56 protein-coding genes, 1 tRNA gene and 1 pseudogene (1 of these 58 running past the window's edge) are annotated in these 54,645 nt (G+C 63.6%); 23 read left to right on the top strand and 35 right to left on the bottom strand.

Features of this window, described 5'->3' with window-relative positions; genetic code table 11:
- On the top strand, positions 1-543 hold the 3' end of the coding sequence (locus ACSSVC_RS25215; protein WP_346635195.1) for a PAS domain-containing protein. Its footprint begins 1,905 nt before the window's first position; only the last 543 of its 2,448 coding nucleotides appear in the window; its start codon lies beyond the left edge, outside the window; it ends in the stop codon at positions 541-543.
- 13 nt (positions 544-556) lie between these two features.
- Here the strand turns inward: ACSSVC_RS25215 and pcsA are convergent, their stop codons facing one another.
- Together pcsA and ampC are read right to left on the bottom strand one after the other, a co-directional pair.
- Entirely contained in the window at positions 557-1,279 is a 723-nt protein-coding gene (gene pcsA, locus ACSSVC_RS25210) for a phosphatidylcholine synthase (RefSeq protein WP_404937347.1), read from the bottom strand.
- Positions 1,280-1,599: 320 nt separating this feature from the next.
- The gene (gene ampC, locus ACSSVC_RS25205; RefSeq protein WP_346635193.1) at positions 1,600-2,772 is read right to left on the bottom strand and encodes a class C beta-lactamase; all 1,173 of its coding nucleotides are present in this window, start codon (positions 2,770-2,772) and stop codon (positions 1,600-1,602) included.
- A gap of 224 nt (positions 2,773-2,996) precedes the next feature.
- On the opposite strand from ampC, the gene ACSSVC_RS25200 reads away from it, so the two are divergent.
- The 3 genes from ACSSVC_RS25200 (at position 2,997) to ACSSVC_RS25190 (ending at position 5,352) form a co-directional block, all read left to right on the top strand.
- A complete protein-coding gene (locus ACSSVC_RS25200; RefSeq protein WP_346635192.1) occupies positions 2,997-3,872 on the top strand; it encodes a LysR family transcriptional regulator in 876 nt (291 codons plus the stop codon).
- Positions 3,873-3,885: 13 nt separating this feature from the next.
- Positions 3,886-4,701, top strand: a complete 816-nt coding sequence (locus ACSSVC_RS25195; RefSeq protein WP_492611605.1) for an AraC family transcriptional regulator — start codon at positions 3,886-3,888, stop codon at positions 4,699-4,701.
- A 234-nt stretch (positions 4,702-4,935) separates the two neighbouring features.
- Complete coding sequence (locus ACSSVC_RS25190) at positions 4,936-5,352, top strand: hypothetical protein (RefSeq protein WP_123727826.1); 417 nt, start codon at positions 4,936-4,938, stop codon at positions 5,350-5,352.
- A gap of 10 nt (positions 5,353-5,362) precedes the next feature.
- Here ACSSVC_RS25190 and ACSSVC_RS25185 read toward each other — a convergent pair whose 3' ends face one another.
- The 4 genes from ACSSVC_RS25185 to ACSSVC_RS25170 form a co-directional block, all read right to left on the bottom strand.
- Positions 5,363-5,809, bottom strand: coding sequence for a GNAT family acetyltransferase (locus ACSSVC_RS25185; RefSeq protein WP_404937345.1), 447 nt, complete (start codon positions 5,807-5,809; stop codon positions 5,363-5,365).
- 49 nt (positions 5,810-5,858) lie between these two features.
- Positions 5,859-6,299: a hypothetical protein gene (locus ACSSVC_RS25180; RefSeq protein WP_346635189.1), complete on the bottom strand. Its 441-nt coding sequence runs from the start codon at positions 6,297-6,299 to the stop codon at positions 5,859-5,861.
- 177 nt (positions 6,300-6,476) lie between these two features.
- Positions 6,477-7,853: a hypothetical protein gene (locus ACSSVC_RS25175; RefSeq protein ID WP_404937344.1), complete on the bottom strand. Its 1,377-nt coding sequence runs from the start codon at positions 7,851-7,853 to the stop codon at positions 6,477-6,479.
- 354 nt (positions 7,854-8,207) lie between these two features.
- A complete protein-coding gene (locus tag ACSSVC_RS25170) occupies positions 8,208-9,359 on the bottom strand; it encodes an MFS transporter (RefSeq protein WP_346635187.1) in 1,152 nt (383 codons plus the stop codon).
- Between the two features lie 242 nt (positions 9,360-9,601).
- On the opposite strand from ACSSVC_RS25170, the gene ACSSVC_RS25165 reads away from it, so the two are divergent.
- Positions 9,602-10,072: an Lrp/AsnC family transcriptional regulator gene (locus ACSSVC_RS25165; protein ID WP_346635186.1), complete on the top strand. Its 471-nt coding sequence runs from the start codon at positions 9,602-9,604 to the stop codon at positions 10,070-10,072.
- Between the two features lie 3 nt (positions 10,073-10,075).
- On the opposite strand, the gene ACSSVC_RS25160 is transcribed toward ACSSVC_RS25165, so the two are convergent.
- Positions 10,076-10,966, bottom strand: a complete 891-nt coding sequence (locus ACSSVC_RS25160; RefSeq protein ID WP_404937343.1) for a LysR family transcriptional regulator — start codon at positions 10,964-10,966, stop codon at positions 10,076-10,078.
- Between the two features lie 98 nt (positions 10,967-11,064).
- Between ACSSVC_RS25160 and ACSSVC_RS25155 the strand changes: the two genes are divergently transcribed.
- From ACSSVC_RS25155 to ACSSVC_RS25145, 3 genes are all read left to right on the top strand, one after another.
- Positions 11,065-12,063, top strand: coding sequence for a cyclase family protein (locus tag ACSSVC_RS25155; protein WP_346635184.1), 999 nt, complete (start codon positions 11,065-11,067; stop codon positions 12,061-12,063).
- Between the two features lie 121 nt (positions 12,064-12,184).
- Entirely contained in the window at positions 12,185-13,180 is a 996-nt protein-coding gene (locus ACSSVC_RS25150; RefSeq protein WP_492611604.1) for a diaminopimelate epimerase, read from the top strand.
- Between the two features lie 109 nt (positions 13,181-13,289).
- A complete protein-coding gene (locus tag ACSSVC_RS25145) occupies positions 13,290-13,949 on the top strand; it encodes a hypothetical protein (RefSeq protein ID WP_404937341.1) in 660 nt (219 codons plus the stop codon).
- Positions 13,950-13,962: 13 nt separating this feature from the next.
- Here the strand turns inward: ACSSVC_RS25145 and codA are convergent, their stop codons facing one another.
- From codA to ACSSVC_RS25070, 15 genes are all read right to left on the bottom strand, one after another.
- Positions 13,963-15,219, bottom strand: a complete 1,257-nt coding sequence (gene codA, locus ACSSVC_RS25140) for a cytosine deaminase (protein ID WP_404937340.1) — start codon at positions 15,217-15,219, stop codon at positions 13,963-13,965.
- 171 nt (positions 15,220-15,390) lie between these two features.
- Positions 15,391-16,662, bottom strand: coding sequence for a cytosine permease (codB, locus tag ACSSVC_RS25135; RefSeq protein ID WP_346635180.1), 1,272 nt, complete (start codon positions 16,660-16,662; stop codon positions 15,391-15,393).
- Between the two features lie 159 nt (positions 16,663-16,821).
- Positions 16,822-17,019, bottom strand: a complete 198-nt coding sequence (locus ACSSVC_RS25130; RefSeq protein WP_346635179.1) for a helix-turn-helix transcriptional regulator — start codon at positions 17,017-17,019, stop codon at positions 16,822-16,824.
- Positions 17,016-17,390, bottom strand: coding sequence for a hypothetical protein (locus ACSSVC_RS25125; protein ID WP_123727841.1), 375 nt, complete (start codon positions 17,388-17,390; stop codon positions 17,016-17,018). The genes ACSSVC_RS25130 and ACSSVC_RS25125 overlap by 4 nt, the downstream gene beginning before the upstream one ends.
- 84 nt (positions 17,391-17,474) lie before the next feature.
- On the bottom strand, positions 17,475-18,098 hold the full coding sequence (locus tag ACSSVC_RS25120; protein ID WP_346635178.1) for an NUDIX hydrolase: 624 nt from the start codon (positions 18,096-18,098) through the stop codon (positions 17,475-17,477).
- Positions 18,099-18,199: 101 nt separating this feature from the next.
- Complete coding sequence (locus ACSSVC_RS25115) at positions 18,200-19,171, bottom strand: oligopeptide/dipeptide ABC transporter ATP-binding protein (RefSeq protein ID WP_346635177.1); 972 nt, start codon at positions 19,169-19,171, stop codon at positions 18,200-18,202.
- Entirely contained in the window at positions 19,168-20,163 is a 996-nt protein-coding gene (locus ACSSVC_RS25110) for an ABC transporter ATP-binding protein (protein WP_346635176.1), read from the bottom strand. The genes ACSSVC_RS25115 and ACSSVC_RS25110 overlap by 4 nt, the downstream gene beginning before the upstream one ends.
- A complete protein-coding gene (gene ddpC, locus ACSSVC_RS25105) occupies positions 20,160-21,059 on the bottom strand; it encodes a D,D-dipeptide ABC transporter permease (RefSeq protein WP_346635175.1) in 900 nt (299 codons plus the stop codon). The genes ACSSVC_RS25110 and ddpC overlap by 4 nt, the downstream gene beginning before the upstream one ends.
- 1 nt (position 21,060) lies before the next feature.
- Positions 21,061-22,077, bottom strand: coding sequence for an ABC transporter permease (locus ACSSVC_RS25100; RefSeq protein ID WP_346635174.1), 1,017 nt, complete (start codon positions 22,075-22,077; stop codon positions 21,061-21,063).
- A 118-nt stretch (positions 22,078-22,195) separates the two neighbouring features.
- Entirely contained in the window at positions 22,196-23,773 is a 1,578-nt protein-coding gene (locus ACSSVC_RS25095) for an ABC transporter substrate-binding protein (protein ID WP_346635173.1), read from the bottom strand.
- Between the two features lie 151 nt (positions 23,774-23,924).
- On the bottom strand, positions 23,925-24,482 hold the full coding sequence (gene ddpX, locus ACSSVC_RS25090; RefSeq protein ID WP_123727847.1) for a D-alanyl-D-alanine dipeptidase: 558 nt from the start codon (positions 24,480-24,482) through the stop codon (positions 23,925-23,927).
- Between the two features lie 32 nt (positions 24,483-24,514).
- Positions 24,515-25,369, bottom strand: coding sequence for a MurR/RpiR family transcriptional regulator (locus ACSSVC_RS25085; RefSeq protein ID WP_346635171.1), 855 nt, complete (start codon positions 25,367-25,369; stop codon positions 24,515-24,517).
- 146 nt (positions 25,370-25,515) lie between these two features.
- The gene (locus ACSSVC_RS25080; RefSeq protein WP_346635170.1) at positions 25,516-26,022 is read right to left on the bottom strand and encodes a nucleoside 2-deoxyribosyltransferase; all 507 of its coding nucleotides are present in this window, start codon (positions 26,020-26,022) and stop codon (positions 25,516-25,518) included.
- 34 nt (positions 26,023-26,056) lie between these two features.
- Positions 26,057-26,413 carry a 6-carboxytetrahydropterin synthase QueD gene (queD, locus tag ACSSVC_RS25075; RefSeq protein WP_011062303.1) on the bottom strand — a complete coding sequence of 119 codons (357 nt, stop codon included), beginning with the start codon at positions 26,411-26,413 and terminating at the stop codon, positions 26,057-26,059.
- 130 nt (positions 26,414-26,543) lie between these two features.
- Positions 26,544-27,623, bottom strand: coding sequence for a patatin-like phospholipase family protein (locus ACSSVC_RS25070; protein ID WP_346635169.1), 1,080 nt, complete (start codon positions 27,621-27,623; stop codon positions 26,544-26,546).
- A gap of 161 nt (positions 27,624-27,784) precedes the next feature.
- Between ACSSVC_RS25070 and ACSSVC_RS25065 the strand changes: the two genes are divergently transcribed.
- Genes ACSSVC_RS25065 through ACSSVC_RS25050 form a run of 4 tightly spaced genes read left to right on the top strand, consistent with a single transcriptional unit; the run spans position 27,785 to position 30,397 of the window.
- Positions 27,785-28,105, top strand: a complete 321-nt coding sequence (locus tag ACSSVC_RS25065; RefSeq protein ID WP_346635168.1) for a PepSY domain-containing protein — start codon at positions 27,785-27,787, stop codon at positions 28,103-28,105.
- A gap of 11 nt (positions 28,106-28,116) precedes the next feature.
- Positions 28,117-28,419, top strand: a complete 303-nt coding sequence (locus ACSSVC_RS25060; protein ID WP_402887585.1) for a PepSY domain-containing protein — start codon at positions 28,117-28,119, stop codon at positions 28,417-28,419.
- A complete protein-coding gene (locus tag ACSSVC_RS25055) occupies positions 28,419-29,087 on the top strand; it encodes a response regulator transcription factor (RefSeq protein ID WP_123727854.1) in 669 nt (222 codons plus the stop codon). The genes ACSSVC_RS25060 and ACSSVC_RS25055 overlap by 1 nt, the downstream gene beginning before the upstream one ends.
- Complete coding sequence (locus ACSSVC_RS25050; protein ID WP_492611603.1) at positions 29,084-30,397, top strand: sensor histidine kinase; 1,314 nt, start codon at positions 29,084-29,086, stop codon at positions 30,395-30,397. Before ACSSVC_RS25055 ends, ACSSVC_RS25050 begins: the two co-directional genes overlap by 4 nt.
- A 121-nt stretch (positions 30,398-30,518) precedes the next feature.
- Here ACSSVC_RS25050 and ACSSVC_RS25045 read toward each other — a convergent pair whose 3' ends face one another.
- Positions 30,519-31,274 (bottom strand): methyl-accepting chemotaxis protein, encoded by a 756-nt coding sequence (locus ACSSVC_RS25045; RefSeq protein ID WP_404940064.1) that lies wholly within the window; start codon positions 31,272-31,274, stop codon positions 30,519-30,521.
- A gap of 102 nt (positions 31,275-31,376) precedes the next feature.
- Positions 31,377-31,523, bottom strand: a pseudogene (locus ACSSVC_RS25040) (HAMP domain-containing protein); the annotation flags it as partial.
- A 1,403-nt stretch (positions 31,524-32,926) separates the two neighbouring features.
- On the opposite strand from ACSSVC_RS25040, the gene ACSSVC_RS25035 reads away from it, so the two are divergent.
- On the top strand, positions 32,927-34,243 hold the full coding sequence (locus ACSSVC_RS25035; RefSeq protein WP_346635205.1) for a Na+/H+ antiporter family protein: 1,317 nt from the start codon (positions 32,927-32,929) through the stop codon (positions 34,241-34,243).
- A 192-nt stretch (positions 34,244-34,435) separates the two neighbouring features.
- A complete protein-coding gene (gene ctpM, locus ACSSVC_RS25030; protein ID WP_346635164.1) occupies positions 34,436-36,115 on the top strand; it encodes a methyl-accepting chemotaxis protein CtpM in 1,680 nt (559 codons plus the stop codon).
- Positions 36,116-36,163: 48 nt separating this feature from the next.
- Here the strand turns inward: ctpM and trhP are convergent, their stop codons facing one another.
- Positions 36,164-37,489, bottom strand: coding sequence for a prephenate-dependent tRNA uridine(34) hydroxylase TrhP (gene trhP / locus ACSSVC_RS25025; RefSeq protein ID WP_346635163.1), 1,326 nt, complete (start codon positions 37,487-37,489; stop codon positions 36,164-36,166).
- Between the two features lie 159 nt (positions 37,490-37,648).
- Between trhP and ACSSVC_RS25020 the strand changes: the two genes are divergently transcribed.
- Entirely contained in the window at positions 37,649-38,710 is a 1,062-nt protein-coding gene (locus ACSSVC_RS25020) for an AI-2E family transporter (RefSeq protein ID WP_446439809.1), read from the top strand.
- Here ACSSVC_RS25020 and ACSSVC_RS25015 read toward each other — a convergent pair.
- The 3 genes from ACSSVC_RS25015 to ACSSVC_RS25005 all read right to left on the bottom strand — a co-directional run bounded on the left by ACSSVC_RS25015 (position 38,707) and on the right by ACSSVC_RS25005 (position 39,799).
- Complete coding sequence (locus tag ACSSVC_RS25015; protein WP_492611602.1) at positions 38,707-38,889, bottom strand: hypothetical protein; 183 nt, start codon at positions 38,887-38,889, stop codon at positions 38,707-38,709. The two genes, ACSSVC_RS25020 and ACSSVC_RS25015, sit on opposite strands and share 4 nt — an antisense overlap.
- A 108-nt stretch (positions 38,890-38,997) precedes the next feature.
- Positions 38,998-39,192, bottom strand: a complete 195-nt coding sequence (locus ACSSVC_RS25010; RefSeq protein WP_123727999.1) for a hypothetical protein — start codon at positions 39,190-39,192, stop codon at positions 38,998-39,000.
- Between the two features lie 247 nt (positions 39,193-39,439).
- Positions 39,440-39,799, bottom strand: coding sequence for a hypothetical protein (locus tag ACSSVC_RS25005; RefSeq protein ID WP_346635160.1), 360 nt, complete (start codon positions 39,797-39,799; stop codon positions 39,440-39,442).
- 255 nt (positions 39,800-40,054) lie between these two features.
- Here ACSSVC_RS25005 and ACSSVC_RS25000 point away from each other — a divergent pair, with 255 nt between their 5' ends.
- On the top strand, positions 40,055-40,873 hold the full coding sequence (locus tag ACSSVC_RS25000; RefSeq protein ID WP_346635159.1) for a shikimate 5-dehydrogenase: 819 nt from the start codon (positions 40,055-40,057) through the stop codon (positions 40,871-40,873).
- A gap of 39 nt (positions 40,874-40,912) precedes the next feature.
- Here the strand turns inward: ACSSVC_RS25000 and ACSSVC_RS24995 are convergent, their stop codons facing one another.
- Entirely contained in the window at positions 40,913-41,563 is a 651-nt protein-coding gene (locus tag ACSSVC_RS24995; protein WP_346635158.1) for a YceH family protein, read from the bottom strand.
- Between the two features lie 222 nt (positions 41,564-41,785).
- On the bottom strand, positions 41,786-44,305 hold the full coding sequence (locus ACSSVC_RS24990; protein ID WP_492611601.1) for a flavin-containing monooxygenase: 2,520 nt from the start codon (positions 44,303-44,305) through the stop codon (positions 41,786-41,788).
- A gap of 177 nt (positions 44,306-44,482) precedes the next feature.
- Between ACSSVC_RS24990 and ACSSVC_RS24985 the strand changes: the two genes are divergently transcribed.
- Both ACSSVC_RS24985 and ACSSVC_RS24980 read left to right on the top strand, forming a co-directional pair.
- Entirely contained in the window at positions 44,483-45,511 is a 1,029-nt protein-coding gene (locus tag ACSSVC_RS24985) for an AraC family transcriptional regulator (RefSeq protein WP_492611600.1), read from the top strand.
- Positions 45,512-45,582: 71 nt separating this feature from the next.
- Positions 45,583-46,092: a DUF1993 domain-containing protein gene (locus tag ACSSVC_RS24980; RefSeq protein WP_102864642.1), complete on the top strand. Its 510-nt coding sequence runs from the start codon at positions 45,583-45,585 to the stop codon at positions 46,090-46,092.
- A 91-nt stretch (positions 46,093-46,183) separates the two neighbouring features.
- Here ACSSVC_RS24980 and sstT read toward each other — a convergent pair whose 3' ends face one another.
- Positions 46,184-47,416 (bottom strand): serine/threonine transporter SstT, encoded by a 1,233-nt coding sequence (gene sstT, locus ACSSVC_RS24975; RefSeq protein ID WP_346635154.1) that lies wholly within the window; start codon positions 47,414-47,416, stop codon positions 46,184-46,186.
- Positions 47,417-47,766: 350 nt separating this feature from the next.
- On the opposite strand from sstT, the gene ACSSVC_RS24970 reads away from it, so the two are divergent.
- Positions 47,767-48,924 (top strand): MFS transporter, encoded by a 1,158-nt coding sequence (locus ACSSVC_RS24970; protein ID WP_492611599.1) that lies wholly within the window; start codon positions 47,767-47,769, stop codon positions 48,922-48,924.
- Here the strand turns inward: ACSSVC_RS24970 and nhaR are convergent, their stop codons facing one another.
- Positions 48,925-49,830, bottom strand: coding sequence for a transcriptional activator NhaR (nhaR, locus tag ACSSVC_RS24965; protein WP_346635152.1), 906 nt, complete (start codon positions 49,828-49,830; stop codon positions 48,925-48,927).
- A gap of 134 nt (positions 49,831-49,964) precedes the next feature.
- Between nhaR and ACSSVC_RS24960 the strand changes: the two genes are divergently transcribed.
- Both ACSSVC_RS24960 and ACSSVC_RS24955 read left to right on the top strand, forming a co-directional pair.
- Entirely contained in the window at positions 49,965-50,213 is a 249-nt protein-coding gene (locus tag ACSSVC_RS24960; RefSeq protein ID WP_123727868.1) for a hypothetical protein, read from the top strand.
- A 30-nt stretch (positions 50,214-50,243) separates the two neighbouring features.
- Positions 50,244-50,999, top strand: a complete 756-nt coding sequence (locus tag ACSSVC_RS24955; RefSeq protein ID WP_446439805.1) for a TerC family protein — start codon at positions 50,244-50,246, stop codon at positions 50,997-50,999.
- A gap of 79 nt (positions 51,000-51,078) precedes the next feature.
- Here the strand turns inward: ACSSVC_RS24955 and ACSSVC_RS24950 are convergent, their stop codons facing one another.
- Positions 51,079-51,249 carry a hypothetical protein gene (locus tag ACSSVC_RS24950; protein ID WP_346635150.1) on the bottom strand — a complete coding sequence of 57 codons (171 nt, stop codon included), beginning with the start codon at positions 51,247-51,249 and terminating at the stop codon, positions 51,079-51,081.
- A 224-nt stretch (positions 51,250-51,473) separates the two neighbouring features.
- Between ACSSVC_RS24950 and ACSSVC_RS24945 the strand changes: the two genes are divergently transcribed.
- A complete protein-coding gene (locus ACSSVC_RS24945; RefSeq protein WP_346635149.1) occupies positions 51,474-52,148 on the top strand; it encodes a PA2778 family cysteine peptidase in 675 nt (224 codons plus the stop codon).
- Positions 52,149-52,198: 50 nt separating this feature from the next.
- On the opposite strand, the gene pbpG is transcribed toward ACSSVC_RS24945, so the two are convergent.
- Positions 52,199-53,137 carry a D-alanyl-D-alanine endopeptidase gene (gene pbpG, locus ACSSVC_RS24940; RefSeq protein ID WP_346635148.1) on the bottom strand — a complete coding sequence of 313 codons (939 nt, stop codon included), beginning with the start codon at positions 53,135-53,137 and terminating at the stop codon, positions 52,199-52,201.
- A 293-nt stretch (positions 53,138-53,430) separates the two neighbouring features.
- Complete coding sequence (folD, locus tag ACSSVC_RS24935; protein WP_102864649.1) at positions 53,431-54,285, bottom strand: bifunctional methylenetetrahydrofolate dehydrogenase/methenyltetrahydrofolate cyclohydrolase FolD; 855 nt, start codon at positions 54,283-54,285, stop codon at positions 53,431-53,433.
- A gap of 280 nt (positions 54,286-54,565) precedes the next feature.
- On the opposite strand from folD, the gene ACSSVC_RS24930 reads away from it, so the two are divergent.
- Positions 54,566-54,642 (top strand) — tRNA-Arg (locus ACSSVC_RS24930).
- Positions 54,643-54,645 lie beyond the last annotated feature (3 nt).

Here is a 54,645-nt window from a genome sequence, read left to right as displayed (position 1 = left end):
ACCGGGCTGGGCCTGTCCCAGGTGTTCGGTTTTGCCAAGCAGTCCGGCGGCGGCCTGGTGGTTCACAGCCAGCCGGGGCAGGGCACGCGCTTTACCTTGTACCTGCCGCGCTCCGAAGCCGTGGTCAGCCCGTCAGCACCCGCTTGCCCGGGGCCGCTGCTGGTGGATGGCCAGGGCGCCACGCTGCTGGTGGTGGAAGACAATCCCGAGGTGGGCGTGCTGTTGGCCCAGGCCTTGAACGAGCTGGGCTACCAGACCGAATGGGCCACCAGCGCCATCGAGGCGCTGCGTCGCCTGAGCCAGGAACCGGGGGTGTTCCAGGCGGTGTTTTCCGATGTGGTGATGCCCGGCATGAGCGGCATCGAACTGGCCACCCGCATCCGCAGTGATTACCCCGGACTGCCGGTGATCCTCACCAGCGGCTATAGCCCGGCCCTGGCCCAGGGCCAGACCCGGGAGTTCGTGTTCCTGCAGAAACCCTACTCGGTGGCGGCCCTGGCCCAGGCCTTGAGTGCCGCGATCGGCAACGACCTGCCGCTGTGACACAGGCCGCCGCTTAGGGCTGGTGGCTGCCCTTCATCCATTCCTGGGCCGAGCGCCACAGGCAGATCCCCAGAAAATAGGCCGAAGCCGCCAGCCACAGGCCCATGATCGGCGGGCTGTGCAACGGGTGGCTGAGGATCAGCAGCGCGCCGCTGAGCAGCCAGACGAACGTCACGATGATGTTCAGCGGCATCCACTTGCGCACCCGGAATGGATGCAGGAACTGCACCCGGGTGGCGGTCAGCAGGGCCAGGGCGAAGATGCTCAGCAAGCTCAGCCAGGGGCCGGGCTCGATCAGGTAGAAGCACAGGGCGACCACATTCCAGGCGGCGGGAAAACCCTGGAAGTAGTTGTCGTGGCTCTTCATGTTGACGTTGCAGAAGCACAACAGCGACGACAGCAGGATCAGTGAGGTGGCCAGCAGCGCGCTGTACTCCGGCAGAGGAATGTAGCGGTAGATGAACAACGCCGGGATGAACACATAGGTCAGGTAGTCGATCACCAGGTCGAGCACCGAACCGTCGATGTTGGGCAGCACCGAGCTGGTCTTGACCTTGCGCGCCAGGGAGCCGTCGACGCCATCCACCAGCAGCGCCACCCCCAGCCACAACAGGCAGGCCTTGGGCTGGTTGTCGAACAGTGCCAGGGTGGCGAGCAGGGCGCTGACCACTCCGGTGGCGGTGAAGCCATGGGCGCCCCAGGCTTTGATTCTGGCGATTTGCAGGGTCGATATCACGGGGCGTTTCTCCGGCGGCTGTGGTTCCCGGACGACCAGCGTTGTGCACGCGGCGGTGCTGGTCCAGGTTGCAGTTATCGACCGGAAAGCCTGGCAGAAGGTTCAGCGCCACCCCTGAATCAGGCTCGATGCGGGCCTTGCGGTCCTTGTCGCTATCCAGGAAGGCGGGCGTTGCACAGCTGGCCGAGGTCAACGGTCGAGGGGGATTTCCTGAGTCTAGGCGCCATGGCCGAAGCGACAAGAAAAACGCCACCTGGCGCTGAACACCGGTGGCGTTTTTTATTGGCTGCCCCCGAGGGGCGTGATGCTGCGCTGCTCGGTTACTTCGTTGCCTCCAGGGCACTGAGGAGCGCATGGGCGGCCTTGATCCGTTCCTCGTTGGGGTAGTTCTTGTTGGCCAGCAGGACAATGCCAATCTGTTGGCTCGGGACAAACAGCACGTAGGCGCCGAAGCCGCTGGTGGAACCGGTCTTGTTGTACAAGGCGTCGGCCTTGGGCGGTTGGGCCGGAGTCAGCCACTGCACCGGGTGCGGTTCGAGGGCCATTGGCGTCGAGTTGCCTGCCAGCAGCCGTGCCAGGGGCACCGGGTAGGCGTAGCGCTCCCAGCCCAGGCCCTGGGTCATGTCGCCGACCCGGTAATAGCCGCTCTGGGTGCTGGCGATGGCTTTTTGCAGGGTGTCGTCCAACGGCTGCGGTTGCAGGTTATCGGCAACGAACTGCAGCAGGTCCGGGGCACTGGTCTTGACCCCGTAGGCCTCGGCATCCAAGGGGCCGGGGCTGACCCGGATCGGCTTGTTCTGCTTGTCATAGCCCTGGGCGTAGTGGGCCTGCTGGTCCTTGGGCACCTGGAGGTAGCTGTGCTTGAGCCCCAGTTTGGGGAACAGGCTCTTTTCCAGCAGTTGAGCGTACGGTTGGCCCAGGCTGCGGGCAGCGAGGTAGCCGAACAGGCCGATGCTGGGGTTGGAATACAGACGCTGGGTGCCCGGGCTGAAGGTGGGCTTCCAGGTGTTGTAGTAATCCAGGGTCTTGTCCTCGCCCTGGACGTCGTCGGGGAACTGCAGCGGCAGGCCGCCGGCGCTGTAGGTGCCCAACTGCAATAGGCTGATGCCGTCGAAGGCGCTGCCGCGCAGGGCTGGCCAGTACTGGCTGGCGTGGTCCTCAAGGGCCAGCTTGCCGCTGGCCTGGGCGTAGCCGGCCAGGGTCGCGCTGAAGGTCTTGCTCACCGAACCCACTTCGAACAGGGTGTCGTTGTCCACCGGCTGTTGATTGTCCTTGGAGGCAATGCCGTAGTTAAAGTAATGTCGCTTGCCGTTGGCGATGATCGCGACCGCCATGCCGGGAATGCCCTGCTGGTGCATCAGCGGACGGATGGTGGCGTCCACGGTGGTTTTCAGACGGCTGTCCTGGGTGTTCTCGGCCAGGGCGTCGACGCTGCCCAGGAGCAGTACGCAGGCGCTGATGATGCCCAATCCGGTTAAGGTTCTTTGGCGCATGATGGTTTGTTTTCCATGGGTTCTGATTTTTTTGCCGCCTATTCCCAGCGGCTTTTCGGCCTTGGGGTTCTTTGCCGGAACCCCGGAGCGCAGTGCTCGCGAAGTCTTCCCGATAAGGGAGAGCGTGGTCAGCACTGCGCGAGCGAGGCCAATGTAGGCAGTCTGCGCAGGATCGGCAAACGACGATATTTCGCAGGAGCCATTAGAAAAACTAGGGAATGCCCATGCTCCGTCCACATCTGCCCTTGAACGCGCTGCGGGCTTTCGAAGCCTCGGCCCGTCATTTGAGTTTCACCCGCGCCGCCATCGAGCTCTGTGTGACCCAGGCGGCGGTCAGCCATCAGGTCAAGAGCCTGGAGGCCCAGCTCAACGTCACCCTGTTCAAGCGCTTGCCCCGGGGGCTGATGCTGACCAGCGAAGGGGAGACCCTGCTGCCGGTGCTGCGGGACTGCTTCGACCGCATCGCTCAGACCCTGGGACGCTTCGAGGGTGGGCACTACCGCGAAGTGCTGACGGTGGGGGCCGTAGGCACCTTTGCCGTGGGCTGGCTGTTGCCGCGCCTGGGGGATTTCCAGGCGCGCTATCCCTTTGTCGACCTGCGCCTGAGTACCAACAACAACCGTGTCGACGTGGCCGCCGAGGGCCTGGACTACGCGATCCGTTTTGGCACGGGAGCCTGGCACGGCATCGAGGCCCTGGAGCTGTTGCAGGCGCCGCTGTCGGTGTTGTGCATACCGCAGATTGCCCATCAGTTGCACAGCCCGGCGGACCTGTTGGGCCAGACCCTGTTGCGCTCCTACCGCACCGATGAATGGCCGCAATGGTTCCAGGAGGCGGGACTGGGCGGCGGCAGTCCCTTGCCCCAGAGCATTGTTTTCGACTCTTCCCTGGGCATGCTCGAAGCGGCGCTGCAAGGACTGGGGGTGGCCCTGGCGCCGCCGCTGATGTTCGAGCGACAGTTGGCCAGCGGGGCGGTGGTCCAGCCGTTCGAGATCGGCATTGTCACCGGCAGCTACTGGCTGACCCGTTTGCAGTCCCGGGCCGAAACCGCCGCCATGGGTGCGTTCAAGGGCTGGCTGCTGGAAACTGCTGGTGCCTAGGAGGGAGACGAGGATGTCGGTGTTCAAAGGCCAGGAGCAGGAGCATGACCCGGATGCGATCGCGCGGCCGGTCTGTGCTCTGCGCATTTCAAGCCAGGACAAGCGCTGGGAACGGCCGTGGCACAGCCACCGCAAGGCGCAGTTGCTGTTCCCCCTGTCCGGGGTACTCAGTTGCGAGAGCTCCGAGGGCCTGTGGCTGGCGCCGCCGCAGTGCGCGGTGTGGATTCCCAGCGCCATCGAACACCGGGTCCAGGGGCTGGAGAACGCTCAGGGCTACTGCCTGTTCGTCGAACCCGAGCATGCCCGATCTCTGCCGCTGGCCTGCTGCACCCTGGCAGTGTCGCCGCTGTTGCAGGAGCTGCTGCGGCGTTGTGCGCAATTGCCCGTTCTGTATGACCAGCAGGGCGCCGAAGGGCGGTTGATGGCCGTAGCCCTGGACGAGCTGGCTGCTGCGCCGCGGGAGCAGATCCACCTGCCCATGCCCCGGCATGAACAGCTGCGGCGCCTGGCCCAGCAGATTCTCGAACAGCCCGGGCAGCGCCACAGCCTGGAGCATTGGGCGGCGCTGATCGGCCTCAGCGAACGCAGCCTGAGCCGCCTGATCGTGGCCGAGACGGGCCTGAGCTTCGGTCGCTGGCAGCGCCAGTTGCACATCCTCTTGGGGCTCAAGCAATTGGGCCAGGGCGACGCGGTGGAGCGTGTGGCGCTGTCCCTGGGCTATGACAGTGCCAGCGCCTTTATCCGCATGTTCAAGAAAGCCGTCGGCCAGCCGCCCGGGCGTTTCTTTGCCGAACGCCGCCAAGCCCTGGAGAACGACCAACCCCTGTAGCTGCTGCCAAGCCTGCGAGGCAGCGCAAAGGCCCTGGGGAGATGTCGAGCACCCGCGCTCTCAAGATTGTCGCGGCCGTTGCGCGCTCGTGCGCAGCCTGCGGCAGCGGTGACACCTGACGCTGTAATCGCTTGGCTGGATTGGTCAATAACTTGTCAATCTCGACTGATGCGGACAGTTCTTTTCAAGAAGATGATAAGCATTCTTGTTTGTCAGCTCTCTTGAGGTGTTCCCATGTACTTCGATCATCAGCATTTCCCCCTGGTCTGGATGCGTCGCGCCGAGGGCGTCGAGCAGCCTGGAAACACTCCTTTCCAGCAATTGGAGGCACTAATGCAGCGCGGTCAGGCTTTTGTCCTGATGAGCGATGCCATGCCTGACCCCGCGCAGCGCAACAGTGTGCAGAGCAAGGAACGGCTCAAGCAGGGTTCGTTGTGGATGAAGCGCAACAAGGCGGCGATCCGCCGCTGGATCAAGGCAATGATCGTCATCGCCCCGGAGCCTGAGGCCCAGGCCGGGGTCGAGGCGTTTGCCGATACCTATGAAAAGTTCTGGGGTTACCCGCTGCTGCACAGTGCCTCGCAGCAGGCCGCCGCCGCTATGGCCCAGCAATTGCTGGTCACAGCCCGGGTCAACCAGCACAACTGGTAGGGCTTTGGCTTCAATGACGCAGGTGTTCGGGGATGTTCGCGGTGATCACCTTGCCCATGCTGATCCGTGGTTCAACCTGATACCCCAGGGCCTGGTAGAAACCCTGCACCGCGACGTTGCTGCTGAGGATCTGCAGGTTGATCTTCAGGCAACCGCGGGCCTGCAGGGCCTGTTCGCCATGGCGCACCAGCGCCCGGCCGGTGCCGAGCCGGCGCTGGTGCGGGTCTACCGCCAGAGAGTAGAGCCAGCCGCGGTGGCCGTCGTAGCCGGCCATCAGGGTGCCGATGACCTGTTCTTCGTCCAGGGCGACGAAGAACAGCCCGTCATCCACCGCGAGCTTGCGATCGATGGCCAGGTCAGGGGTGTTGTGGGCGGTGTCATAACCGAAGGCGCGGTTCCACAGATCGATCACGGGTTGGCGATGGTGGGCGTTGCTGTATTCGACGAGTTGGATCAAGGCGTGGGCTCGCTAAAAAGGGGGGCATAGGGGGGGCGGTGGCCGGGTTTCAGTCCTGGTGGCCGGGCCAGGTTTCGGTGGGAAAGTAGGCCTCCAGCCCCGGTTCCTTGTGATCCACACCGTCCCGGGTCCAGTAGCAGCTCAAGCGCGAGTAGTTGTCCAGATCGCCGCGCACCAGGCAGGTGGCGTCGTGCCCTGGCCAGCTGAAGCGCAGCACATCGGCCTCGGCCATGGTGGCCCGCTCCACCTTGCCGATGGCGGTGGTGGTCTTGCCGTCGATGGTCCTGACCAGGGTCAGGGCCTGGTTTTCAAAGCGGATCACCGCCGTGCCCGAGTAGGTCGGGCCGCCGTCCGGCTCCTTGCCGATCAGCATGAACTGGCCGGGCACCAGGCTGTAGTAGACATGGGGTTCGGCCGGGTCTGCGGCCTGCAGCCAGGCGCTCGCCAGCAGCGTGCCCAGGGCAAGGCCCAGGCGTAAGACATGGTTCATCGGGGCTCACTCCTGTCGAGACGAGTGGGCATGATTCCAGACTCGGGTGAGCAGATAAATACCCGCGGCAGGCGTTTAGCGGAGACTTGGCAGTCACCTGACCTGCTTAAGCCATCCACGGTCTGAGACGCTGCCCATGGCGCTTGCAGGAGAAAGCGCCATGGGCAGCCAGAGCGATCAATCGCCGCGATGGTAGGCCTGTTCGGCAGGTAGCAGAGGGATGGTCATCGACGCCGGCGCGTCGAGGCTGAAACTCTTGAGCTTGAAGGTCATGCTGTTGGCCTTGAACACCGTCGGGTAGTTCTGCTGGGTCCAGGTGTTCCAGCTGGCCACGCCCAGGGCCATTTGCAGCGAGTAGTCCAGGGAATTGAAGCCGGGAGTGAAGGGCTCGTTGGACTTGAGATTGCGGTAGAACGGCGCCACCGCTGCTTCATTGACCACACAGCCGGGCAAACGCTTGTAGGTTTCGTTGCTGTTGTCGGCGAGCTTGACCACTTCCAGGCAATTGTCCTTGGTTTTGGGATTGAAATCCGGTCCGGCTTTGCCCCGAGTATCCATGGCCCGGCTGTGGCAGCTCATGCAACCGGAAAGCGGACTGTCGACGGGGCCGTTCATGCGTCCCAGGTAGCCCATCTGGTCGTCTGGTGCACGGTTGGCGAACAACGCCTTGGCCTCGGGGTTGATCCAGCTTTCCTCCGGGCGCTTGCCTGTTCGGTAGTCAGCGTAAGTGAACCCCGGTGAGTTACCCCACTCCAGGCCCACGGGAATCAGGTTTTCCCAGTAGTTGGCGGAGCCCCGGGCTCCGTTGAATACGAAGGTGCCGAATACCCAGCCGCTGTGGGTGGCATCGGCCTGTTCCTTGACCGCAATATCCATCTGCAGCAGGCGTAGCTTTTTCAACTGACCGTTGTTGGTGATGTCCGCTTGCCATTCCAGGTTGTGGCCTTTGAGGTAGGGCGCTTCGTTATCGGTGGCATCGGTGAACAGCAGCTTGGCAGTGACCGTACCTACCGGGAATGAGGCGTTGGTAGTGGTCGGGCGCACCGAGCCTTTCCACACCTTGCCGAAGGTACTGCCGCCGAAATCGTTATAGAAACCCACCGCCCAGTTACTGGTGCGCCGGGTCTGGTTTGGTCCCAGTTCATGCAGGCGGCTGCCTCTTTCCATGGTCAGGCCATGTACGGGTTCGCGCTTGGCGTGCATCCAGGGCGCGTGGTACCAGCGACGCACGCTGTTCTTCTGCACTTCCCAGTCGACCCCGGTATTGCCTTCGATCACATAACTCAGGACCTCGGCCATGTACTTCTGTGGATCGGTCTTGTAGTTGGTGCCGCTCCAGGGAAAGTTCGGGACATGGGCCGGCGGGCTGGCGGGGTATTGATTGTTGATAGCGAAGCAGGGCGCGCCGGGGATGCAGGGCGCCCTGGCGGAGGTGTTGAATTGCTTGATGGCGGCCTGGTCATAGCCGTCGTCACCGGACAGCGCGTGAACGTTGATGCTGTAGGCGGTGGGTAGGACCATCACGATGGAAAGCAACAAGGATCTGGATGACATAGGACTCTCCTTGGCCATGAGTCATTACGATCAAGCTTGACTGCACAGGACTACTTGGGCGCGCTACTCCTGGCATTGGCAGCGATAGGTAGGGGGGAGCTAGGTGCCGATTGCGAACGTCCATGCACTCCAGAACAGTAGCTGAATAACCTACTTCGACTGGGGGTATTTTTACCCACTACCGACGGTGGCGCCGGTGTAGGAGCCGGCTTGCCGGCGAATCCCGAGAGCGGCGCAGGTTCTGGACGATGGGGCATGGCCGGCGGCCTCTTCGCCGGCAAGCCAGCGCCTACAGCAACCGGCGGCGAATCCCGGGTGCAACGCAGGGCGTGGCCGCTGGGTTGCTTGAGTGGCTCAGACCTTGAGCACCTTGCCGCTGGCGGCCACCGCCAGCAGCAGGACCGCGATCAGGCCGAAGGCCAGGCTCAGGCTGCTGCCATGGGCAATGAAGCCGATCACCGCCGGGCCGGCCAGGATGCCGGCATAGCCCAAGGTGGTGATGGCCGGGACGGCAATGCTCTCGGGCATGACGTTCTGCTTGCCCACGGCGGTGTACAGCACCGGCACGATGTTCGAGCAACCCGCGCCCACCAGGGCGTACCCCACCAGTGCCGCTTCCCAGGCCGGGGCCAGGGTGGCCAGCAGCAGGCCGGCCGCCGCCGTGCTGCCGCCGATGACGATCACCCGCCGTGCGCCCAGACGGTGGACGATGGCATCCCCGGTCAGGCGGCCCAGGGTCATGGTCAGGGCGAAAGCGGCGTATCCCAGGCCGGCGTAGGCGGCATCCAGGTCGCGTTCGGCGGTGAGAAATACCGCGCTCCAGTCCAGCACCGCGCCTTCGGCGAGGAACACCACGAAACACAGGCAGCCAATGAACAACACCACGCCATGGGGCACGGCAAAGGCCGGGCCCGAACTCTGGCTGCCGTAGGGCAGCATGTGCGGCGCGGCCTTGAGCAGGGCCACCAGCATCAGGGCGATCACCACCAGCGTCGCGCCCAGGGGCGACAGGCCCAGGCCCAGCAGGGCGCTAACCCCTGCGGCGCCGACAATCCCGCCGAGACTGAACAGCCCGTGGAAGCCCGACATCATGGTCTTGCCGCTGGCGCGCTCGACGATCACCGCTTGCAGGTTGACCGTGGAATCGACACCACCGAGCCCGGCACCGAACATGAACAGCGCCGCCATCAACAGCGGGATCGAGGTCAGGGTGGCCAGCAGCGGCAAGGCCAGGCAGATCAGCAGGGTGCCGCCGGCCATGACCCGGCGACAGCCGAAGCGCCCGGCCAGGGCTCCGGCGATCGGCATCGCCAGGATCGAGCCCACGCCCAGGCACAACAGCAGCAGGCCCAGGGTGCCTTCGTCGAGCCCGGCCCGGGCCTTGGCGTAGGGCACCAGCGGCGCCCAGGCGGCGATGCCGAAACCGGCGATGAAAAAGGCGATGCGCGTGGACATCTGTTCGAGGCGGCCGGGGGTGGCCTGGAAGTGGGTGTTGCTGGCAGTCATAAAAATCCTTGGCGATCAAACTCGCTGCCGGCCACCTGATGCCCCCATGGCGTGATGGCGGCCGGGTGGGGATTGTGACAAATCTAGCTCTCGAAGGTTGCAGTAATCGCCAGCGCGGCGTTTGCGCAGTGAGTTGCGGGTGAAATAAATTTGCACAGGTCGGCGGTTTGTTTCGCATACTCGCCGGCTTTGCACAAAAACGTTGCAGCGCGCGCCATCCATCCCCGGAGTTTCGCCCCCCCATGAATGCCAGTCTCGATGCCTACGACCTGAAGCTGCTCGCCGAGCTGCAACGCGATGCCAGTACCGCGCAGAGCGAACTGGGCCTGCGGGTCAACCTGTCCACGGCGGCGGTCAACCGGCGGCTCAAGCGCCTCTGCGATGAGGGGGTGATCGAGCGCTACAGTGCCATCGTCGCCCCGGATGCCCTGGGGCATGAGCTGAGCATCATCGTCGAGGTGGAAGTGGAGAGTGAGCGCATCGACCAGATCGATGCCCTCAAGCGCAATTTCCAGGCCTGTCCCCAGGTCCAGCAGTGCTACTACGTGGCCGGCGAATGCGATTTCGTGCTGATTTTCTGCGTGCGCAACATGGCCCAGTACACCCAGCTGACCCGCGAACTGTTCTTTGGCAATGACAACGTCAAGCGCTTCAAGACCCTGGTGGCGATGAACCGGGTCAAGGTCGGGCTCCAGGTGCCCACCGACGGTTGAGGTTCAAGGGGTCTGCAACGCCTCCACCAGGAAGTCGACGAACACCCGGACTTTCTGGGACAGGTGGCGCTGGCTGGGGTAGAGCGCGTAGATCTGGCGGCTGGGCAGGCGTTGTTCCGGTAACACTCGCAGCAGTTGGCCGCTGTCCAGGAGCGGTTGGGCGACAAAGCCGGGCAGGGCGCCGATGCCCAGGCCGGCCACCAGCATCTCGCTCAGCAGCAGGCTGTTGTCCACGGCAAAGTGCACCGGCAGTTCCAGTCGCGTCTGGCCTTCCGGGCCCTCCAGCTGCCAGCGTCCGGGATGCTCCGCCAACCGGTAGGCCAGGCAACGGTGGCGATGCAGGTCGGCAATGGCGCTGGGCGTGCCCTGGGCCTGGAGATAGGTCGGCGCGGCGCAGATCACCTGCTCAACCTGACCCAGGTGACGAGCGATCAAGGTCGAGTCCTCCAGTTGCCGGCGAATTCGCAGGGACACGTCGAAGCCTTCGCCCACCACGTCCAGCACCTGATCGTTGAGGGTCAGGTCCACCTGCAATTGCGGGTAGCGCTGCATAAAGGCCACCAGGATCGGCGACAGCACCTTGAGCCCAAAGGATAGGGGCGCATTGATCCGCAGGCGGCCTCCGGGTTCGCGGCTGCCAGCCTGGGTGGCGCGCTCCAGGGTGTCCAGCTCATCCAGCAGATGACAGCACTCATTGAAGTAGCTCTGTCCGGCTTCCGAGAGGCTCATGCGTCGGGTGGTGCGCAGGATCAGCAGACTGCCCAGGCGCTCTTCCAGTTGCCGCACCTGCTTGCTGACGGCGGCAGTGGATTGTCCGAGGTCGGCGGCGGCCTGGCTGAAGCTGGCCCGCTCCACCACCCGGCGAAAGGTGCGCATGGCCATCAGTACGTCCATATTGTTTCCTCAGGGTTGAATATCTATCCACGAATCGGCTGATTATCTCTGATTGATCTCTCAATACCATGAGCACTTCATTTCACAGGAGTGTTGTCATGGCCCATCGCGCAATGTCGAAGATCCTTCCCGGGGTGCTAGCCCTGGCCCTTTTCAGCGGTGGCTGCAATGCCGCCACTGCGGCCCGAGCCGAGGTGGGTATCAGCCCCTGGGGGGCCAAGGATGAGATCGGTCGCTTGAACCTGATCACCCCCGAGTCCCGGGCGGCGATCATGGCCCGGGTCAGCGGCGAGCAGGCCTACGACCTAGCAGTGGATTACTTTGTCGGCATGCCTAGTTGGCAGGCCGCTGGAGATCCGCCCTATCAGATGTGGATGACCCATACGCCCCACGGCAATGTGGTCGCCGATCCGATGCAGGTCGGCGAACCGATGAACCAGCACGTCAGCTACAGCGGTTCGGCGGTGTCGATGTACGCCCATATGGGCACCCATATCGACGCCCTCAACCACTTCGGCCTCAACGGTAAGATCTGGAACGGCTACCGCGCCGACCAGCACCTGGGGGACCGCGGCTGGAACGTCACCGGCGCGGAAAAACTGCCGCCGATCATTGCTCGCGGGGTGCTGATCGACGTCGCCGCGGCCAAGGGCCTGGAACAGCTGGCGGACAGCTACCGGGTCACCCGCGCCGACCTGCAACAGGCCCTGGCCAAACAGCAGGTCGCCCTGGAGAAGGGCGATGTGGTGCTGATCCGTACCGGGCGCATGCGCGACTACGACAATGCCCAGCGCTACATGGCCAACCCGCCGGGGCTGAGCCTGGATGCGGCGAAGTTCCTGGTGGAAGAGGGCGGGGCCATGGTGGTGGGGGCGGACAACCTCAGCTTTGAAACCTTCCCTTCCGAGGTCGAGGGCAATTACCTGCCGTTGCACACTTACCTGCTGGCGATGCAGGGCGCGCCGATCCTGGAGCTGGTGAATCTGGAAGGCTTGTCCCGGGACAAGGTCTATCAGTTCGCCTTTATCGGTGCCTCACTCAAACTGCGGGGTGCCGACGCGGCGCCGATCCGGCCTATGGCCTTGCCCATTCGCTAGCCTGGCGGATGGTTTTTCTTCAGCAGCGCGCGATGTCCACCCAGGTTGCTTAGTCCCCTCTGGTCGAGCCGCTGGATTGCCCGTAATGTCAGCGGCTCGGTTTTTTTCTGGAGGCAGGGTGATGGCGGCGTTCTACGATGCCCGGGGCAATATCTATGGCGTGGTGTCGCCCGAGGCGCTGCGCAGCCTGGGCATTGCCTTGCCCGACACGGCGGCGCAGGCGGCCCTGGACCGGCGCCGGTGGGCCGTGCAGGCCATTGCCGCGCTGTGTGACTGGGCGCCGGGTACCCGGCCGCCAGGGGCCAAGGCTCATCGCAGTGACGGTTTGTTGGTGGGGCCGTTTCAGGCCAGCGCGCCTTTCGATCTGCTGATCGTCAATACCGACGGTACCCTGGCGGAGCGCAGCGGCAATGGCCTGACGATTTTTTCCCAGGCCCTCACCGAACAGGGGCTGTTGGCGGCGGAGGGGGAGACGCTATTGCGGGTGCATCATGACCAGCCCGGTGGCGAGTCGCCGGTGATCACCGCGGTGGAGCCGGCGCAGGTGGCGGGGGTGCAGGGGTTCTGGCTGGATCTCGGGCAGCCGAGCTTCGGGCCTGAGGCGGTGGCTGCCATTGGGGTCGAAAGCGTGACCTTCAATGGCTGCCAACTGAGCCGGGTCGCGCCCTTGCAGGCGCTGAATCCACAGTGGCAGCACAGCCAGTTCGTGCGTATCGGCAATCCCCATTGTGTGAGCCTGGTTGATCACGCCGACGCTTTGCCGAGCAATCGGCAGATGCTCGAACCGCCGTTGTTGGAGGGCCTGACCCGTACCGCGTTCGCCCGGCCCTTCGGCAGCGGCGAGCCATGCTCGGCCGGGGTCAACCTGCAATGGGCCATGCGCGCAGGCGAAGGGCGCATCGCGGCCCGGGTCTTCGAGCGCGGCGAAGGTCCCACCGCGTCGTCCGGCACCAGTGCCAGCGCCGTGGCTTGCGCGGCCTGGCGGGTTGGCTGGGTCCAGGCCGGGCGGGTCGAAGTACTGATGCCGGGCGGCACTGCGCCGTTGATGTTGCAAGAGACCGACGGGGTGTTAACCCGGGTGAGCCTGTTCGGCACGGCGCTGGCACTGGCTGAGTGAGGACGTCGGAGTTGCGGTGGCAGAGTGCAAAACGGCTGGAGTTTCTATAGCGTGGCGGCAGTCGCGGCTCGTCTCTCGACACAGCCCACATTTACGTAAAGGACTCGACATGCAAAAAGGAACGCCCCGCCGAGCTTTGCTCAAAGGCACGGTTATGGCCCTGGGGGCTGCGGTCGCTGGCAGTCTTGGTGGTTGTCTGACCAGCAAGCTGTACGAAAGCCGAGCCAGCAATGAGGTCTATACGGAAACCGTCAGCCAGTTCTATCTCACGGCGGACGCGAAGAGCTTTGTCATCCTGGGCAAGAAGTACCACTACTTCGTGATGGTCGATCCGGAGTTGCTACAGGCCATCAAGTCGGGCCTGCATGGAAGAATGCAGGCCGAGTTTTCGCAGATCCTCGTCAATGCGTGGCAGAACCTGGAGGGTGAGCTGGTCCTGAGGATTCCCGGGCTGGACCAGCTTGACGCCCAGCAGATCGATGAAGCCAAGGCTTTGGGCTTCGTCGTGGCGACGTCGCAGAACGCCTTGTTGCACCGTTATGCCATTCGCGGCAGCCGCTTTGAGTCCAAGCGCGATATCAGCGTCTATCAGGCCAACGCGTTGAACAGCACCTACACCCTGAACTTCTCGGCGTACCGGGAGAAGAGCAAGGTTGGCCAGGTGCTGCTGACGCCGGTGACCCTCACCGCAGACGGCGTATTGACGATCCTCGCCCTGCCGCTGTTGCCGGTGGCGTTCATGGCGGCCCAGCCGTTTCGGGTCAAGTAAGCATCGCCACGGGTCAGTCGCCGGCCAGTTGCACCTGAGCCATCTGCCGCTGCATCAGCACCTTGCCGTGGCGGATCGAATACAGCGGCAGGCCCTGGCTGCGGATCATTTCGTAGTCGCTGTCGGCTGAGAGGATCAGCAGGTTCGCCGGTCGACCTTCTTCAAGGCCGTAACCCTCGCCCAGGGCCAGGGCCTTGGCGCTGTTGTCGGTGACCAGGTCCAGAGCGTTCTGCAGATTGCGGTAACCGAGCATGTGGCAGATGTGCAGGCCGGCTTCCAGCACTCGCAGGATGTTGCCGTTACCCAAGGGGTACCAGGGGTCGACAATCGAGTCCTGGCCAAAGCACACGTTCATTCCCGCTTCCAGCAACTCATTCACCCGCGTCACGCCACGGCGTTTCGGGAAGCTGTCAAAGCGCCCCTGCAGGTGAATGCTTTCGGTGGGGCAGGAGACAAAGCTGATGCCCGAGTGCCCCAGCAGGCGGAACAGCTTGGCGCAGTAGGCGTTGTCGTAGGAGCCCATGGCGGTGGTGTGGCTGGCGCTGACCCGTGAACCCATGTCGCGGCTGCGGGCTTCCTCGGCCAGCACTTCGAGAAAGCGCGAGTGCGGGTCGTCGGTTTCGTCGCAGTGCACGTCCACTAGGCAACCCGTGCGTTCGGCCAGGTCCATGAGGAATTTCACCGAGCTCACGCCCTGGTCCCGGGTGTATTCGAAGTGCGGAATACCGCCCACCACATCGGCGCCCAGGCGGATGGCTTCTTCCATCAGCTCGCGGCCGTTGCGAAACGATTCGATGCCCTCTTGAGGGAAGGCGACGATCTGCAGGTCGATCAGGTGCGCGCTTTGCTCGCGCACTTCGAGCATGGCCTTGAGGGCAGTGAGGTCCGGGTCGGTGACGTCGACGTGGGTGCGCACGTGCTGGATGCCGTGGGCCGCCAGGGCGCGGATAGTCTTGTGGGCGCGGGTGCGGGTGTCTTCGGCGGTGATGGTAGCCTTGCGCTCGCCCCAGCACTCGATGCCTTCGAACAGGGTGCCGCTCATGTTCCAGCGTGGCTCGCCGGCGGTGAGGGTGGCGTCCAGGTGAATGTGCGGCTCGACGAAGGGCGGCACCACCAGGTTGCCGCCGGCATCCAGGTGTTCGGGGCCGAAGGCCGGGACGGCGTCAGAGGTGTCGGCGCTTTGCAGGACAATGCGGGCGATGCGGCCGTTTTCCAGGTGCAGTTGGTGCAGGCCTTCACGGTGGCGCAGGCGGGCGTTGGTGATCAGCATCGGAGCAGTTCCTCGGGTCGGGCAATCAGTGGTTCAGCCGTCGGATCAGGGCAGGTCCTTGTCCCACGGTCGTTGGACTGCTCCCGACCAGGCGTTAACGCGCCGTGGGGCAGGGGGCAGGGTGTTGCGTGACCGGGCCATGATAGACCCGGAAGGTGCCGGGTGAGCAAATCAGGCCTGGATGTCGACGGCCTGGGGGACGCGCGCGCCCAGCATCGCGCTCAACAGGATGTAGCTCAGGCCGGCAGCCGCGATGCCCACCAGGGGCGCGACCCAGGGCGAGCAGAAGGCCGCCAGGGTGCCCAGGCCATAGGCGCACAGCCCGGACCAGTTCCAGGCGGGCAACTGGCTGTCGGCCAGGCGCGGGTAGCGGCCGCGCCAGCGATAGAAAAAGTCGGCCATGATCACCCCGCCAATCGGCGGAATCACCGTGCCCAGCAGCACCAGGTAGGGCACCAGCAAATCGTACATGCCGAGCATCGCCAGCAAGGTGCCGATCAGCGCGCCCACCAGGGTCACGGTCTTGCGTCGACGGGTGCGCAGCAAGTTGCAGCCAGCCACGGCGAAGTTGTAGATGGTGTTGTCCTGGGTGCTCCAGATGTTCAACAGCAGCATGGCCATGGCCGCCATGGCGAAGCCTTGCAGCAGCAAGACCTCCACCACGTCCGGCTGCTGGTAGACGATGGCGCCGTAGGCACCGATCAGCACCATCAGGCCGTTGCCGATGAAGAAACCGATCAGGCTGGCGCTCACCGCCACCCGCGCCGAGCGGGAGAAACGGGTCCAGTTGGTAGCTTGGGTCGCGCCGCTGACAAAGGTGCCGAACACCAGGGTCAGGGCCGTGGACAGGTCCATGGTGGCGCTGGGGGTGAGGGCCAGCAGGCCGTCGAGACCGCCGACCTGAGTGGTTGCCACCGCCATCGACAGCACCAGCAACAGGCCCATGGCCGGCACCGCGATCCACGACAGGATCTCCAGGCCGCGATAGCCGATATAGGCGGTGGCGCAGAACGCCATGCCGAACAGCAGCATCAGCCCCAGCACCGCGCCCGAATCCAGCTGGAAATACTTGCCCAGCACCACCGCGGCTGTGGCGGTGCCCCAGGCGTACCAGCCGACCTGGGTCAGGCCGAGGATCAAATCGCTGAGCTTGCTGCCCCGTTCACCGAAGCAGAAGCGCCCCATCAGCACGGTGTTCAGCCCGCTCTTGAAGGCGATGTAGCCCAGGCTTGCGGCGTAGATCCCCAGCAGCAGATTGCCGACGAGGATCACTGCCAGCAGGGTCGGGAAGTCGAAAGCCACCCCCAGCTTGCCGCCGGCGAACATGGTGGCGGTGAAGAAGGTGAAGCCCAGCAGCACCATGGCCATGGAGGCCAGGCCCTTGCGGGCGTGCTGCGGAACTTCGCTCAAGGGGTAGTCGTTGCCGGGTTCGTGCTGGGTCATGGCCTGTCCCTGGTCGCAGTGGTGCCTCGCCGTTGCAGGCGCCGTGCCAAACCGGTACCGCCGGGGCGGGCGCCCCAGCAGTTATAGCCGATGCCCGTGGGTCTGCACCGGATGCAGGCGGCACCGGGGCGAAAGTGGTGCACTGCCGCGTGGCCGATTTCAGTCCTGGTCGGGACTGAAAATGCTTTCGATGGGCAGCTGGAAGGCCCGGGCAATCTTGAACGCCAGGGGCAGGCTGGGGTCGTAGCGGCCGGTCTCGATGGCATTCACCGTCTGCCGTGATACCTCGAGCCGGGTGGCCAGTTCGGCCTGGGACCAGCCTTGCCGGGTACGCAGTTCGCGCAGTTGGTTGTTCATCGGTAGCGCCGCACGCCGGCCACCGTGGCCAGGGCCCAGACCAGGCCCATCACGGGCCATACGTAGAACATCGAGAGCCGGGGCAGGCCGGCGGTTTCCAGGAAGCCGTAGCTGAAGGTGATCAGCGCGGTGCAGACAAAGGACAGGCCCAGGGCTTCGAGCTGGATGCGCCGGGCCAGTTCGTCCATGCGCCGCAACTGGCGCACCACCGCCAGGGCCATGGCCACCATGGGGATCACCGGCACCAGGGCCAGGGCGATCTTGCCCGGGCCCGGGTTCAGGTCCGCCAGCCAGTGGCTGCTCAGCAGCACGCAGGCGATGTAGGCCAGCAAGGCCAGGCCGAATTCGACGAAATAACGTTTACTGCCCATGGGGCGATCTCCTGAAGTAAAGTGTCCTTTACATTAGGCGCGAGTCTTTTCTGTGTCAAGGGTGCTTTACATCTGGTGCTCTGCTCAGTCGAACAGGGTCACGCTGCGCCGTCCCTGATGGAAATCGAAGGCTTCCTGGATATCCCGTTCCACGGTGCGGCCCTGGGACAGCGGCGGCAATTGGTCCGGGGCGAAGAACGCTGCGTCGCTGGTTTCGCTACCTGCCACCGGGCTTTCGCCATCGTGCCGTTCGCAGAGGAAGTAGAGCTTGTAGAAGTCCCGGTGATCCGGCTTGTAGGGGCCCTTGGCCTTGTGCCGCAGGCCGTACAGCTGGCGCACCGAAACCTGCAGCCCGGCTTCTTCGTGGATTTCCTTGATGATGTTCTGCGCCGCCGACAGGCCGACATCGGCGTAGCCCCCGGGCAGGGCCCAGAGGCCGTCGTGCTGCTCGCGCACCAGGAGGATCTTACCGTCCTCGATCAGCGCGCCGCGCACTTCCACCATTGGTGTCGAATAGCGTTGGGCGAAGTCCGAGACCAGATCGGTGATGCGCTCCAGGGGCACGTTGCCCAATTGCGCCAGCATGCCGTGGGCGATGTCGGCGATTTCCTGGTAGCGCTCGCGGTCGTGCACGTCCTGGCAAAAGTGCAGGCCGGTCGAGGCGATGGCTTGCAAGCGTTTGGCGTGGGTCAGCCAGCTGCTTTCCATAAGAGAGGTTCCTGCAACGTCAAAGAGAAGGCGCTTGTTTTAAGCCCTTGGCGAGCAGGGAGCAAGCACCACGCCGCGCCAGGCGGCGTGGTGCTGTTGGATTACCCCGCGAGATCCTGCCGGTGGCAACGCACCTGCTGGTCGGCATCGCCCAGCAGTTGTTGTGGCAGCTCGCAGCCCGGGCCGCGCCGGCTGCAGCGGTCGAAGAAGAAGCAGCCGGCGGGCAGCTTGCGGTTGCCCGGCAGTTCGGTGGGGGCCGAGACCTGGCTGTCCGCCAGGGGCGCGCCCAGGCGTGGCACCGCATCCAGCAGCAGTTGGGTGTAGGGATGGCGCGGCCGCTCCAGCACCTGTTCGGCGCTGCCCAGTTCGACGATCTGCCCCAGGTACATCACTGCCACCCGGTCGGCCATGTGCCGCACCACCGAAACGTTGTGGGAGATCAGCACAAAGGTCAGGCCGCGGCTGCGTTGCAGGTCTGCCAGCAGGTTGAGGATCTGCGCCTGCACCGAGATGTCCAGGGCCGAGGTCGGTTCGTCGAGGACGATGATGTCTGGGTTCGACGCCAGGGCCCGGGCAATGGCGATGCGCTGGCGCTGGCCACCGGAAAACTGGTGCGGGTAGCGCTCCAGGTATTCGCCGCGAATACCCACCTGCTGCGCCACCTTGGCGGCGATCTCGCGCATCTGCCCGGCCGGGGTGTTGCCCAGGGCGAACAGCGGCTCGGTGATGATCTTCCAGATCGGCAGGCGTGGGTCGAGGGACGATTGCGGGTCCTGGAACACGATCTGCACGTGGCTGTGGCGCTCGCGGTCGCTGGCGTAGGCCCAGCGCAGGTCGCCGCTGCTGGGCTTGACCAGGCCCATGAGCAGTTGCGCCAGGGTGCTTTTGCCGCAGCCGGATTCGCCGACGATGCCCAGGGTTTCCCCGGGGCGCAGTTCCAGGTCGATGCCGTTGAGGGCATGGGCAAAGGCCCGGGGCCGCCCCAGCCAATCATTGCTCAGGGGAAAACGCACTTGCACATCGTTGAGGCGCAGCAGCGGCGCGCTACCGGTTTGGGAGTGGGTGGCGGTCATTGGGCGGACTCCGGGGCAGCCAGCCAGCAGGCGCTCTTGCGCTGCTCGCAGGCGTTGATCGAATGCAGCGGCGGACGCTCGGCGCAGATCGCCATGGCCTGGCTGCAGCGTTCGCGGAAGGTGCAGCCGCCGGGCAGGTGGGCGAGGTTGGGCACTTGCCCGGGAATGGTCAGCAGCGGTGCGCCGGGGGGCACCTGTTCCGGCAGGCCGCTGAGCAGGCCGCGGGTGTAGGGATGCTGCGGGTCGAGCATGACCTGGGCGGTGCTGCCTTGCTCGACCACGGCGCCGGTGTACATCACATAGACCCGGTCGCAGAACTGCGAGACCACCGCCATGTCGTGGGTGATCAGGAGGATCGCGGTGCCCCGTTGCCGGGCCTTCTCGCGCAGCAACAGCAGCACCTGGCGCTGCACCGTGACGTCCAGGGCGGTGGTCGGCTCGTCGGCAATCAGCAACTGCGGATCGCAGGAAAACGCCAGGGCGATCATCACCCGCTGGCGCATGCCCCCGGACAGCTCGAAGGGGTAGGCCTGGAGCACCTGCTCGGGGTCGGCGATGTGCATGTCTCGCAGCAGGGCGATGGCCTTGGCCCGGGCCTGCTCCTGGCTCAGGCGCTGGTGATGGATGATCACGTCGAGCATCTGCCGGCCGATGCGCCGGGTCGGGTTGAGGGCGGTCATCGGTTCCTGGAAGATCATCGCCGCGTCGCGGCCGCGGATCTGCAGCAGCTGTTTTTCCGGGGTGGCGAGCATGTCGCGGCCCAGCAGGCTGAGGCTGCCGGAGGTGATGCGGTAGCTGCGTTCGGGCAGCAGGCGCAGGCTGAGCATGGCGGTCACCGACTTGCCCGAGCCGGACTCGCCGACCACGCCGACGATCTCCCCCGGGTTGACGTGCAGCGACACGCCGTTGAGCGCCTGTACGTTGCTGCGGTAGGCGGGGAATTCCAGGCTCAGGTTATCGATGTTGAGAACGGCGGATGAGCTCATGGTCATTTCCCCTGTTGCCGTGGATCGAGCAGGTCACGGATGCCGTCACCCAGCAGGTTGAACCCGGTGGCGGTGAACAGGATCGCCAGCCCGGGAAAGGTCGAGTACCACCAGTTGTCGAGGATGAAGTTGCGCCCGGTGGCCACCATCGCCCCCCATTCGGCGGTGGGCTGCTGCGCGCCCAGGCCAATGAAGCCCAGGGCCGAGGCCATGAGGATGGCGCTGCCGATGTCCAGGCTCAGTTGCACCAGTAATGGCGGCATGGCGTTGCGCCCCACGTGCCAGCTGACGATGTGCCAGCGCCCGGCGCCGTAGGTCTGGGCGGCCTTGACGTAGCCCATCTGGCGGATGCTCAGGGCCTGGCCTCGGGCCAGGCGCACGTAGAACGGAATGCGCACCAGGGTGATCGCCAGCATGGCGTTGAACAGGCTCGGGCCCAGGGCGGCGGCCAGGGCCATGATCAGCACCAGCGACGGCACCGAGAGCATGATGTCCATCAGGCGCATGATCAGGCTGTCGAAGCGCCCGCCGATGATCCCCGACAGGCAGCCCAACAGGCCCCCGGCCAGGCACGAGGCGAAGGCCACGAACAGGCCCACGCCCACCGACTGGCGGCTGCCGTGGAGCACCCGGCTGAACAGGTCGCGGCCGACTTCGTCGGTGCCGAACCAATGGCTGGCGCTGGGGGCGGCCAGGCGTTCGGCCAGGTTCAGGGCATTGGGATCATGGCTCGACAGCCAGGGGGCGAAGGCCATGCACAGCAGCACCAGCAGGGTCATGCATAGCCCGGCGATGGTCAGCGGGCTTTGCCGCACGCGGTAGCCCAGGTAGGCCAGACGCGCGCGCCAGCCGTTGGCCTGGACCACGGGCAGCGGCAGGGGAATGTTCAAGGGAGCGGACATCTCAATTTACCTCGCCAATGCGCGGGTCGATCACCCGGTACAACAGGTCGATCGCCATGTTCAGCAGCACATAAATGAATGACACCAGGATCGCGAAGCCCATCACCGCCGGGAAATCCAGGGCCTGGATCGACTTCACCACATAGGCGCCCATGCCCGGCCAGGCGAACACGGTCTCGGTCAGCACCGCGCCGTACAGCAAGTCGCCCAGGGTCAGGCCGAGCACCGTCACCGAGGGGATCAGGGCGTTGGGCAGGGCGTGGCGCAGGATCACCGCCCAGCGCGACAGGCCATAGGCCCGGGCGGTGCGGATGTAGTCCTCGCCCAACTGGTCGAGCATGGCCGAGCGAATCTGCCGCGCCACCACCCCGAGGTTGACGAAGCCCAGGGTCACGGCCGGCAGGATCAGGTGCTGCAGGGCATTGAGAAACAGCGGGATATCCCCGGCCAGCAACGAGTCGATCAGGTAGAAACCGCTGATCGTCGGCGGCGGCTCCAGGCCTTCGTCCAGACGGCCGCTGCCGGGCAGCCAGCCCAGGTGGCCGTAGAACAGCAGGATCAGTCCCAAGCCCAGCCAGAACGCCGGGGTGGAGATCCCGGTGACCGCCAGGGTGCGGGCGATCTGGTCAATAAAACGGTTGTGATAGACCGCCGACAGCACCCCCAGCGGCACGCCCACCAGCACCGACAGCAGCAGCGCCGCCAGGGCCAGTTCCAGGGTGGCCGGGAAGAACGCTTGCAGGTCCTCCAGCACCGGGCGGCTGGTGCGGATCGAGGTGCCCAGGTCGCCGTGCAGCAGGTCGAGCATGTAGCGGCCATATTGCTGGTACAGGGGCAGGTCCAGGCCCAGTTGGTGGCGGATGTTCTGCACGATCGCATCGCTGGCCCGGTCGCCGGCGATCAGCCGCGCCGGGTCGCCGGGAATCAGGTGCGAGATGGTGAAGGTAATCAGCGAAACCCCGACCACGACCAGCAACAGGCCGAGCAGGCGTTTGCGCAACATATTCAGGAAGGCCATGAGGCAACCTCGTTAACGCTTGACGAACGGCAGGGGCGACAGCAGCCCCGCAGCGGGGACACGGCAACCCGGCGCCGGCCCGGTTCAGGGGCTGGCGACGGGGATCGCAGGGCCGGTCCTACTTGCTGATTTCGGCGATGTTGAACACCTGTTCCAGCATCGGATGGAACACGTAGCCCTTCACCGAATCGCGCATCGGCAGGCTGTAGTTCTTCTGGTACAGGTAGGCGTAGACGTTGTCCTTGAGGACGATCTTCTGCGCCTTCTGGTACAGCTCGATGCGCTTGGCGGTGTCGTTGGTGGCCGCCGCCTCGCGGATCAGGCTGTCGACCTCGGGGTTGCTGTAGAACGAGCGGTTGCCCGGCAAGCCCTGGAGGCTGGAGTCGAACCAGAAGTTCATGAACATGTAGGGATCGGCGAAGTCCGGGCTCCAGGAGCCGATGGCCACGTCGTAGTCACCCTTGCCGACCCGTTCACGCATGGTGGCGTTGGCCAGTTTCTCCATCTTCAGGTTGATGCCCAGGGGCGCCAGGCCCGCTTGCAGGGTCAGGCCGATGGACTCCCAGTTGGCGTCCTTGTCCGAGTACAGGTAGGTCAGATTGCTGATCTTCTGCGGGACCTTGGCCAGGCTGGCCTTGGCGCCGTCGAGGTTCTGCTGCATCAGCGGCAGGCTCGGGTCGTGGGCCCACATGCCGTCTGGGATCGGCCCGTTCATCAGCTTGGCCTGGCCCTTGAGGATGCCGTCGACGATGCCCTTGTAGTCGATGGCCTGGACCAGCGCCTGGCGTGCCTCGACGTTGTCCAGGGGCGCGCGCTGGTTGTTCAGGTACAGGTAATTGACCCGCAGCGAGGGGAAGGTCTGGATCACCACCCCGGACTTGCCGGCCAGGGTGCCGAGCTGGTCTTCGGGCATGTCCTCGATGATGTCCAGGTCGCCGCGTTCCAGTTGCAGGCGGCGCACCGAGGCTTCGCTGATGATCTTGATCACCACCTTGTTCAGGCTCGGCTTGGGGCCGGCGTAATAGCTGTTGGGCTCCAGCGTCAGCGACTGGCCCTTCTGCCAGTTGCTCAGGCGGAAGGCCCCGGAGCCGGCGGTATGGGTCGACAGGTAGGCATTGACGTCCTCACCCTTGTTGGCCACGTCCGGGTTGATGATGCCGCCGCCGTTGTGGGCCAGGGTGTAGAGGAAGGGCGCATAGGGCTTCTTCAGGGTGAAGCGCACGGTCAGCGGATCGACCACGGCCACGCTCATGTCATCCGGGAAGGCCCCGGACGGGCCCTGCTTGAGCTGCATCAGGCGCTCGAAGGAAAACTTCACTGCCGCAGCGTCCACCGGCTTGCCGTCGTCGAACTTGTTGCCGGGCTTGAGTTTGAAGTCCCAGGTCAGGTTGTCGGCGGAGGTGCTCCAACTCTCGGCCAGGTCGCCCTGGACTTCGGTGCTGCCTTTGCCGTTCTCGACCTTGTAGGTCACCAGCTTCTGGTAGGCCGGGTAGGTCACGGCCCAGTCGTTGTTGTCGATGGTCACGGCCGGGTCGAGGGTCTGCGGGTCGGCGGCCTTGCCGATCATCAGGGTGTCCTTGGGCGCAGCGGCGCTGGCCGCCTGCCAGGCCCCCAGGCTCAGGGCGGCGCACAGCAGCGACAGGGCGACACGGGTGGACAGACGCACATCAGGGTAATTGCGCAGATTTGGGGTCATGCCGGTTTCCTTGATCATTCGATGTTGGGAAGTTCGTCAGGTTTTTTATAAAAGCTATAACCGGGCAGTTGGAGCTGAAGCGGTGTTGCGGGTAACGACCGGCTTGGGGCAGTGGGCTGCCTGTTGTTGTGGCCGGCTGGGGAACGGGAGATCAGTGTTCGAAGGGCTGGTCGTGCTCCTGGATCAGGGGAAAGTCCTCGGCGTTGGGCAGCTCGTAGTGCCACCATTCGGTGGGGATCGCCTCGAAGCCGGCGCTGAGCATGATCCCCAGCAGCAGCAGGCGATTGCGCTGCACCTGGGGCGGCAGGTCGCTGTAGAACTGGTGCGACTTGGGCTCCATTGCATCGAAGGCGGTGCCCATGTCCAGGGGCTGGCCGGTTTCATCCACCAGGGTCAGGTCCACGGCCACGCCCCGGGTGTGGTGCGAGCCCAGGCGTGGGTCGCGCACGTAGTCCGGATTGGGCAGGGCCTGCCACAGCAGCTGCTGGGCGTAGGCCGGGCGATAGGCGTCGTAGATGCGCAGGCCCAGGCCGGCCATGCGCGCCAGCTGGCTGGCCTTGTACAGGCAGGCGGCGGCGTCCTTGTGCAGCAGGCAGCGGGCGTTGCGGTAGATCACCTGACCGGCCAGGTTGTCGGCGCTGGCGTAGATCAGGTCGATTTCCAGTTGGTGGCGCTGGGCGTCGATTTCGACAAGGGGGCTGTTGTTCACTCACTCACTCCATCTGGGTTAACGCTTGAAGGTCAGGACTCGAACTGGCCGAAGGCTTCCTGCAACTGACGGTTCTTCGCCAGGCGCTGGTCCAGACGTTCGCCATAGCCCTCGGCCACGGCGGACACCATCAGGTTGAACAGGCAGGTCAGCGGCGCCAGGGAGTCCCAGAACTGGCCGACATCGGTTTTCAGTTGCAGCAGGTCCAGCGGGTAATCCCGGGCCCAAGGGCATTGCAGGTCGGTGACCAGGGCCAGGGGCAGGGCATTGGCGTTGGCTACTTCGCAGAAGGTCTGGGTGATGGCGGAGTAGGCGCGGAAGTCGGAAATGATCGCGTAGGGCTTGGCGAAGCCCGAGTTCAGGGTCTCGGCATAAATGCCCGACAGGCCATCGACGTAGTAGACCTTGGGCCGGATGTATTCCAGGTGGCTGTGGAAGGCGTTGAGGATGCCCCGGGTCGACTGGATGCCGATGATGAACACCGCGTCGGCCTCGACGATCTGCCGCACGATATCGGCGAACGGCTGGCTGCGGGCCAGGCCGTAGACGTGCTGGATGGCTTCGATCTCACGATGCATCGAGCGCTCCAGGGCATCGTCCTGATGGGCCTCGCTGCGAAACGCGCCAAGCCGGTCGGTGATCAGCCAGGAGGCCGGGGCATCGCCGCGCAGGCCTTGCTTGACGTCATCCAGGTTGCGGTAGCCCAACGAACGCAGGAAGCGCCCCACGGAAATGCCGGTGGTGCCGGCTTGCTGGGCGATGCTGTCAGCGGTCTCGAAGGGCAGTTGCTGGAGGTTGGCCAACAGATAGGTAGCGATGCGCTTGCCGGTGGGCGTCAGGCTTGCAAACTGCTGTTCCAGGGTGACTTGGAAACTGTTCTTGTCCATGACGATCTCGCAGGGCGTTCGCGGAAAATGTTATCAAGGTTTCATTTTTGTGGCCTGTGTTAGAAACATAACATCGGCTTTCGCGACAAAACAAGGCTTTTGTCCGGGGTGGTCGTTTTCGGCAGAAAGTGACGTTGCTGGCTATCTCAGCGAGGTGCAGGGGAAGCGTTCAGCCAGCGCCCGAGGTCGCTGATGGCGGCTTCCACACAGGTGCTGCGACCGCTCCAGCTGCAGGCCAGCATCAGGTTGCGCGGCAGGTTGAAGTCTTCTACCGCAAAACCCTGGGCGTCGCGCCCGGCGTCATCGTGGGGCACCTGCTGGCGCAGGGTCGCGGGGCCGCTGAAGTAGGCCCACACCGGCTTGCCCAGGGCGATCGCCGCACCCACTTCGAAGGCGGTGCCGGAATCCGGCTCCAGGCCGCGAAAGTCGTTGAGGTTGGCCAGCAGGGCGTCGCAGTCGCGGATCATGGCCAGGTTCTGCTGGCAGATCCACTGCGCGGTGGCGTCTGGCGAGAGGTTCTGCGGGGCCTGGTTGTCCAGGGGGAACAGACCGTGCAGGCCCTGAACGCTGCACAGTCGCTTGAGGTACTCGCCATGGGCCTGGGCGTCGCTGCGAAACACATCGAACCCGGCGAGGTAGATACGTGGGCTCATGGCCAGCTTCCTTGCGACCTGCAGATGGTTCGGCTTATTCGCCGCGATAGATGCAGCCGCTGGTGCAGGTTTCGTGGATGCGAATCGCCGAAAGCTCCGGCAGCAGGGGCTTGAGCTCGTTCCAGATCCATTTGGCCAGGACCTCGCTGGTGGGGTTTTCCAGGCCGGGAATGTCGTTCAGGTAGTTGTGGTCCAGACGCTCGTAGAGCGGCTTGAAGATGGCCTTGATTTCCGAGAAGTCGCGGATCCAGCCGGTGTGTGCGTCGACCTCGCCGCTGAGGTGGATCGCCACCTTGAACGAGTGGCCATGGAGGCGGCCGCACTTGTGGCCCTCGGGCACGAAAGGCAGGCGATGGGCGGATTCGAAGGTAAATTCTTTGAAGATTTCCACAGTGTCGGTCAGCTCTGTCAGATGGCGATCGCCGGGGGGCGAGTTGAGGCAGGCGGCGAGTTTATCAGCTTGGCCCCAAGGCTGCGGAAAAACCCTGACTAAAGGGTCAGTGCGCAGCGCAGCTCTGGATTTACAGGCTTTGCAAGCGCTCGCCCAGGCGGTTCTGCGCCGCCAGTTCGAGAAACTCGTCCCCCAGGCGCCGGCTTTCGTCCATGGCGCTGCGCCAGTATTTCTGCCGGCTGGCGTCGTCGCCCATGAAACGCTTGAAGTCGTTGCGGTCCGGCAGCTTGCCGTAGGGCAGGCGCGCCAGGTACTCCTTCGACGGCGCCAGCAGCAAGACGTCCCGCAGGCGCTCCGGGCTGGCCCGGCGCCAGGGCAGGGTCTTGTCGAACCAGCCGGGAATCACCCGGTCGGTGAAGTGCGGGTAGAGCACGATGTCGCTGCCGCTGTAGGGCAGGTCGAGGTGGTAGTCCAGCAGGCCGCCGTCGCGGAAGGTGCCGGCCCCGGCGCCGGGCAGTTCGCGCACGCCCTGCATGACCATGGGAATCGAGCCCGAGGCCAGCAGGGCCTGGCGCAGGTTGCCGCGGTCCAGGGGCACAAAGCGCGAGGGGAAGTCTTCCAGGGCCAGCAGCGGCGGCGCCAGGCGCGGGTCGTGCAGCACCAGGCGCTCGAAGTGCCGGGACAGGCGCGCGCGGCCCCGCAGGTTGTCGGCGATCACCGAGGACAGGCCCAGGCCGAGGCGTGCGCGGTGATCGTCCGCCAGCAGGCCGTGGCTCTTGACCACCATGATGTTGAGCCTGTAGTGGGGGTTGTCGAGGATCGAAGCGTCGCGGCCATCGAGCAGGTCGTCGAGCATGCGCCGGGAGCTCTGGCTGATCTGCGCCATGGTCACGCCCTTGGCGAAACTCTGGGCGTTGTACAGCTGGCCCAGGCGGCGGATGCCTTCGGCGGCGTCCGGCAGGCAGGCGCTGGCAAAGCGCCAGGAACCCACCGACGCGCCGATCAACGAACGCTCACGGGGGACTGCGGGCAACCATTCACCGAACAGCGCCAGGTCCAGCCCCTGAATGCCCAGGGCCTTGGGCCCGCCGGCGGCGCCCGGCAAGGTGCCGACTTCGCCGGCGTGCAGGCCTTGACGACGGATGCGGGCCAGGGCGCGGGGGCCGGCCTTGAGGGACAGGGCGGGAAACTTGATATGGATGGCGGTCATACCGGGCTCACTCTTGAATCAGCCGCCGAGTATAGAGAACCCCGCCGCTGCGGGCCGAGTGAAACTTGTGTCAGGCCCATGATGGCCATTCAGTTTCAATTAAGTTGCCTTGGGTATCGTCGGCGTCATCGGCCTTTGGCCACTGACCTTGGAGACCTGCCATGAAAACCCTGACCGCGCTGTTCGGCGCCAGCCTGATTGCTCTGACCACCAGCCTGGCCGCCAGCCTCGCCCATGCCCGGGACCTGGGTCCGGACGAAGCCCTGAGGCTGCGCGACGCTGGTACCATTGTGTCCTTTGAAAAACTCAATGCCACGGCCCTGTCCCGGCATCCTGGGGCGAGCATCAGTGAAACCGAGCTGGAAGAGGAGTACGGCAAGTACATCTACCAGGTTGAACTGCGCGATCCGCAAGGGCTGGAGTGGGACCTGGAACTGGACGCGGTGACCGGCCAGGTGCTCAAGGACCATCAGGACACTTAATGAACTCGACGATGCGCGCCGGCAGCCGGGCGGCCCTGGCGCTGTTGCTATTCTGCTCCCTGGCCGTGGCCCGCGACCTGGACCAGGACGAGGCCCTGCGCCTGCGCCAGCGGGGGGTGATCCTGCCTCTGGAGCAACTGCTGCAGCAGGCCATGGACCGCTATCCCGGTGCCAGGCTGCTGGAAGCCGAACTGGAAGAAAAACATGATGTGTACATTTACGAGGTCGAGCTGTTGACCGTGGACGGCGTGGTCCGCGAGCTGGATCTGGATGCCGCCACTGGGCGCCTGTTGAAAGATGAGGAAGATGACTGATGCGCCTGCTTGTGGTGGAAGATCACGTATCCCTGGCGGATGAACTGCTGGAGGGCCTGAAACTTCAGGGCTACGCGGTGGACTGGCTGGCCGACGGCCGCGATGCCCTGTACCAGGGCGCCAGTGAACCCTATGACCTGATCATTCTCGACCTCGGCCTGCCCGGGGTCCCGGGACTCGATGTGCTGCGTCAATGGCGTGCCGGTGGCCTGGCGACCCCGGTGCTGATCCTCACCGCCCGCGGCTCCTGGGCCGAGCGTATCGAAGGTCTGAAGGCCGGCGCCGATGATTACCTGAGCAAGCCCTTTCACCCCGAGGAGCTGCACTTGCGGGTGCAGGCGCTGTTGCGTCGCTCCCACGGCCAGGCCAATCAGCAGACCTTGCAGGCCGCCGGGCTGCATCTGGATGAAGGCCGCCAATGCGTGGTCCGCGATGGCCAGGACGTGTTGCTGACCGCCGCGGAATTTCGCCTGTTGCGCTACTTCATGCTGCACCCGCAGCAGATCCTGTCCAAAAGCCACCTGGCCGAACACCTGTACGACGGTGAAACCGAACGCGATTCCAATGTCCTTGAAGTCCACGTCAATCACCTGCGGCGCAAGCTGGGGCGCAGTGTGATCGAAACCCGCCGTGGCCAGGGCTACCTGTTCGGCGGGAGTGATTCGTGAGGTCGATCCAGCGCCGTCTGAGCCTGGGCCTGATCACGGTGATGGTGGTGGTTGGCCTGGTGCTGGCGCAGACCAGCCTCTGGCTGTTCGAAGTGGGCCTGCAACGCTACCTGGAGGCGGGGCTTCGGGAAGACAGCGAGAGTTTGCTGCTGGCGCTGGTAAGAGGTCCTCAAGGTTTGCAACTGGACGAGCGTCGTCTGTCGCCCGCCTATCAACGGCCTTTTTCCGGGCATTACTTCCGTATCGATTTCGCCGATGTGCATTGGCGTTCCCGATCCCTGTGGGATCAGGAACTGCCGCAGCTGGAGCGCGCCGGCTTGCAAAGCAACCTGCAACTGGGGCCGGAAGGGCAGCAACTGCTGGTATTGCGCAGTGACTACAAGCGCCTCGGGCAATCGATCTCCATCAGCGTGGCCCAAGACTACACCCCCGTACGCGAGAGCTTCCAGCGCATGCGTCAGGTCGGCCTTGGCCTGGGGCTGGCGGGGTTGCTGCTGATCCTGTTGCTGCAGCGGATTACCGTGCGCCGCGCCTTGCGCCCCCTGGAGACCGCACGGGAGCAGATTGCCCAGTTGCAGCAAGGCCAGCGCTCGCAGTTGGATGCCCAGGTGCCGGTTGAACTGGAGCCGCTGGTGGCGCAGATCAACCATTTGCTGGCCCACACCGAGGACAGCCTCAAGCGTTCACGCAATGCCCTGGGTAACCTCGGGCACGCGTTGAAGACGCCGTTGGCGGTGCTGCTGAGCTTGGCCAGCGGGGCGAAACTGCAAGGGCATCCTGAGGTGCAGCGGATGCTTCAGGAGCAACTGGAACAGGTGCAGCAACGGCTCAATCGCGAACTCAATCGTGCGCGCTTGGCCGGCGATGCCTTGCCCGGCGCCTTGTTTGAATGTGATGCCGAACTGCCGGGATTGCTGGCCACCTTGAACATGATCCACGGCGAGCATCTGGACCTGAGTTTTCAGGCGGCGCCCGGGTTGCGCCTGCCCTGGGATCGCGAGGACCTGCTGGAGCTGCTGGGCAACCTGCTGGACAACGCCTGCAAATGGGCCGATGCCCAGGTACGCCTGAGTGTCGAGGAGCGGGCCATGGGGTTCTTCCTGGCGGTGGACGACGATGGCCCGGGGATTCCCCAGGAGCGGCGCAGTGAAGTGTTCAGTCGCGGAGCGCGTCTGGATGAGCAGACCGATGGCCACGGCCTGGGCCTGGGCATCGTGCGGGATATCGTTGAAGCGTGGGGCGCAACCCTGAGCCTGGAGGAGAGCGCGCTGGGTGGCTTGCGGGTCGAAATCGCACTGCCCAGGCGCTAGGTCGACGGGCCGGGGAGGGCCGCTGTGCGGTCCGGCGCGAGCAAGTCCTCGTGCCACCGTCAGCGCCTTCCTGTGACAGTGGGCTTTGCGGCCACCGTCACCTTAAGCCCGTTGCCTCTGTTCAGACGCGGAACTGATCCATCAGGCTCTGTTGCTGGTTGGCCAGGCTGTTGAGGGACTGGCTGACCCGCGCCGATTCATTGGCTTGTTCCGACAGGGATTCGGTGACGTCACGAATGGTCGCCACGTTGCTGTTGATCTCCTCGGCCACTGCGCTCTGCTGTTCGGCGGCGCTGGCAATCTGCAGGTTCATGTCGCTGATCACCGTCACCGCGTCGCCGATCTGGCGCAAGGCGGTCACGGCCTGCCCCACTTGTTCGACGCTGCCCTGGGCCTGGCGATGGCTGCTGTTCATGGAGCCCACCACGTCCCGGGTGCCGGTTTGCAGTTGTTCGATCACTTGGCGGGTTTCCTCCACCGATTCCTGGGTGCGTCGGGCCAGGTTGCGCACCTCGTCGGCGACCACCGCGAAACCGCGCCCAGCTTCCCCGGCGCGGGCTGCTTCGATGGCGGCGTTGAGGGCCAGCAGGTTGGTCTGCTCGGCAATCGAGCGGATCACTTCCAGTACCGTGCCGATCTGTTCGCTGTTGGCAGCCAGACCTTCGACCTGGGTCATGGCGGCGCTCATGTCGGCGGCCAGTTGGTCGATGCTGCGGGTGGTGCGGTCGATCACGCTCAGGCCCTGTTGCGTGGCCTGGTCGGCATCCCGCGCCGCTTGAGCCGCCTGGGCCGCACTGCGGGCCACGTCCTGGGCGGTGGCGCTCATTTCATGGGAGGCAGTGGCCACCTGATCCACCTGACGATACTGCTGTTCCATCCCGGCGCTGGTCTGGGTGGCGATGGCCGATGACTGGTCGGCGGTGCCGCGGGCGTCCTGCACCGAGCGTTTTACTTCGGCAATGATCGGCTGCAGCTTGTCGAGGAAACGGTTGAACCAGCCGGCCAGTTGCCCCAGCTCGTCCTTATTGTTGTACGCCAGGCGCCGGGTCAGGTCGCCTTCGCCGCTGGCGATGTCTTCGAGCATGTGGGCCACACCGAGAATCGGCCGGGTCACGCTGCGCGCCATCAGCCACACCAGCAGCAGGCCCACCAAGGCAGCCAGCAGGCCCAGGCCCAGTTCCATCAGGGTGCCGCTGCTGTTGCTGGCGTCCAGTTCGCTTTTCAAGGCTTCGGCCGGACCCACCAGGACCTTTTCCGGCACATCCAGCAGCACGCCCCAGGGCTGGCCGCCAGGGATCGGAGTGAAGGGGGCGAGGACCTTGAGTTTCTGATTGCTGTGCAGGCTGTGGGTTTCTGGGCTGCTGGCCAGTTGGCGGATCAGTTGCGCGCCGTTGACGCTGTCGACGCTGTCCAGGCGCTGGCTGAGTTTGCCGGCATCCGGGCTATGGCCGGCCAGCAGGCCTACCGGGCTGAGGATGCTGACGCTGGTCTGGCCGGCGTAGAGCTTCTGGCTGGCATTGCGGCTGATGGCCTGCAGGCTGTTGAGGTTGATGTCCACCGACAGCGAGGCGATGACTTTGCCGTTCACCAGGAGCGGGAAGACGATGCTGGTCATCAGCACCTTCTGGCCGTCGATGTCATAGAAGTAGGGCTCGATCACGCAGGGCTTGAGGGTGCTGCGCGGGCAGGTGAACCAGGCATTGGCCGGCTGGCCGCTGGGCCCGCTGCGGGTGTCGTTCATGTCGCTTTCCGGCAGCGACATGGAGGTCAGCTTGCCTGGGGTGGGCTGTGACCAGTACAGGGCGAAGCGGCCTTTTTCGTTGCTGCCCAGCTCGCTCTGGCCGCTGAACAACTCGTCCTTGCCATCCAGGGCGTTGGCTTCGAACACCAGGGACAGGCCCAGCAGGTCGGGATTGGCCTGCAACGCCGACTTGACCTGGCGGGTCAGGTCTTCGCGCAGGTCGAAGGCGTCAAGGAAGCGTTTCTCGGCCTGTTCCCGCAGGAACAGCACCTGGCGGGAAAAGCCGTGGCCGTATTGATAGGCGTCCATGAACTGTTGGCGAATGCCCAGTGCCTGGACTTCACCCTGGGCTTCGATCCGGGCCTGGGCCGCTTCATTGAGCATCTCCATGCTCGACGCTTTCACCCGCTCGGAGCTGTGCTCCATGCGATACAGCGAAAGTCCCACCAACAGCGACACGATGCCCAACAGGCAGAGTCCGGCCAGCAGGGTGATCTTCCATTGGATGGAAAGTTGTCTGAGCGACATGAAGGCGTCCTTTATTCGATAAATATCTGAGACTTTGCACTGTAACGGCCGACGAACGGTGTTCTTTAAACGCTTGTTCGAAATAAGCCGCGCTGTCTTGGGCTTCACCGGGATTGGGGTTTTGACAAGCCGGGCCTGCTGCTGCAAAGTGCGCGCCCCTAATAAGAACCTCTTTCATTTCGATGTCGGCAGTCCGCTGCCTTCCGGTCGGTCACAGGCTTTTGCGCCATTTTTAGCGGCGCAGTAATGAGGTAACGATGATTAACGCAGTAATTGCCGCGGTTGGCGTGATGCTGGTGCTCAGCCTGTCCCGCGTGCATGTAGTGATCGCCCTGATCATTGGTGCCCTGGTGGGCGGTTTGACGGGCGGCCTGGGGATCGAGGCCACCCTCAAGGCGTTCAACAGCGGTTTGGGTGGTGGTGCCACCGTGGCCCTGTCCTACGCCTTGCTCGGCGCTTTCGCCGTGGCCATCGCCAAGTCCGGCCTGGCCCATGCCCTGGCGGACAAGATCCTGATACTGGTGGATCGCCAGGACGCCCACGGCGGCGGCCAGGTCAAATGGCTGCTGATCGGCCTGTTGTGGGTGGTGGCGATTGCCTCGCAGAACATCCTGCCGATCCACATTGCCTTCATTCCACTGCTGGTGCCGCCGCTGCTCTATGTACTGACCAAGTTGCAGCTGGATCGGCGGTTGATCGCCTGTGTCATCACCTTCGGCCTGATCACCCCCTACATGTTCCTGCCGGTGGGTTTCGGCAACATCTTCCTCAATGAAATCCTCCTGGCCAACGTGGCCCGCAGCGGCGTGGACATCAGCCAGGTCAATGTCACTCACGCCATGGGTATTCCGGCCCTGGGCATGCTCTGCGGCTTGCTGCTGGCCTTTGTCAGCTACCGCAAGAAGCGCATCTATGACCTGGACCGGATCGAGAAAGTCGAGCAGGTGGCGGTGCAGTACAACCCGCGGACCCTGTTGGTGGCGGGCCTGGCGATCATCGCTGCGTTCGTGATCCAGTTGTTGCTGGACTCGATGATTATCGGGGCTTTGTGCGGCTTCCTGATTTTCTCGGTGTCGGGCATCGTGCGCTGGCGCGAGACTGACGACCTGTTCACCGAAGGCATGAAGATGATGGCCATGATCGGCTTCATCATGATCGCCGCTTCGGGGTTCGCCGAAGTGATGAAGGCCACCGGCGAGGTGAAGAGCCTGGTGGAAGCCTCGGCGGCGTGGATCGGCCACAGCAAGGGCGTGGGCGCCTTGCTGATGTTGCTGGTGGGCCTGTTGGTGACCATGGGCATCGGCTCGTCGTTTTCCACGGTGCCGATCCTGGCGGCGATCTTTGTGCCCTTGTGCGTACAGCTGGGTTTCAGCCCGTTGGCGATTGTCTGCATCGTGGGCACCGCCGGGGCGCTGGGTGACGCGGGCTCGCCGGCCTCGGATTCGACCCTGGGCCCGACCTCGGGGCTGAATATCGACGGCCAGCACCATCACATCTGGGACACCGTGGTCCCGACCTTCCTGCACTACAACCTGCCGCTGCTGGCCTTTGGCTGGGTCGCGGCCATGGTCCTCTGATTATCTCGCTCTCGTAGAAGTCGGGGGGGGGTGTAGGAGCCCGCTTGCCAACGAAGGCGTCGGCAAGGTCGGAGCAAGGCTCAAGGGCCTCTTCGCCGGCAAGCCGGCTCCTACGGGTTCAGGCTCAACTTTTGTTTTGGCGTGCCGTTAACGCGGTTATCACGCCAATAAAAAACCAAGAGTGAGTCCCTTATGCGCTTGAGCCTGAAGGCCAAAGTCCTGTCCCTGGCGGTGCTCCCGGTACTGCTGTTTGCGCTGGTGATCAGCCTGAGCACGGTGTTCATGCTGCGCCAGCAGGCCCAGAAAGAAGTCGAGGAAACCCGTCATCGGCTGCTGGGCGAGGCCAAGGCCACGCTGCAGAGCTATGTCGAAGTGGCCCTGAACACGGTCAAGCCGCTGTACGACGCGGCGGCGCCTGGGGATCAGGCGGCGCGGGCCGAGGTGGTCAAGCTGCTGTCGAACATCACGTACGGCAAGGACGGCTACTTCTTCGGCTACGACTCCGAGACCGTGCGCCTGTTCAAGGGCAACAGCCCGGACGGCGTGGGCAAGAGCTTCAAGGACAATCGCGACCCCAACGGCGTTTACGTCAACCGCGAACTGGTGCGCGTGGGCAAGGACGGTAGCCATTACGTGCAATACAGCTCCACTCAGCCGGGCAGCGACGTGCTGGTGCCCAAGCTGGGTTACACCGAGTACCTGCCCAAGTGGGACATGGTGCTGGGCACCTCGGTCAATCTCGATGGCATCGACGCCCAGGTGGCTGCAGTCCAGGACAGCGTCAACCAGCGCATGGAAGGCATGGTCCTGAGCATTCTCGGGATCGCTGCGGTGGTGCTGCTGGTGATTGCGGCCCTGGGCATGCTGGTGGCCAACACCATGCTGCGGCCGCTGAACCTGATGAAAGCCAACCTCGATGACATCGCCGCCGGTGAAGGCGACCTGACCCGGCGCCTGGCGATCACCAGCCAGGACGAGCTAGGGGATCTGGCCGGTTCGTTCAACCGTTTTGTCGACAAGATCCACGGTCTGGTACGCCAGATCACCGAGATGACCGGGCAGCTCACCGAGCTGGTGACCCAGGTTTCGGATCAGGCCCAGCGTTCGGAACAGGCCATGGAGCGTCAGCGTCACGAGACCGATCAGGTGGCCACGGCGATCAATGAAATGTCCTCCGCGGCCCATGAAGTGGCCCGCAGTGCTCAAGGTGCGGCGGTGGCGGCGCAACAGACCGATGAGGAAGGCCAGGCGGCCAAGCGCGTGGTGGATGGCAGCATCCAGCAGATCCATGCCCTGGTCAGCGATATTCGCAACAGCGGCACGTCCCTGGACAGCTTGCAGCAGGACGTGTCGTCGATTGTCAGCGTGTTGGATGTGATCCGCTCCATCGCCGAGCAGACCAACCTGCTGGCCTTGAACGCCGCCATCGAAGCGGCCCGGGCCGGGGAGGCCGGGCGTGGTTTCGCGGTGGTCGCCGATGAAGTGCGCGCCCTGGCCAGCCGTACCCAGCAAAGCACCCAGGAAATCCAGGGCATGATCGATCGCCTGCAGCAGGGCACCCGGGTGGCGGTGGATGCCATGCGCCGCTCCAGCGATGCCGGCGATGGCACCTCGGTGAAAGCCAACGAGGCCGGTGCCTCGCTGGACACCATGGCCCAGCTGATCGGCACCATCAATTCGATGAACGCACAAATCGCCAGTGCGGCAGAGGAGCAGACCGCGGTGGCTGAAGAGATCAACCGCAGCGTGCACCAGATCGCCGTAGCGGTGGACAGCGTGGCCGATGAAACCCAGCGTGGCGCCCAGACCTCCCGCAGCCTGGCGGACCTGGGGCAGCGCCTGGGTCGGTTGGTGGGGCAGTTCCGGATCTGATACTGTGCCCAGCCAGCCGCCCGGGGCGGCTGGCCAGAGCGCTGTACCTCAGGCGCTGATGTCGCGCATCAACAGGCCGAAGCGCAGGTCCACCTGATCGGGGATCGGCAGGTACACGGTGTGGCCATCCCCCGGAGCGACTTCGATGGCTTGGCCCTTGGCGTTCTGCAGTTCGTGCAGGTCGAAGTGGAAGTTGCCCTTGGGGGTCATCAGTTCCATGTGATCGCCCAGGGCGAAGCGGTTCTTTACCTTCACTTCTGCCAGCCGGTCACGGCGTTCGCCGGTGAGTTCACCGACGAACTGCTGGCGTTCCGACACCGAGCTGCCGTTCTGGTAGTTCTGGTACTCGTCATGTACATGGCGCCGCAGGAAGCCTTCGGTGTAGCCGCGCTGGGCCAGGGACTCCAGGTCGTTCATCAGGCTGCGGTCGAACTCGCGTCCGGCGGCGGCGTCGTCGATGGCCCGGCGGTACACCTGGGTGGTGCGGGCACAGTAGAAGTGCGATTTGGTCCGGCCCTCGATCTTCAGCGAGTGCACGCCCATGCGGGTCAGGCGTTCCACGTGCTGCACCGCCCGCAGGTCCTTGGCATTCATGATGTAGGTGCCGTGTTCGTCCTCGAAGGCCGGCATCAGCTCGTCCGGACGATTGGCTTCCTGGAGCAGGAACACCTGGTCGGTGGGCGCTCCCAGGCCCAGGGTCGGCTCCGGCTGGAAGGTCTGGACGATTTCCCCGAGGTTGTTCTCGGTGGCTTCCTCGGCCTTGTATTTCCAGCGGCAGGCATTGGTACAGGTGCCCTGGTTGGCGTCGCGCTTGTTCATGTAGCCCGAGAGCAGGCAGCGTCCGGAATAGGCCATGCACAGGGCGCCGTGGACGAAGATCTCCAGCTCCATGGCCGGCACTTTTTGACGGATTTCCTCGATTTCTTCCAGGGACAGCTCCCGGGACAGGATGATCCGGGTCAGCCCTTGCAGTTGCCAGAACTCGACGCTGGCCCAGTTCACCGTGTTGGCCTGCACCGAGAGGTGGATCGGCATGGCCGGGAAGTGCCGGCGCACCAGCATGATCAGCCCTGGGTCGGACATGATCAGCGCGTCCGGGGCCATCTCGATGACAGGCTCCAGATCCTTGAGAAAGGTCTTGAGCTTGGCGTTGTGCGGGGCGATGTTGACCACCACGTAGAAACGCTTGCCCTGGGCCTGGGCCTCGCGGATACCGAGGGCCAGGTTGGCGTGGTCGAATTCGTTGTTGCGTACCCGCAGGCTGTAGCGCGGTTGGCCGGCGTACACCGCATCGGCGCCGTAGGCGAAGGCGTAGCGCATGTTTTTCAGGGTGCCGGCGGGGGCCAGGAGTTCGGGCTTGGCGAGGAGCGTCATGGGGCTGTCGGTCGCAAAAGGTCGCGAGGGTAAGCCAGTGCTGGCGGGCATTCATTGATCTGGATCTATGTCTGGCGCAGAAAAAAACGCACTCGGCATCGCGGCTGTGGACTAACCCTCAGGACGCCGTGATTGGGCGTTGACTGACCTGGATCGGACATGAATCAAAACAACCTGCAAAACAAAAGCCTGCTGCTGTTACTGGCCCTGGTGACGGTGGCGTTCATCTGGATTCTGCTGCCGTTCTACGGGGCGCTGTTCTGGGCGGTGATCCTGGGCATCGTCTTTGCTCCCTTACAGCGCCGTCTGCAATTGAAGTTCGGCTGGCCGCGCAATCTCACGGCCCTGTGCACCCTGTTGGTTTGCCTGTTGATCGCCATCCTGCCGGTGATCATCACCAGTGTGTTGCTGGTCCAGGAGGGAGCCGAGTTGTACAAGAAAATCGAAAGCGGTCAGTTGGACATCGCCGGCTACCTGGCCCAGTTCAAGCACAGCTTGCCACCCTACTTTCAGCACCTGCTGGATCGCTTCGGCCTTGGCGAACTCAAGGGCTTGCAGGAGAAGGTGGTCAAGAGCGCGATGCAGGGCAGCCAGTACCTGGCGACCCAGGCGTTCAGCTTTGGTCAGGGCACCTTCGAGTTCGTGGTGAGCTTCTTCATCATGCTCTATCTGCTGTTCTTCTTTTTGCGCGATGGCGCCGAACTGGCGCGCAAGATCCGTACTGCCGTGCCCCTGGCCGAGTACCAGAAACGCCGGCTGCAGCTGAAGTTCAATCGGGTGGTGCGGGCCACGGTCAAGGGCAATGTGCTGGTGGCGGTGACCCAGGGGGCCCTGGGTGGAATGATCTTCTGGTTCTTGGACATTCCCAGCGCCCTGTTGTGGGCGGTGTTGATGGCGTTTCTGTCTTTGTTGCCGGCGGTGGGGGCGGGGATTGTCTGGGGGCCGGTGGCAGCGTACTTCCTGATCAGCGGAGCGATCTGGCAAGGGGTGGTGCTGGGGTTGTTCGGGGTATTCGTGATCGGTCTGGTGGACAACCTGCTGCGGCCCATCCTGGTGGGCAAGGACACCAAGATGCCGGATTACCTGATCCTGATCTCGACCCTGGGCGGGCTGGCGATCTTCGGCCTCAATGGCTTTGTCATCGGGCCCTTGATCGCCGCGCTGTTCATGTCCAGCTGGGCGCTGTTCGTCGAAACCCGGCCACGGGTGCAGTTGCCTTAGAAGTGGATCTTCTGCAGATCGAGTTGCCTGGACAGGGCCTGGGCGGCGGGTAGGGAGGTCAGCGGGCCGCTGACGGCTTCGCCGTCGCGTACCAGGTACCAGCAGGCCAGCAAACCCAGTTCCCTGAGCGACGCGGGGACGGCACTGCCGATGACGGACATGATCTGAACCTTGGGCATGACAAGCTCCTCGATTTGCGAGGAGTTACCTTACAAAGCCCCAAGTGCTACGAAAAATCACCCAGTCTGATAGTGGACATTGATGCCGGTGCTAGCGGCAACGGTCGTTCAGTCCACGACCTGATCGAGCATGTGCAGCACTTCCTGCTCATTGAGCAGGCCTTTGCGCACCAGATTCTGGGCCAGCAGCGAGAGAAACTTGGCGCTGCGATGGCCTTCCAGATGCTTGAGTTCGGTCAGGGCGTCGTACACCCGGCTGGAAGTGCAGAGGCCTTCGACGCGATGGGGGTTTTGCGTGGGCATGGGGTCGTCCTTGTTGTTATGGGCCTGTGGCGAGCGGACTGGGTCGATCTTGCAGTGCTTGAATGACACAAACATGACAGTCCCATGTTGCTCAGGGCCGTCGTGGGATCAGTACACTATTCCCGGATTTGAACGCAAATACTGTTCCAGTCGCGACATTGTTCAGAATTATTCAGACATTCGGGTGATGGCAAAATGCAACAGGCCCCGCTTCGGGGGCGGGGCCTGTGGCTGTTTCAGCGGACTGTTACCAGCGGCCGGGACCTGGGCCGTAGTAGTAATGCGGGTGGCCGTAGTAGCCCCGTGGTGGGCCGTAATACACCGGCGCCGGGCGGTAATAGACCGGTTGTTGTACATAGACCGGTGCCGGCTGGTAGTAGACCGGCGGCGGTGGTGCGGCATACACCGGCTGGGGTTGCACATAGACCGGCGCCTGCTGCACGTAGACCGTGCGATCCTGGTTGGCCATCACCGAGCCCACAACGGCTGCACCGACAACTGCGCCCAGCGCTGCGGGGCCGGCCCAGCCGCCACCGTGAGCCGATGCCTGGCCGGCGACAGCCAGCGCACCTATGAGCAGGGCAATCTTGGGGATTTTGGAAATCATGGTTGTTCCTCGGTTCAACCCCTGCGTTTATGGTCTGCACCAGACTCAAGAACTGACGCGGGGATACTTCTAAGACAGCGGTTTCTGGAAAATCTGCACAGCCGCTGAGTAAATGTTGTGTAAGGTCTGTATCGGCCTCTTTACCGTCATCCCTGGGCGCTGAAGAGGTCTGCAAACCAGCGCCGATATGATCAGGCACAAGGGGCTTGGCTGACCAATCCCGTCTATCCGAAAGTGCCCAGCGAGGAGATGTATATGCAAATGAACCCCAACAAAGACACCCAGTTGTGCATGTCGCTTTCCGGGCGTCCCGGGAACTTCGGCCTGCGTTTTCACAATCATCTGTACGAGCAGTTGGGGCTCAATTTCTACTACAAGGCTTTCAGCAGTCAGGATCTGCCTGGTGCGGTGCGCGGGATTCGCGCGTTGGGGATTCGCGGCTGTGGCGTGTCCATGCCGTTCAAGGAGGACTGCATCGCTCTGGTGGATGAGCTGGATGCCTCGGCCAGGGCCATTGCTTCGATCAACACCATCGTCAACACCGACGGCCACCTGAAGGCCTACAACACCGATTACATTGCTGTGGCCCAGTTGCTGGCCGAGCACGACGTGCCACGGGAATCGACCTTCGCCCTGCGCGGTAGCGGCGGCATGGCCAAGGCGGTGGCCAGCGCCTTGCGTGATGGCGGTTATTCCCAGGGCGTGATCGTCGCGCGTAATGAAGTCACCGGGCGCGCCCTGGCAGGTGCGCTGGGATATGAGTGGCAGGCGGAGTTGGGCAGCCTGCGGCCGCAGATGCTGATCAACGTGACCCCGATCGGCATGAGCGGTGGCCCGCAAGCGCAGCAGCTGGCCTTCGAGGCCGAGGCGATTGCTGCAGCGGATCGGGTGTTCGATGTGGTGGCCGTACCGCCCGAGACGCCGTTGATCCTGCGGGCCAGGGCCGAGGGCAAGCAAGTCATCACCGGGCTGGAGGTGATTGCGATTCAGGCCCTGGAGCAGTTTGTGCTGTATACCGGCGTGCGCCCGAGCGAGGAGCAGTTCCACAAGGCGGTGGCCTTCGCCCGGGCTTGAGCCGGCAATTTCGTTAGCGGCCCATGGGCGTGCGTCAGCTCAGCCTTCAAGCAGGGCCAGGCGTTCTTCCAGGGCGGCAATCCGCGCTTCCAGCTCTTCGATGCGCTCCACCGAAACCGCGCCGCCGGCACTGCGCTCCACCGGGTTGCCCCGGGCGGCGAGGATGGCTTCGATATCCGCCGGGTCACCCAGGGCGTGGGTGTAGCGGTCCTCGCGCTGGCCGGCCTGACGCGGGATATGCAGGGCCAGGCCCCGGGCAATCAGGCGCTCGAGCTGGTGCAGGACCTGTTCGCTGTCTTCGAAGTCATGCATGCGCCCGCTGCGGGTCAGCAGTTCGTTGACCGTCTGCGGGCCCCGCAGAAACATCAGGCCGCACAAGATCAACTGCGCCGGCACCAGTTCCAGGGCTTTGTCCAGGCGCTGTTCCCAGCGGTCGGCGCGGCTGCCCATGACCAGCCGAGTGAAGCCTTGGGCCTCGAGGGCGCGCAGGCTTTGGCCGACCTGGCCCTGGGTCAGGTTCATCACCGGCTCGCGGCTGGTTTTCTGATTGCAGGCGATCACCAGAGCGTTGAGGGTCAGGGGATAGGTTTCCGGGCTGGTGGCCTGCTTTTCGATCAACGAACCCAGAACGCGGATGTCGGTACTGCTCAGGCGCAGTGCTTCGTTGGGGGTGTCGTGCTCGCTGCTCATAAGTGCTGGTCCCTTGGTCACTGATGGATGGGGTCGTGGAAAACCCGGTGCATGGCGCGCTAGGGCGGTCTTGAGTTTTCCGTGGCCGAGTCGGCCCTCTTCGAGGTGCTCTGTTTTACCTTCAGAAGCCGGTTCTGGCCATCAGAACTTGGTGGAGCGGGGATCGGGCGGCGGCTTTCAAGGGGGTAATGCCGCCGCGCAGTCAGCGCGGCGGCGGGTGTTTCAGCTGGGTTGCGGGGCTTGTGCCGGTTCGGCCGCGGCAAGCGGCGCGGACGGCGCTGCGGGAATGGCAGCGGTTTCCAGGCAGCGATGGGCAAATCGGGCGATGCTGCGCAGGGCGTTCCTGGCAGAGCGCAGATAGAAGGCCTGCAGCTGGAAGACATGCCAGCGGCCATCATGAATCTCCAGCTGGCAGGGCACGCCGCAGGCCCGTGCGCGTTTCGCCAGGCGGAGGGAGTCGGACAGCAGTAGCTCCTGGTCGCCGACCTGAATCAGCATCGGCGGCAGGCCGTGCAGGTCCGCTTCCAGAGGGCGATGTGAAGGCGTCTGCGCAGGGACGGCGTAGGCCTTGAGGGCCTGTTCCAGCCAGTCGCGGCGGATCATCGGGTCGACGGCGGCTCGGGATTGAATGCTGTCTGCGCCCAGGTCGGGATCGGTGACCGGCGAGAGCAGTATCAGCCCGGCCGCGAACGGCTCGCCGCGTTGCTTCAAGGCCAGTGCCAGTGCCAGCGCCAGGGCGCCACCGGCAGAGTCGCCGGCAATCAGCAGCTGTTGCGCCGGGCAGCCCTGGGCACGGATGGCGTCATAACAGGCCAGGCAGTCGTCCAGCGCGGCCGGGTAGGGATGCTCTGGTGCCAGTCGGTAGTCGGGTGCCCAGACGCGGCAGCCACTTTCCCTGGCCAGGCGGCTGGTGACGCTGTAGTGGGTGTCCGGGTTGCCCAGGCAGAAGGCGCCGCCGTGCAGGTAGAGGATGACCGCGTTCGAGGTCCGGGCCTTGGGTTCGACTGTCTGCACCCTCAACTGACCCAGGTCCGTGTGCTGTCGGGTTACGTCGAGGCCGCCGGGCATCAGCCAGGAGAGAGCGTTGACGAGCTGGCGCTGGCTCACCAGTTCCCGCGGCGGGCCGATCAGGGTCCTGAAACTGGCTCTCAGGAAAAGCCGCAAGAAAGCCGCATTACCCCGTTCCAGCCAATCCCCGGGTGGGGCCACTCGCTGTCCATCGCTGGGCGAAAACGGCGCGTCCAAGGGGCTGGCAAACCGGTAGGCGGACAGCCCGGCATAGCGGGTCAGCCATCTGTAGCTCCAGGTGAAGCCGGGCCAGTTGGTGCTGTTGTGCCCCCGTGCGTCGACATACCAGCTCTGGCAGCCGCTCCACACCGAGGTGGCCAGGCGGCGCTGGATGCGCAACTGAAAACGCTGGTGGGGCGCCTCGTCCACCTCCAGGGTTTTCGCCGTGCTTTTGAGCAGCGCCCGGCGGGCCTTGATCACATGGGAGATCTGGCTTTCCAGCATGTGGATGATGGAGTTGTGGCCCAGGTTGGTGTTGGGCCCGTAGAGCATGAAGAAGTTGGGAAAACCGGGCACGCTGAGCCCCAGGTAGGCTGCCGCGCCATGTTGCCAGGCCTGGTTCAGGTCGACCCCGCCGCGGCCGCTGATGCGCATCGGCGAGAGGAATTCGGTGGCGGCGAAACCGGTGCCATAGATGATCACATCCACCGGGTGCTGCTGGCCGTCGAGGGTTTCGATGCCGTGCTCGGTAATGCGTTCGATGCCCTGGGTCAGCAGCTCGACATGGGGTCTGGCGAAGGTTTTCAGGTAGTCGTTGGACAGCAGGATGCGCTTGCAGCCGATGGGGTAGTCCGGGGTCATGCGCTGGCGCAGTTCGGGATCGGGCACCGAGGCGTTCAGCAGCTTGTGAAAAGGAATGCCGACCACCCATTTGGTCAGGTCCTTGAGGCGGGTAAAGCCCAGGGCCCGGGATTCGAAATGCAGGTAGTGAGCGGCGCGCACCAGCTTGGTCCATAGCGGATGGCGGGCGAATCGCTGTTTTTCCTCCGGGCGGTAGGCGCGGTCGGCCTTGGGCATGATGTAGGCCGGGGAGCGCTGGAAGACCTTGAGCGCGGCCACCTGATCGGCAATCTGCGGAACGAACTGGATGGCCGAGGCTCCTGTGCCGATCACCGCCACCCGCTTGTTGGCCAGGGGATAGTGATGGTCCCAGGCTGCGGAATGGAATACATGGCCCTGGAAACTGTCCAGACCCGGCAGATTGGGCAGGGCGGGGCGGCTCAGTTGGCCAGTGGCGCTGATCAGCAGGCGGGTGAAGTGTTCCTGGCCATCACTGCAGATGACCTGCCAGTAACTGCCGGCTTCATCGAACCGGGCGTGGCGCACTTCGCTGCCAAAGTGGATGTGGCGCAGCAGGTCGTAGCGGTGGGCGCAATGCTGCAGATAGCCGTGGATCTCTGCCTGAGGGGCGAACACCCGGGACCAGTTCGGGTTGGGCTCGAAGGAAAACGAGTACAGGTGCGAAGGCACGTCGCAGGCGGCGCCAGGGTAGGTGTTGTCGCGCCAGACGCCACCGACGTCCTGGCCTTTCTCGAGAAGGATGAACTGACTGACCCCGGCCTTGCGCAGGGCGATGGCCATGCCCAGGCCGCCGAAGCCGCTACCGATGATCAGGGCCTCAAGGGGCGCGGTTGGGCTGGAGGGTGGGTTGCAGGCAGGTGCTGATTGGGGCATGACGACCTCGTTGTTATTGTTGTGCGGCACTGGGTTGATCCACCCGAGGCCACTTCCTTGTTTCTGTGGTGCAGCCCCGATCAGTGAAGCATGCAGGGAATAAAACGCAGGCCCCATGCTGTAACGGGACAAGTGCTTTAGTATTTGGGCCAAATCAGCGGTTCATGAGCCCGGCCCATGAGTTTCCAGACCTATACCCGAGGACCTTCCAGCGCCTTGCTGCTGGTGAACTTCGGCCGTGAAAAGGGCTTGCCAGCGGTGAGTTTGCTGGCCGGCTCGGGGTTGTCCCTGGAGCAGCTGCGGGACCCCAACAGCCTGTTGACGGCGGCTCAGGAACTGCAGCTGGTGAGCAATCTGCTGGGTTTGCTGGGCAATCCCCGGGGCTTGGGTTACGCCGTGGGCGCGCGCTATCACTTTTCCAGCTACGGCCTGTTTGGCTATGGCCTGATCAGCAGTGCGACTGCGGCGGATGCCTTGAACCTGGCCTTGCGTTTTTTACCCCTGACTTATGCCTTTGCCACGATCGGCTATCGATTGGAGCAGGAGCTGGGAGTGCTGACGTTTGCTGAGCCTGCGGTGGCGGACCTGGCGGTACGGGAGTTTCTGCTGCAGCGGGACATGGCCGCTTCGGCGGTATTGATGAAGGAGATTGTGGGCCCGGACTTTCGCCTGGCGCGGTTTACCCGGTGCAATGGCCGTCCTGTGGCGCGCAGCACGGGGGAGGTGGAGCAGATCCTTGGCCTGAGTCCCGCCTATCGGGCCCAGCAGCATGACCTGGCCTTCGACCGGCGCTTCCTGACCCGGTCCTTGCCCCAGGCCAATCCACTGACGGTGTCGATGTGCGAGCAGATGTGTGCACAGTTGCTGGAGCGTCGCTCGGCGCCTCAGGGGGCTGCGGCCCTGGTGCGCCAGCATCTTGAGGCCGCCCCCGTCGGCAGCGTACCGGACCTGCCGAGCATGGCGCGGTTGAGCCGGACCAGCGTGCGCACCCTCAAGCGTCGTTTGCAGGAGGAGGGCACGTCGTACCGGCAATTGCTGAGCCAGCAGCGCAGCGCCCGGGCCCTGGAGCTGTTGGGCAACCCGGCCTTGAGCCTGACGCAGATCGCCGAACGGCTGGGCTTCAGCGACCTGTCGAGTTTTTCCCAGAGCTTCAAGCGCTGGTTTGGCGTCGCGCCCAGCGCTTATCGCCAAGGGCCTCCGGGATAAAGGCCCCGGGGCCGGCCGCTGTGGCTATAATCCCTGCTCGTTGTATTTCCGCCATCCATGTCGAGACTGTCATGACTATTTCCCTGTACGCCGCTTCCGTTCCTGTCTTCAAGCAAATGCTCAACGCCTTGAGCGATGTGCTGCACAAGGCCGAAGCTCACGCCACGGCGAAGAATATCGAACCCAATGCCTTGCTCCAGGCGCGCCTGTACCCGGACATGTTCCCGCTGGTGCGTCAGGTGCAGATCGCCGTGGATTTCGCCAAGGGCGTATCGGCCCGCCTGGCCGAGGTCGAGCTGCCCAAGTACGACGACACTGAGGTCACCTTCGCTGACCTGCAGGCGCTGATCGCCAAGGTCCTGGCCTTTATCGAGGGCATCCAGCCTTCGCAGATCGATGGCAAGGAAGGCATCGAGATCGTCACCCGTCCGGGCACTCCGAAAGAGAAGCGCTTCAGTGGCCAGTCCTACCTGTTGACCTACGGCCTGCCGCAGTTCTTCTTCCACGTCACCACCACCTACGCGATCCTGCGTCACAACGGTGTGGAAGTGGGCAAGCGCGACTACATGGGCGCGTTCTAAGCTGTCCCGCTGAAGAGCGGCACGACCCTTTCAGCGCACATAAAAAAGCCCGGCCAGGTTGACCCTGGCCGGGCTTTTTAGTGGCCGTGAATCAGGCTGAGGCTTGCGCCTTGTCTTCCTGGGCCATGCACGCCGCGGCGGTGAAGAGCACGTCGGTGGAGGAGTTCAGCGCGGTTTCCGCCGAGTCTTGCAGCACGCCGATGATGAAGCCTACGGCCACTACTTGCATGGCGATTTCGCTGGGGATGCCGAACAGGCTGCAGGCCAGCGGAATCAGCAGCAGCGAGCCACCGGCGACACCGGAAGCGCCGCAGGCGCAGATCGCTGCCACCACACTGAGGAGCACGGCGGTCGGCAGGTCGACGGCGATGCCCAGGGTGTGCACGGCGGCCAGGGTCAGCACGGTGATGGTGATCGCCGCGCCGGCCATGTTGATGGTGGCGCCCAGGGGGATGGACACCGAATAGGTGTCTTCATGCAGGCCCAGGCGCTTGCTCAGTTCCAGGTTCACCGGAATGTTGGCCGCCGAACTGCGGGTGAAGAACGCGGTGATGCCGCTCTCGCGCAGGCAGGTCAGTACCAGTGGGAAGGGATTGCGGCGGATCTTCCAGAACACGATCAGCGGGTTCATCACCAGGGCCACGAACAGCATGCAGCCGATCAGTACCGCCAGCAGGTGCAGGTAGCCCAGCAGCGCATCGAAGCCGGAAGTGGCCAGGGTCGAGGCCACCAGGCCGAAGATCCCCAGGGGCGCGAAGCGGATCACCACGCGCACGATCAGGGTAACGCCATTGGACAGGTCATCAAGCACGGTGCGGGTGGTCTCGCCGGCATGACGGATGGCCACGCCCATGCCGATGGCCCAGGCCAGGATGCCGATGAAGTTGGCGTTCATCAGGGCGCTGACCGGGTTGTCCACCACGCTCAGCAGCAGGCTTTGCAGCACTTCGGTGATGCCGCCGGGAGCGGTGATGGCGACGTCGTGGGTCGACAGCACCAGGGCGGAAGGGAACAGGCTGCTGGCGATCACGGCTACCACGGCGGCAGCGAAGGTGCCCAGCAGGTAGAGCACGAGGATCGGCCGGATATGGGTTTCCTGGCCGTGCTTGTGGTTGGCGATGGAGGCCATCACCAACACGAACACCAGGATCGGTGCCACGGCCTTGAGCGCCGAGACGAAGACCTTGCCGATGAAGGTGGTGGACTTCGCCACTTCAGGTGCCAACAGGGCCAGGGCGATCCCGGCAAGCAGGCCGATGACGATCTGTGTCACCAGGCTGAGGCGTTTGAGGGTGTGCAGAAGGGAAGGAGGGGAAGCGCTCATAGCGGTATCTCTATTTTTTTTAATGTGCAGTGCATGCCGGGTACCCTGGGCCGGAAGTGGTCCGGGCTGGAGCGGCACCCATGGCTGCGGTGGTCAATGGCAACCGGCGATCGGGCCGCTTGAGTGGCAGCGCGCGATCAGGCCTGTTTCTGGCAGGGGGCGGACTTTATCACAGCAATCAGGGCTTCCCGCGTCGATGTGACGATCTGCCACTTGCCGCTGCAAGAAAAGCGACGACGTGGCGGTTGCCCTGACCCGTACACACTCTGTTAATATTCGCCATCCCCTTTTCCTATCCAGTCAGCGGGCCCTTCGGGCTGTCGCTGCTGTCGCCGTTTCTGGAGTTCTTGATGTTGTTGCCCATCCTGCTGTTGTCGGCCGCGGGTTTTACCGTGCTGACCACGGAATTCATCATCGTCGGCCTGTTGCCGTCGATTGCCCGGGACTTGCAAGTCAGTGTGTCCCAGGCCGGCTTGCTGGTGACCCTGTTCGCGTTCACCGTCGCCGCTTTCGGGCCCTTCCTGACCGCCTATTTCGCGCGTTTTCCGCGCAAGCAGCTGTTTATCAGCGTGCTGCTGATGTTTGGCCTGGCCAATACCCTGGCCGCCCTGGCGCCGAACATCTGGGTGATGTCCCTGGCGCGACTGGTGCCGGCCCTGGGGTTGCCGGTGTTCTGGGCCCTGGCCAGCGAAACGGCAGTGGACATCGTCGGCCCGGACTATGCCGGGCGCGCCATTGCCAAGATCGGCTTCGGCATTGTCTGCGCCACGGTGTTCGGGATTCCCGTGGGCACTCTGATTGCTGACGCCTTTGGCTGGCGCAGTGCTTTCGGCCTCCTGGCTCTGGTGGCCTTCGGCAAGGCCCTGCTGCTGTGGGTCTATCTGCCGACTACCAAGCCACATAACGAACAGGCGAGCCTGCGTTCGCAGTTCCGCATCCTGCGCAGCCCGCTGATGCTGGGGCATGTGCTGCTGTCGATCCTGGTGTTCAGTGGCATGTTCACTGCCTACACCTACCTGGCGGATATTCTCGAGCGCCTCGCGGGCTTTAATGGCACGTTGGTGGGTTGGTGCCTGATGGGCTTCGGCGCGGTGGGGTTGATTGGCAACTCTCTGGGGGGGCGAGCTGTGGACCGGCATCCGCTGATCGCGTCCATGGTGTTCTGTGGGTTGATGATCGGCGGCATGGTGGCCCTGGTGCCGAGCATTCATTCGACCCTGGGGTTGGCGGCAGCCATGGGCGTTTGGGGTGTGACCCAGGCAGCGTTGTTCCTGGTCAGCCATGTGCGGCTGATCAAGGCGGCACCGCAAGCACCGGCGTTCGCCGCGTCGCTGAACATCGCCGGGGCCAACCTGGGAATCGGCCTGGGGGCCATGGTCGGCGGCCGGGTGATCGATACCCTGGGGCTGGGCAGCCTGGGGTTCGCGGCGTCCGGCTTCATTTTGCTGTCCATCGCCCTGGCGTTGCTGCTGATGAATCTCAAGGCACCGGACGCCTGTCCTTCCTGATCAGTGGTTCAGGGGTGTGAACAGTTCCCGGCGCGCCCCTTCGGTGATGGCGACAATGCCGGGGTGTTTGACCTTGCGCTCCACGGAGATGGCATAGAACGATTCGGTCACGGCATCGGTCTGGCCAATCAGTTGCACGCCGTACTGTTGCCGGACCTCATCGGCAATCACGCTGGGAGCGATAAAGATCCCGCTGCCGGACTGGCCGAAGGCCTGCATCAAAGCGCTGTCATCGAATTCGCCGATGATCCGCGGTTGCAACTGCTGTTCGGCGAACCAGCGCAATAGGCGGCTGCGAACCACGGTTTCCTGGCCCGGGATCAGCAGCGGGGCGCCGTGCAGGCCTCGGGGAAAGTCCGCACCGTGCAATCGCGCCAACTCCTCGGTGGCGAAGAAGCTGACGCCGCATTCTCCGAGTTTCTGGCTGTAACCCTTGATGTCCAGGTGCGAGGGCATGGGGCTGTCGGAGATCACCAGGTCCAGGCGCTGAATGGCCAGGTCCGCCAGCAGCCGTTCCAGCTTGTCTTCACGACAGGTCAGGCGAATCGGGTCGCTGAGCTCCATGGTCGGCGCGATCAGGCGATAGACAATGGACTTGGGCACCACGTCTGCCACGCCGACACGGAACTGGATCTGTTGCTCGTCGGGTCGGGCCCGGAGCATGGCTTCCAGTTCGCCGCCGAGCTGGAACATCTGTTCGGCGTAGGGCAGGGCCTGGCGCCCGGCTTCGCTCAGCTCCAGCTGGCGTCCGACCCGGCGAAACAGTTCGATGCCATAGGTCTGCTCCAGCAGGCTGATCTGGCCGCTGATGGTTTGTGGGGTCAGGTTGAGCTGCTCGCAGGCGCGGACGATGCTGCCGGTCTTGGCTACAACCCAGAAATAATGCAGTTGGCGGTAGTTGAGCATGGTGACTGTCAGTTCGTTAAAACCGAAGTATAACTGCTAAAAATACGAATTTTCCTGAAGTATTACTCTCCTTAGAATGCCTCGCTATCGAAGGGGCCCCACTTGGCCCCGTCCGTTCTATCGAGGAATACGGCATGTCATTCAAAACCCTGGGCGCAGCGTCGCTGCTGGCCCTGTCTATGCTGACCCTGGCGGGTTGTGATCAGGCGGAAAAAAGCGCCCAACAGGTGCTGGACAAGGCGGCCGAGACTGCCAAGCAAGCCATCGACGATACCCACAAGGCCGCAGAGCAAGCGTTGAGTGACGCCACGCAAAGTGTGACCGGTAAGGAAAAACCACAGGAAGACGCGGCCAAGAAGCCGGAGTCTTCCCAGGAAATCTGATCTTTCATACAACCGATTCAGGATTGACCCATGGATTACCTTTTACAACTCGCTGCCAGCCCCACTGCTTGGGTCGCCCTGGCCACCCTGGTGGTGATGGAAATCGTGCTCGGCATCGATAACCTGATCTTTATTTCCATCCTCACCAACAAGTTGCCGGAAAAGCATCGGGCCAAGGCGCGGCGCATCGGTATTGGCATGGCGTTGTTCCTGCGTCTGGCGCTGCTCAGCACCATCGCCTTCATTGTCCAGCTCACCGAGCCGGTGATCGACGTGATGGGGCAGAGCTTCTCCTGGAAAGACATGATCCTGATTGCCGGTGGCTTGTTCCTGGTGTGGAAAGCCACCACCGAGATCCACCACAGCATGGTTCCGGAGCCTGAGGCGGACAAACCCCAGACACCGGGCGTGGCCATCGGCTTTGCCGCTGCGATCGGTCAGATCCTGTTGCTGGACATGGTGTTTTCCATCGACAGCATCATTACTGCCGTGGGCATGACCGAGCACTTGCCGATCATGATCATTGCCGTGGTGGTGTCGGTACTGGTGATGCTGCTGGCTGCCGAGCCGCTCGCCAAGTTCATCAATGACAACCCGACCGTGGTGATGCTGGCCCTGGGTTTCCTGATCATGATCGGCATGACCCTGATCGCCGAAGGCTTCGGCGCTCATGTGCCCAAAGGGTATGTGTATGCGGCGATGGCGTTCTCGGCGGCCATTGAAAGCCTGAACATGCTGGCTCGTCGGGCTCGGCAGAAGCGTCAGGCGGCGCAGGCCGAGGGCTGATTCGCAATCATGGCAAACGGCCGTCTGTACTCCTTGGAGTCAGGCGGCCGTGTTGTTTTCGGGAGAGCGCAAATGCTGATCAGTGAGCAGGGGCAGGGCGTCGGGCGGCTTTTGCGGTCTTGATGTCGGGGGTGGACTGCTGGGGCTGATGATGGTGGCGGCGGGTGATGCGCAGCACGCCCCAGAGCATTGCAGCGGCTACGGCCAGCCAGCCCAGGATCAGCATCACTATCGTCGTTGTCAGGCTCATAAGTGCCTCCTTGATGCCCTGTCCAGGGCACACACTCTTACCAATGGACAGTCTAGTAGCCTCTGTGTTTCAGGCTATTGACCAATAGTCGAGAGTCTTCGAACACTTCGCTCTATGGTTTGCAATTAACTGCCGCCTAACGCTATACCCTTGCCCGTGAGCACCCTATGATCAAGTCCCCAGCCGGGACCGGGTCGTCCGGCGTTTGAATATAGAGAGCGATGATGGTGCGGGTATTTCCTCGATTTCGAGCGGCGTTGCTGGTCAGCGCCTGTGTCTTGAGCCTGGCCGGTTGTGCTGGCAGCGTGCAACCCGAGATCCAGCGCCTGCCGGAGCGGGTGGAGCTCAACAGCGTGCCGTTTTTCCGTGGAGAGATGTATCAAAGTGGCCCCGGAGCCTTGGCTGGCATGCTGTCGCAACAGGGCATCGTGATTACTCCGGGGCTGTTGGACAAACCCTTGCACCTGCCTGGCGCCGAGGCGCAATTGCAGCAGAACATGCAGAGTCTGGCGCGTGAGTACGGGATGGTGGTCTATCCCCTGGATGAGCATTTAGCAGCCCTGCTGACCCAGGTGGCGGCGGGTTATCCGGTACTGGTGCGCTTTACCGAAGGTTCGACGTTCTGGGCTGAACCGCGTTATGCGGTATTGGCCGGCTATAACCGGGACAAGCAAACAGTGCTGCTGCGCGGAGCGAAAAGCCGTCGGCAACTGATGAGTTTCAGTGAGTTCGAGTCTTCCTGGAAGAACGCCGGGAGCTTTGCGGTACTGATTCAGGCGCCCGATCAGTTGCCGGCCAAGGTCGATCGCCAACGCTGGTTGAAAGCCGCCAATGAACTGGGGCAGGCCGGTCAGGAACAGGCGGCGGCCAGGGCCAGCAAAGCGCTCGACAGCCACTGAAGCCTGCAGACAACAACGGCGCCATGGGGCGCCGTTGTTGTGCTTGAGTATCAGTGCGAGGCTTGAGGGGCCGCGGTCTGACGGTTCTTGAGGTTTTTGTCGGCCTTGTAGCGCAAGGCTACGTCCGGTACCGAGCCACTCTTTCCGGTTTCTACCCAGTTGCGGATGCGGCTGGCGTCGGCGAAGTGGGTGTACTTGCCGAAGGCATCGAGAATCACCAGGGCTACCGGGCGATTGCTCATGCTGGTGACCAGCACCAGGCAGTGACCTGCCTGATTGGTAAAGCCGGTCTTGGTGATCTTGATGTCCCATTTTTCCTTGTTGACCAAGTGGTCGGTGTTGCGAAAGCCCAGGGTGTAGTTGGGCTTGCGGAATGCCACGGTCTTTTCCTTGGTGGTGCTCAGTTCACTCAGCAGCGGGTATTTGCGGGCGGCCACCAGCAATTTGCTCAGGTCGCGAGCCGTGGACACGTTATGGATCGACAGACCGGTGGGTTCCACATAGCGGGTGTGGGTCATTCCCAGGGACTTGGCCTTGGCGTTCATGGCTGCGATGAAGGCCGGGTAGCCTCCCGGGTAGTGATGGGCCAGGCTGGCGGCGGCACGGTTTTCCGAGGACATCAGGGCGATCAGCAGGGTATCCCGACGGCTTAGTTCACTGTTGAGCTTGACCCGGGAGAACACGCCTTTCATTTCCGGGGTGTCGCTGATGTTCATGGAGATGTATTCGTCCAGGGGCAGCTTGGCGTCCAGAACCACCATAGCGGTCATCAGTTTGGTCACCGAAGCGATGGGCACTACGACGTCGGGATTGCTGGAATAGATGACTTTGTTGGTTTGCAGGTCCAGCAGCAGGGCGCTGCCGGATGCAATATGCAATTGTGAAGTGTCTCTTGGCGCCGCGGTGGTTTCGCTGGCGTCGACGCTGTGCGCGATCAAGGTGCCGGACACAGCAAACAACAAGCTGAGGATGGAGAGACGAATTTTCACGCGGGCGGACTCGATAAAGATGGATATGCCGTTTGGCAACGGGCTTTTTCGGGAAAACGTTACATTTTATGAATATAGCTGAGGTACTGTCGATTGTTCTTCAGCGGTCAGTCGAAAACCCTTAAAAACCAAGAAAAAACACCGTTTTTTCCTGAGCGGTACTGCGGTTTCAGAATAGGCCGGGGGCGATCCTGAGCGCTAAGATTCAGGTGCGATAAAGAGCTCCGGGGCGGTGTAGCGTTGGCGCATAAAAAAACCCGCCATTGGCGGGTTTTTTATACGCTGTCGAAAACTTAGCTGTGCAGCGACTCGGCGGCGTACAGGGTGTTTTCCAGCAGGCAGGCGCGGGTCATGGGGCCTACGCCACCCGGTACTGGAGTGATCCAGCCTGCGCGGGGCAGGGCGGTTTCATAAACCACGTCGCCCACCAGCTTGCCGTCTTCCTGGCGATTGATGCCGACGTCGATGACGATAGCGCCTTCCTTGATCCACTCGCCCTTGACCAGGCCTGGCTTGCCTGCTGCAACGACTACCAGGTCGGCACGGCCAACGTGGCCGGCCAAATCCTTGGTGAAACGGTGGGTGACGGTCACGGTGCAACCAGCCAACAGCAACTCCATGGCCATCGGGCGCCCGACGATATTGGATGCGCCGACTACTACTGCATCCATGCCATACAGATCGGCACCGGTGCTTTCCAGTAGGGTCATGATGCCTTTCGGAGTGCAGGGCCGCAGCAGGGGAATGCGTTGGGCCAAACGCCCGACGTTATAAGGATGGAAGCCATCCACGTCTTTGTCCGGACGAATGCGTTCTAGTAGTAGAGAGGCATCCAGGTGCTCAGGGAGTGGCAGCTGTAGCAGGACACCGTCGATGTTCGGGTCATCGTTGAGGCGATCGATCAAGCCAGCCAGGGCTTCTTGAGTGGTGTCGGCGGGCAAGTCATAGGCTTGTGAAAGGAAGCCGACCTCTTCGCAGTCTTTACGCTTGTGCGAGACATAAACCTGAGAGGCCGGGTCGCTGCCGACCAGAATCACCGCAAGGCCCGGAGTACGCAGGCCTTGCTGGCGACGCTCGGCGACACGTTTGGCGATCTGCTGGCGCAGGCTAGCGGCGATCGCTTTGCCGTCGATTAGTTGTGCAGTCATGACGCGTGATTAACCATCGAGAGGGAGAGAAAAAGAGAACGCATTCTCGCATGTCGGAACGTGAGGGCAAAGGCGCTTGGTCTGCAAATTCCCCTAACTCCTTTAATTAAATGAATTTTTTTCAAAAAAGAGTTGACGACCTAAAGGCTCGTCTATAACATTCGTCGCACTTGTCGGGCACAGCCTAGCACTGGTTAAGAAGGTCGGGCAGAGTTGATGTTTAACTCGTAACGACTGAAAGCAATTAGTTTGTAATCGTTAAAGAATACAGATTAATAAGGCGCCCGTAGCTCAGCTGGATAGAGCATCCGCCTTCTAAGCGGATGGTCGCAGGTTCGAGTCCTGCCGGGTGCGCCATTA

The sequence above is a fragment of the Pseudomonas sp. E1BtOHC1 genome (assembly GCF_058744285.1).
The sequence above is the reverse complement of the archived record's forward strand: the minus strand, read 5'-3'. Positions and strand labels throughout refer to the sequence as shown.

Bases quoted from the DNA above. Each gene is read 5' to 3' on its own strand.
- ampC (WP_346635193.1), bottom strand. From the start codon at position 2,772: ATGCGCCAAAGAACCTTAACCGGATTGGGCATCATCAGCGCCTGCGTA.
- ACSSVC_RS25200 (WP_346635192.1), top strand. From the start codon at position 2,997: ATGCTCCGTCCACATCTGCCCTTGAACGCGCTGCGGGCTTTCGAAGCC.
- ACSSVC_RS25195 (WP_492611605.1), top strand. From the start codon at position 3,886: ATGTCGGTGTTCAAAGGCCAGGAGCAGGAGCATGACCCGGATGCGATC.
- ACSSVC_RS25190 (WP_123727826.1), top strand. From the start codon at position 4,936: ATGTACTTCGATCATCAGCATTTCCCCCTGGTCTGGATGCGTCGCGCC.
- ACSSVC_RS25180 (WP_346635189.1), bottom strand. From the start codon at position 6,299: ATGAACCATGTCTTACGCCTGGGCCTTGCCCTGGGCACGCTGCTGGCG.
- ACSSVC_RS25175 (WP_404937344.1), bottom strand. From the start codon at position 7,853: ATGTCATCCAGATCCTTGTTGCTTTCCATCGTGATGGTCCTACCCACC.
- ACSSVC_RS25170 (WP_346635187.1), bottom strand. From the start codon at position 9,359: ATGACTGCCAGCAACACCCACTTCCAGGCCACCCCCGGCCGCCTCGAA.
- ACSSVC_RS25165 (WP_346635186.1), top strand. From the start codon at position 9,602: ATGAATGCCAGTCTCGATGCCTACGACCTGAAGCTGCTCGCCGAGCTG.
- ACSSVC_RS25160 (WP_404937343.1), bottom strand. From the start codon at position 10,966: ATGGACGTACTGATGGCCATGCGCACCTTTCGCCGGGTGGTGGAGCGG.
- ACSSVC_RS25155 (WP_346635184.1), top strand. From the start codon at position 11,065: ATGGCCCATCGCGCAATGTCGAAGATCCTTCCCGGGGTGCTAGCCCTG.
- ACSSVC_RS25150 (WP_492611604.1), top strand. From the start codon at position 12,185: ATGGCGGCGTTCTACGATGCCCGGGGCAATATCTATGGCGTGGTGTCG.
- ACSSVC_RS25145 (WP_404937341.1), top strand. From the start codon at position 13,290: ATGCAAAAAGGAACGCCCCGCCGAGCTTTGCTCAAAGGCACGGTTATG.
- codA (WP_404937340.1), bottom strand. From the start codon at position 15,219: ATGCTGATCACCAACGCCCGCCTGCGCCACCGTGAAGGCCTGCACCAA.
- codB (WP_346635180.1), bottom strand. From the start codon at position 16,662: ATGACCCAGCACGAACCCGGCAACGACTACCCCTTGAGCGAAGTTCCG.
- ACSSVC_RS25130 (WP_346635179.1), bottom strand. From the start codon at position 17,019: ATGAACAACCAACTGCGCGAACTGCGTACCCGGCAAGGCTGGTCCCAG.
- ACSSVC_RS25125 (WP_123727841.1), bottom strand. From the start codon at position 17,390: ATGGGCAGTAAACGTTATTTCGTCGAATTCGGCCTGGCCTTGCTGGCC.
- ACSSVC_RS25120 (WP_346635178.1), bottom strand. From the start codon at position 18,098: ATGGAAAGCAGCTGGCTGACCCACGCCAAACGCTTGCAAGCCATCGCC.
- ACSSVC_RS25115 (WP_346635177.1), bottom strand. From the start codon at position 19,171: ATGACCGCCACCCACTCCCAAACCGGTAGCGCGCCGCTGCTGCGCCTC.
- ACSSVC_RS25110 (WP_346635176.1), bottom strand. From the start codon at position 20,163: ATGACCATGAGCTCATCCGCCGTTCTCAACATCGATAACCTGAGCCTG.
- ddpC (WP_346635175.1), bottom strand. From the start codon at position 21,059: ATGTCCGCTCCCTTGAACATTCCCCTGCCGCTGCCCGTGGTCCAGGCC.
- ACSSVC_RS25100 (WP_346635174.1), bottom strand. From the start codon at position 22,077: ATGGCCTTCCTGAATATGTTGCGCAAACGCCTGCTCGGCCTGTTGCTG.
- ACSSVC_RS25095 (WP_346635173.1), bottom strand. From the start codon at position 23,773: ATGACCCCAAATCTGCGCAATTACCCTGATGTGCGTCTGTCCACCCGT.
- ACSSVC_RS25085 (WP_346635171.1), bottom strand. From the start codon at position 25,369: ATGGACAAGAACAGTTTCCAAGTCACCCTGGAACAGCAGTTTGCAAGC.
- ACSSVC_RS25080 (WP_346635170.1), bottom strand. From the start codon at position 26,022: ATGAGCCCACGTATCTACCTCGCCGGGTTCGATGTGTTTCGCAGCGAC.
- ACSSVC_RS25070 (WP_346635169.1), bottom strand. From the start codon at position 27,623: ATGACCGCCATCCATATCAAGTTTCCCGCCCTGTCCCTCAAGGCCGGC.
- ACSSVC_RS25065 (WP_346635168.1), top strand. From the start codon at position 27,785: ATGAAAACCCTGACCGCGCTGTTCGGCGCCAGCCTGATTGCTCTGACC.
- ACSSVC_RS25060 (WP_402887585.1), top strand. From the start codon at position 28,117: ATGCGCGCCGGCAGCCGGGCGGCCCTGGCGCTGTTGCTATTCTGCTCC.
- ACSSVC_RS25055 (WP_123727854.1), top strand. From the start codon at position 28,419: ATGCGCCTGCTTGTGGTGGAAGATCACGTATCCCTGGCGGATGAACTG.
- ACSSVC_RS25045 (WP_404940064.1), bottom strand. From the start codon at position 31,274: ATGGAACAGCAGTATCGTCAGGTGGATCAGGTGGCCACTGCCTCCCAT.
- ctpM (WP_346635164.1), top strand. From the start codon at position 34,436: ATGCGCTTGAGCCTGAAGGCCAAAGTCCTGTCCCTGGCGGTGCTCCCG.
- trhP (WP_346635163.1), bottom strand. From the start codon at position 37,489: ATGACGCTCCTCGCCAAGCCCGAACTCCTGGCCCCCGCCGGCACCCTG.
- ACSSVC_RS25020 (WP_446439809.1), top strand. From the start codon at position 37,649: ATGAATCAAAACAACCTGCAAAACAAAAGCCTGCTGCTGTTACTGGCC.
- ACSSVC_RS25015 (WP_492611602.1), bottom strand. From the start codon at position 38,889: ATGCCCAAGGTTCAGATCATGTCCGTCATCGGCAGTGCCGTCCCCGCG.
- ACSSVC_RS25010 (WP_123727999.1), bottom strand. From the start codon at position 39,192: ATGCCCACGCAAAACCCCCATCGCGTCGAAGGCCTCTGCACTTCCAGC.
- ACSSVC_RS25005 (WP_346635160.1), bottom strand. From the start codon at position 39,799: ATGATTTCCAAAATCCCCAAGATTGCCCTGCTCATAGGTGCGCTGGCT.
- ACSSVC_RS25000 (WP_346635159.1), top strand. From the start codon at position 40,055: ATGCAAATGAACCCCAACAAAGACACCCAGTTGTGCATGTCGCTTTCC.
- ACSSVC_RS24995 (WP_346635158.1), bottom strand. From the start codon at position 41,563: ATGAGCAGCGAGCACGACACCCCCAACGAAGCACTGCGCCTGAGCAGT.
- ACSSVC_RS24990 (WP_492611601.1), bottom strand. From the start codon at position 44,305: ATGCCCCAATCAGCACCTGCCTGCAACCCACCCTCCAGCCCAACCGCG.
- ACSSVC_RS24985 (WP_492611600.1), top strand. From the start codon at position 44,483: ATGAGTTTCCAGACCTATACCCGAGGACCTTCCAGCGCCTTGCTGCTG.
- ACSSVC_RS24980 (WP_102864642.1), top strand. From the start codon at position 45,583: ATGACTATTTCCCTGTACGCCGCTTCCGTTCCTGTCTTCAAGCAAATG.
- sstT (WP_346635154.1), bottom strand. From the start codon at position 47,416: ATGAGCGCTTCCCCTCCTTCCCTTCTGCACACCCTCAAACGCCTCAGC.
- ACSSVC_RS24970 (WP_492611599.1), top strand. From the start codon at position 47,767: ATGTTGTTGCCCATCCTGCTGTTGTCGGCCGCGGGTTTTACCGTGCTG.
- nhaR (WP_346635152.1), bottom strand. From the start codon at position 49,830: ATGCTCAACTACCGCCAACTGCATTATTTCTGGGTTGTAGCCAAGACC.
- ACSSVC_RS24960 (WP_123727868.1), top strand. From the start codon at position 49,965: ATGTCATTCAAAACCCTGGGCGCAGCGTCGCTGCTGGCCCTGTCTATG.
- ACSSVC_RS24955 (WP_446439805.1), top strand. From the start codon at position 50,244: ATGGATTACCTTTTACAACTCGCTGCCAGCCCCACTGCTTGGGTCGCC.
- ACSSVC_RS24950 (WP_346635150.1), bottom strand. From the start codon at position 51,249: ATGAGCCTGACAACGACGATAGTGATGCTGATCCTGGGCTGGCTGGCC.
- ACSSVC_RS24945 (WP_346635149.1), top strand. From the start codon at position 51,474: ATGGTGCGGGTATTTCCTCGATTTCGAGCGGCGTTGCTGGTCAGCGCC.
- folD (WP_102864649.1), bottom strand. From the start codon at position 54,285: ATGACTGCACAACTAATCGACGGCAAAGCGATCGCCGCTAGCCTGCGC.